Here is a 54,995-nt window from a genome sequence, read left to right on the forward strand (position 1 = left end):
GTTGGCGAAATTGTCAAAGATAGCCAATTTGGTGTGTTTACTGGCGCACTCAGCAGCGGTGGCAAGGTGCAAGCGATTCGTTTGCCTGGCTGTGGCAGCTATTCGCGCAAGCAAATTGACGATCTGCAAGAAGTTGCCAAAATTGGCGGAGCCAAAGGCATGGCATGGATGGCAATCGAAGCTGATGGCAGCGTGCGCTCGCCAATCGCTAAATTCTTTGAGCCAGCCCAACTTGAGCAACTGAAAACTGCGACCGCAGCAGAAGCAGGCGATCTAATCGTCTATGTTGCCGATAAACCAGCAGTTGTCGCGGCCTCGTTGGATAAAGTGCGACGCGAAATGGCCAAACGGCTTGATCTCGCCGACAAAGATCTGATGCATTTTGCATGGGTGATCGACTTCCCAATGTTTGAATACAACGCCGAGAGCGGCGAATGGGATGCTGCTCACCACCCCTTCTGTATGGTTAATCCTGCTGATGTGGAGAAAATGCAGCGCGGCGAGTTCGAAGGCGTGCGGGCCGCTTCCTACGATTTGGTCTGCAATGGCTACGAGTTGGCATCAGGCTCAATTCGGATTCATGATCGCAGCATTCAACAATACATTTTTGATCGCTTGCCCTACAGCCCAGAAGAAATTCAAAAACGCTTCGGGCATATGTTGGAAGCCTTCGAATATGGCGCGCCACCACACGGCGGCATGGCCCCAGGCATCGATCGCTTGGTGATGTTGTTGGCTGATACCGACAACATTCGCGACGTGATTGCCTTCCCCAAGACCCAACGCGCCGAAGACTTGATGATGAACGCACCTTCATCGGTCGATAGCAAGCAATTGCGTGAGCTTGGCTTGCGCTTAGCCGATGGCGTTGAGCCACGCGGCTAATTAATTGATTATTAAGCGCTTCATTGCTCATAGTTAATTGAACTGTGGGCAATGAAGCATTTAAGCCCCCAAAATCTGTGATACGATAACTTGAGTGATTATCGAATGTATGGATTGGCATGCAAACGGCGACGTTACGTTTAATCGAGCACCCAAGCGTTTCAAGCAACCAGCGGCGTTGGCTGAGTTTACTCTGCATCCTTATGCTTGGTTGGCTGAATCCGCTGAGTTGCTTATGGCATTGCGATCGCTCAAATCAATTGAGCGAAGCAAATCAACCGCTCGATGCGGGAATATTTATCTGTTTGATTGCCGAATCGCAGCCACCAGCCAGTGGCTTGCATACTCATGCTCCCAACTCAAACCCCAATCCAGCCAACCAAGGGCTATTTAAACTCCTTGGTTATGATGGCTTGATGATGATGTTAATCTGGCGTTGGCGTAAATACTGCGCTGCGCCACTGATTTGGCAAAGCCAAGCCTCACAGCCACCGCTTGCACCGCCGCCAAAATGAGCGCATATCAATTAAATTGCTACTGAATAATGCTATTTTTGAGGAGTATTTTGTGTTAAAACGACTTTTGATCTGTTTATTAGTATTGACAAGTTTGGTTGCGTGTGGCGGCAATGATGGGGCGCAGGTACCGGCTCCGGTCGAAAAAACCGTTGATGGCGTGACGCTCAAGCTCACGTCGGAAAGCCCGCTGAGCCAAAACACCGACCAAACGTGGGTGATTAATGTCAGCCAAAATGGTCAGCCCGTTGATAATGCCGATGTCTATTTGGATATTGATATGCCGTCGATGCCGATGGGCCAGAACAAGCCCTTGGCCAAAGGCGAAGGCAACGGCAATTATCGCGCCCAAGGCATCTACACCATGAGCGGGGCGTGGTCAGTGAGCGTGTTTGCCGAATTTGCTGGCAAAGAATATCAAGCCAATTTTGATTTTAACGTCCCTGAATAAACCCAAGTAAGTAGCCCTTCATTAAACCTGAAGGGCTAGTTCAATCACACTTTAGCCTTGATCAGACTTGACAAATTCGCTAACTTCGGGCATTATTGGCGCTAACACAACCGATGCGGGAGTAGCGCAATGGTAGCGCATCTGCCTTCCAAGCAGATGGTTGCGAGTTCGAGTCTCGTCTCCCGCTCCAAATACAACATCAAATTGTTGGGGAAACAGCGGCGCAAACGCCGCTGTTGGCTTTATACGAACCACTAATCCCTCACGAACCACCACTTTCACCAGTAATTCCTGTACAATTCTTCGTTGCTCGTGTAATCCAACCGCGTTCAACAACATGGGGACATTGCGCAAATACGTTGCTGCTTTCGTAATATCGATTTGCTGCGGTTGTTTTGGCTGCTCGTCGAAGCGTGCTTTGAGTTTGGCCACTTCCCGGTTATAGACTGCATCAGACAGATTGCCGTGCGACCATGCCAGGGTAAGTCGATCAATTCGCGCTTGAATGTTCGCGTGATCAATCGCTGGCGGTGGCGTAGGATGTCGCTGGCGAAGTCCCTCCATAACCCGTTGAATTTGGTCATCGTCGAGCATGAAACTGGCAAGCATATCCAAAACCATTTGATCGACTTTGGTCATGCGTGAAAGCGGAGCATTACAGGTGCGACGACTATTGCCACTACAGCGGTAATAATAGATGGGCGTTGCTTTGCCCATATTACTATTCACATGCTGCCACATCGTGGCTCCGCAGCGCTCACAACAGATAATCGACATGATTAAGCCTTTAATGGTTGCCTTGGGCTTCTGCATGATCCGGCGTTCACCGCTGCGCTCATTGCGAATCGCTTGGCATGCTTGCCACACATCCTCGGTTACCAGTGGCTCGTGATTCCCTTGATACTCCTTTCCACAATGCACATAGCCCAAATAGGCTCGGCTGCTCAGCACCGCCCGAATAAAATCACGGGTGCAATGGCGAGATTGCAGTTCATTGATGTGATCAGCGAGGGCACTGAGCGAATATTGACCGGTGGCATACAAGGTGAAAATTTGGCGAATATACTGGGCGTTGTCATCAGGGGCAATCGTGTTTTTATCAAGTGCGCGATAGCCCCATGGGACGGTTCCTACCCAGTGGCCGCGGGCCGCTTTTTCTTGCAAGCCCTTCTGGGTGTGCCAGCGTAGGTTGTCCCGATATTGTTGATTGATGATACCCATGAACTGAGCCATGAGCATCGATTGCGGATTGGCGCTATCAAAGCCATCTTTCAAGGCAATCAAGCGCACGCGGAGATTCATGAAGTCATGCAAGATGTTTTCTTGAATCCGCATCCCACGGGCCAAACGACTGAGGTCGTGGACCAGAATCACATCAAAGCACTTGAGTTTGGCATCGTGGCGGAGTTGATCCAGTGCGGGCCGTGATTCCTTCGCACCACTCACCCCTTCATCGGTATAGGTTTTGACATGCATCCACTGTTGCTCGTCGATGTAGACTAAACATTTCGCTTCTTGGGCCGAGAGCGAAAAATCCGATTGTTCCTCCGTACTAATACGCCGATAGATCGCTATTCGCATGCTGCTTTCCTCCTGTGTCCTCTATAGTACACAAGTTCGCAAGAATATCGATCAAGGTATTGATCAAGCCATGGTCGGTGCCAGGGTCGGCTGGCTCAATTTCAATAAAAAAAACTGCCTCGGTGGGCAGTGTGGGTTGAATTTGCACTTGGACACTCATCAGCTGGTCATCTCCTCTAGCTCCAGATCGAAATTATGATAGCGATCATCACATTGCAGGCGATTCACAATCCGCCAAGCGGTGGTGTAATCGTAGGTTTGGGCAAATTGCTTGGGGACTAGAAGATCATGGCGATCGAGATAGCGAATTTGGTTTGTTCGCCGTTGAGTTATCCGAATCCTATATTGCGGCGGTTGGTCTAGTTCCATCGAATTAGCTCCATGTTTTCAATGGGCAAGCCATCATAGACCGCGCTGAAGAAGCTGAGCATTTCGGCAACATTAGTGAAGCCATCGGCTTGGGCCAAGGCTAGTTCATCGGCGGCGGTCATTTTTGCTCCATCAAGCTCAATTCCATTGGCACTGATCCGCACCGACTGAACGCTCGCGCATGTTGCTTTCCGCAGCAGACGGCAGTGCTTTGTGCGCATTCCGGTATAGAGCTTGAGTTGATCACCAGGTTTGGTTGGGTGTTTGCGCTTCGGGCGAATCGTGCAGGATTTCGTGCCACTAGCAACCGCATCGGCAAACTGGGGCTTGAAGTTATACGCTGGCATGTATTGTCCTCATGTTGGTTGATGCTTGTCACTTAAGCGGCGAAAGCACTCGATCGCTGCTTGTTTTTCTGCATTGGTAATCGGTTTGGGTTCTGGTTGTGGTTGGTTGGGTTGGGGATCGGGGGTTGATGGTTGGTGATCAGGTGTAGGTTTATTCTCGGTAGCCACAAAGCACCTCATCAATGAATCGCTTGGCCAACGTCACCGCATGCTTTTTCGATTGCACATTCGCCATAATTTTGGTATGACGTTTGCCGTGTGTGATGATCTTGATGACTGTGCGCTCAGGCGAATGATAGATGGTACAAAACCCATAGGGCGTTTCCATCAAGTAGAACTCATCGGTATGCCAGAGACCGCCAGAGCCTGATACAGGATAGGCAGATTGGTCAATCAGAAACGGTTTGCTCATCGTGTGGTTGCTCCTCATGTGGGGTGGTTCCATCAAACGGATTCATCAAACAAGCTCCAAGGCTAATTGGGTTACTTCGCGTTTGGGCTGGGCCATGGGTTCGTTGGGCAGTGGTGCAGCCAACGCGGCCTGTTGGGCTGGAGTGAGCCACTTGGCCATGCGCCACGGCGCAAGCATGCGATTGGTGATGAGGTTTCGAGCAGCGGCAAGATTGCCATTGTGTAAATGCTCTTGAATCTCCAAGCGCGTGCCAACAAGATTGATCAGGGTGCTCATGCGGCAGCCAGCAAGGGAATGATAATTTTGCGGCAGCCGCAGCGCTGCGAGGTGAACTCGATATAGCCAGCATCGCGCAGCACCAACAGCGCTTGGGCAACGGTGCTATACCCGAGTTTGACTTCAGTAGCAAGATCGCGCACGGTCGCTTGTGGTCGAAGACTCACTGCAGCCCACACCAGCCGCGCGGCGGTAAAACTCACCGGTTTGCGGCGCATCAGGCGGCCCCCAGTCGATCCATCGGATCACGGCGACGATAATCAGCAGCGTTCAAAACCACCAACTGGCCCTGCACCGCATCGAGCAGGCGGCTACATAAGCGCATCCCAAAACGACGATTGGCTTCGGTGGTGTTCGGGTGTAAGTTGCTGGTAATCACGGTTGGACGTTGATATTCGTAGCGCTCGTTGAGCAACTGGAACAAGGTTTCTTTGCCCCAATCGGTGGCATTCTCGGCCCCAAGATCATCGAGCAGCAGAATTGGGGCTTTGCGGAAGAGTTCGAATTGCTCATCGAAGCTATTCTTGGGCTTGGCGCTAGTTTGGTCGAAGGTCGAACGGAGCAAGCGCAAAGCATCGGGTGCAGTTGACCAGACGACTTCGAAGCCACTGGCTTGCAGCTCGTTGCCAATCGCTTGGGCTAAGTGGGTTTTGCCACAGCCTGGATTGCCAACCAAGGTCAAAAATCCATCGGGGTTGGCCGCAAAAGCTTGGGCGGCCCCAACCGCAACCCCAACGCCAGCAACCGCGTTATCGAAGGTAGCGAAGGTCTTGCCGCGAAATGAGGCTAGGCCGCTTTTGGCATGTAATTCACCACGTCGGCGCTCATTTTGGCGTTGTTGCAGGCATTGGCAGGTTTGCAATTTGCCAAACATCTGGTGATGAATATCGACATCGTAAACAAAATAGCCTGCACCGTTGCAGTGTGGGCAGGTTGCGTTTGGTTCCCACGGTAGGCTGGGCGGTGATGGTTGTGGCTCTGGTGGCGTGAGCACACTGGCCAAGTTTGAATTAATGCGTTGCATAGATTCCTCGTAAGGCAGCTTCAAGCGGTGTCAGCCAGTAGCTGAAGCGTCGCCGGAAGCGCTCGTTATGTTTGGGGATTTCAATTTCGCCGCGTTCCTCAATCCAGATAGCTTGCCTCATCCACGAGGCCATCTCTGCGGGCAAGCCATGATCAGCAGGCAACCACGCGGGCCATTCAGCCACTTGTTCATCAGACTGGGTTGGCTCGGCAGCGGCGGGTTGAGCAGCAGGCTGGCGATGCAAGCCAGCGCGCAAATTCTCGACGATCTGCGCAGGGTGATAGCCTGCGGCATCGGCATGGGCTAAATAGGCCTTGACTTGGGCATAATCCTCATGGGCAAATTCACGAGCAGCGCCAATGGGCGGATTATGGTTTCGGAGCAGAAGATAGGTCTCGGTCGCAACTTGTGATCGGCGTGATGGTTTCTCGACGACAACAACATCATCATTTGCATCATGCGACGCAGGAGTTGATGTTGTTGGGAAGTCTTTGGGAAGTCTCTGTGTAGTTGTTGTATTTGTCTGCGATTCTGTTGGGGGAGGTGTGCCATTAGAATCACCCACCTCTGCCATTCTATTGGGAGAGGTATGCGATTCTGTTGAGGGAGGTATGGCATTAGAATCACAGAGGGGGGTGCTAATCTTGGCAATGGCATGGGCAATCGGGGCAACATAGAGCAAATTGGTTAAGCGCTGCCCATTCACGGTTTCCGAGCGAAATTCGCGCACAATTAACCCCTTTTCGACCAAGGCGTTAATGCCTGCTTTGACTTGGGCTTTGGTAAACCCATATTGATCAGCAAAGTTGTCGTAGCTGCGCTGGAGCATATCCGCGCGAAATTTCTTGCGACTGCCTGTGACATGGCCCGTGGTTTCGTTGCGGAGAATGGTTGGGCGATACCAATAGACAATGTCGGAAAGCAAGATCACCGCACAGGCATGGGGCTTTCCATTCTCGAATGTAATATGTTGAAACCACGCTGGCGGTACAATATTGCCCTCGATTGGCAGTTGGCCAATCGCATCAACCCATGCATTTCCGGTTGTCATAGCACACCTTTAAACAAATGAGCGCCCCGCAAGGCGCTCAGCAAAACGATCAGTTAGTTATCAAAGACTTCATCACGCTCGGCCTGTTCAGCAGCGGTTGGGCGCTTGTTTCGGCGGAAGAGATGGGCTTTGGGGCAGGTTTCCCAATGGGTTTGCTCGATTCGTTGGCCATGGCCATTGGTGTTGTAGGGCATCGTGCCAACCCATACAATTTCGGCTGCGCAGCCACGGCATTTGGCAATCCGTTCGCGCTTGGTTGGTTGTTCAGAAACTGGGCTAGGGTTGGGCTGAGGTGGTGCAGCTGGCAGCGATCGTGATTCCGATGTGCCAATAATTTCGCCATGCTCATCGATCGTGACCACTCGCGCATCAGGGATACTGCTCGTTTCCGTTTCATCAAGCATTCCCAGCCCAGCAAACGAAAGCGTTACTCTGCGCTTGGCCTTCGTTTCGGCCTTCATCATGGCATTTGCACGGTTATCGCCTTTCAAGCCCTCAATAGCCACGGCCCCAATTGCTTCATCGCGGCGGCCTTGATCATTTTCAGCCCGCGCGGTAACAACGTAGACCCCTTCAACCAGTTCGCGGCTCACAATCGTGACGCTAATGTTGTCGCGTTTACGCAGCTGCTCGGTGCAATCTTTACTGGCATACAACTGGAGCTTGCCGTTGAGTTGCAGATATTGAAATGGGCGGGTTAATGGATTTAGCCCCAACGATTCGCAAACCCGATGATAGTATTCAACCCGTTGCGGTGGGGTGAGTTTGGCAAGATCGCCCTGGACAACGACTTGCTCAATTAGTGATAAAGCAGTGCTCATACATCCTCGCCATTTGCTGCATTCAGTGCGCTGTGACTTTTAATCGGGCCACTAATTGATTGACCGAGCGGTGCCAACCATGCAAATCGGCGCTGATCGGAATTTTCATCTTCATTGCGCCACTCAAATTGTAAAAACGAAGCACCACCGCGGCTCTTGCAAAAGGTTATTTTGAGATTGAGATCAGGATCGAAGTTGCCATTGTAGCCAAGGTTTTGGAGAAGAATATCGAAGAGATCGAGATCAACGAACATCGAGCCAGCATCGGTACTGGTAAACACAATTTCGTTCCACTGCTCTACTAATTCGTTGGCTGCGCGACCAATAAGTATTTGTTGAACCGTTTCACCAACTACGATACAATCGGTGTTTGGCTCATGAAGAACTAACCCACTATCCGAATAGTTCGTGATAGTAGCGTTATCGGTAATAATGATGCTGTCGATCATTGGTAACTCCTACTAAACATGCTATACTGGCAAAAGCTTCAAACAAAAAGCACCAATTCATCTTGACCATGAATCGGTGCTGGTGAACGGTAAACGAAAGCCCATTGGCCTATGCCGTGGGCTTTTTGTTTGGACATTGTGTCCGTGCTGCCGTGCGAAGTGCTTCTTCGCGCTCGGCGACCTCAATCCAAGCCCTCACTTTGGGGTCGGCTTGGACTGCATGGAACGCCGCACGGCGCTCAACTTGATCGGCCTTGCGTTGTCGCTCTCGGTAGGCTTCAATAGCATCACCTAGATTTTCGAATTCACCATCACTGGTGTGAATCCAAGCTGTCATTGACATGCTCCTCAACATAGTACGATGGCAAACAGTCCAAGCCGATAACACCAATATCTGCGAATACTGCTCGCGCAACAGTGGTAAGTTGGCGCTGAATAATCAGCGCCTCTTCTTGGTCAAGCGTGCCAATGGCCAAGGCCACATCGGCCTCGCCATAGTTCATGACAATTTGAAAACTCATTCTTTTTTTGGCTCCTTCTCAGTTGCATCACGCAGCGCGATCAGGCGTTGGCGTTGCTTGGCCAACTCTTCACGCCCTTTTTGAACAAACTGCAAAATTACAGGTTCGCGGGAACGTTGGGCGATTTCAACGAACGCGTCGTCGGCGTTGCCCCGCAACGCCAATGCATCCGTGATCTCCGCCCAACGCTCATGCTGTTTAGTGCTGGCCATAGGTATCGATAAAGTCCTGTGTCAGCGGTTCGGGAACCGACCGACTAAGCTGCCCAGCGGTAAATGCGGCCTGATCTTTGGCGCTAAATACCTTGCGCAGCCAATAGCCAAGAATCACCACCAGCCCCGCTCCACCCGATAAGAGCAACAAGGCCACTCCAAAAAAGAGATAAATCGGGCTAACCAGCCAACAGAAAAGCGAGAACCATGCAATGATCGTGAGCATGCCGATCATGTAGGTGATGGGTGGGCGTAACCTCCATGGGTTATCCCACAAGACAAGGTGCTCAGTGGCCAAGCTAATGGCACAGCCAAGCGTGCAAATAAGCAGTTCAATCATCACAACCTCATCAATAAACTGAGATACAAAAACGACTCCCTGTAGTAATATTTTGATAGTGTGCTTTGGGCAGGCATGCGTGAATTCCTGCCTGAACAATTGCAAGGCTCGTCCATGATCGCAAAACAAAACCGTGCGATCATCGGACTGGCAGATCCCGCGCTGGGTGCGCGCAACATCTTGCAACGTCCTTCGAGACTCTTGTGGAATCTCGCAACTTGTTAAGGTGCCAGTGGTGAGCAGGTTATGGGCTGCTCAGGCCAAAGCTTTTACTCGGTATAAGCAACGGCAACGGTATAGGTATGGCGCTTTTCGGCAATGTCGGTTTCAGGATCAAAGGCATAGGCCGTAGAGAGACTCGTTGGAACGATGGTTGGATTACTTTCAAGCCATTCATTGACTTTCCGCTCGGCTAACGCTGCTGCAAGGTAGGCATCATCTTCGCGAGTGACCGAAAAAACTTTGACTTTGGCTGCCATCAAAAACTCCTGTCGATTGATGATTGATAATTAGTTGCTGGTGACGCTTCCAGCGCTGCAATATGGCTTGCAGCCGATAGCCGCTATCCTTAGGAATTGAAACTAAAACTTGGTCAGGCTGGTGTAGTGGTAATCGCGGAGCAGGGTGTCCGCATCACTTTGGGTTGCACGACTCCCAAGCGATTGGCCGTTGATGTAGGCCGAGTAATCGCGATCTTTGATGCAGTGAAAAACACCATTCGCAGCACGTTGTGTTGTACAGACAGGGCACGTGCATTGCGGCTTTTTGGCTTTGCGGTTCTTCTTGATTTTGGTTGTTGGCTTGAGAGGGCTAATCGGGGCAGCGGATATTGGAAAGGCCTGCGTTGGGACAGGATAGGATGGGGCGAAGGCTTGCATTGATGACCGACGAATGTGAATAGTATCAATCGTTTGCATGGTTGGCTCCTTACTAGTGATAGTTATGCTGCTTGGTTATGATCAGATTGTTGAATTAAATCAATAGTTGAATCAATTAAATCAACAGGTAAAAAAAAGGGAATGAGATGATCATTTACGGCCCACCTTAGGAGACAACTAACGCTCACACCTTTTATCTCAGCAATTCTTTCTAAGTAGGGAATGGTAGATTCTTCCAAAAGAACTTGTTTACGCACTAGTTTCATACAAATGCTCCTGTTGAATTAATTCAATTATAGATCTAATTCAATGAAGAGTCAACACTTTGTACACATATGTTGTGTACAATCTAAGGATTATGATATGATGCACTTAATTAGCCCTCTCAAGACTGCATTGGGGAACGGAATGGCAAACGGATTAGCGGCGTTTTTACGAGCTGAACTAAATGCAAGAGGCTGGCTGGATAGCCAGCTTGCAGATGCCGCAGGTATTGATCGATCAACTCTTAGTAATATTTTTAAGAACCCTCAATCGGTTCCAAAGCTAGAGACGCTTGATCGATTAAGCCAAGCATTGAATATCCCTCTGGCACGATTTATTACAGTTTGCGGCTTCGATATTGATCTTCGAGGAGAGTTACCAGAAGAACAGATTTCGATTCTGGTGAACTCATTACCGGAGCTGCGATCGGTTGTTTCAGATCTAGCACAACTCCAGGCTGAGGATTTACGCGTAATTCAGGCCTATATTCAAGGGTATCTTCACAAGAAGTAGTCCGCGCTTCAAGCATAGCATCTACAAATTTGATAATCTTTGAACGCAAATTTCCGTGTATAGTGGAATTTTCTCGTAGATGGTTCATTTATTATCCCCTAGAATAAATTACTGATTAGCCTAATTTACTATCAACAGAGGCTCAAAAATGACTACAGGTTTGATTTATCTTATCAAATCTGAGATGGATACACGAGAATGGAATCAGACAAAATTGTCTGAAATATCAGGAATTCCTGACTCAACTATATCCAAGATTCTCAAAAATCCAAATCAGATACCAAAATTAGAAAATCTTGCAGCATTGGCTCATGCCTTTGAGATACCTCTAGCCAGAATTATTGCTGCATGTGGTTTTGATGTTACTAGCACTGAAACACAAGATGGTCAACGACTACAAACTATTGTTTCAGCAATTCCGGACTTTCAACGTCTTGTAGAAGAGATGATGACCTTTTCTCCTCTCGATCAAGCTGATGTTCTGGCATATATTGAAATGCGTCGTCTGTATCGACAGAAAAATATAGTCTAAAGATTGCATCAACCTTAATACAATACCTCCTCTTATTTGATTACGAAATCATAAATACTCCTAATTATTTTTTGAACTGTTCTGCAAATCGAACATTTTATTCAAAAAATGCTCCACCTACGTGGAGTGCTTGCTTGGTTGATTGTTTCCTCAACCTCGTGTATTATGTGTCGGATTGTACACTAAATCGAACATCTGTCAATCCCTGAATTTCGTCCTATTACCATTCCCTTGAGAGGTGTTTCATGCTTGGGTTATCCAGTCTCCTGTCGCAAGAACTGGCTTCCCGCAACTGGTCGTTGCGGGAACTTGCCACACGCTCTGGCATTGCCGTTTCAACCCTCTCCAATCTCATCAATAAGCCCGATGTCATGCCCGATCTTCGTACCTTGAATGCCTTGGCTATTAGCCTCAACCTGCCCATCCGCCAGCTTGTTGAAGCCTGTGGCATTCCTGTGGACGCTCACCCCAGCGATGAGGATGCCACCATCCAAGCCCTCATCACTGCCGTCCCCGAGGTACGCATGTTTCTGAACTTATTGGGTCAACTCTCGCCCGATGATCGTGCTGCTATCCTGTCTCATTTGCGCTGGAAAGTCGAAACGTCGACGAACGCCTGATCGCCATCCTGACAAGCGGGTTGTCCCCGACCCGCTTTGTTTTGATCATCAACCACTGGTCGCTCCCCCACTGATTGACTCTCGTCGACAAGCTGCCGATCAATGTCAACACTTTCTATCCAGTCAAGCACAGCGGTCTTATTGTTGTGTGCTGCCGAATACTGCTCCAACAGTTCTACACCGACACGAACATGGTGAACCTGGGCATCCGCATCAGCAGGCGTGGCATGATGCATTGAACCAGCGGTTACGCGGCGGGCATTGACCACAAGATCAAGCCCTCCACAAACCCCTGAGCGGAGAAGATGGTCACACGACATGGTGTTGTCCCTCTAACTGGGGTGAATGAGCGAGCACCGACAGCGAAGAAGTGAGCAAATAATGCCGATGCAATAGTAAAAATTATGATTGAAACGTTTTATTTTTGCAAGTACAACAAACACCGGAATCACGCACAAATAGCTTTTCTTGCTCATATGTTAACGATATTCTTATAAATCCTCATTAAATACCATTAAAAGCACATAAATTTAGCCGTCATGATGAAATATATTTTTATTCCAGACAAGGAATAGTTAATGTAATTATCTCCTTATGCGTTGCAAATAATCCTCTTGAGTGATCCAAACGTGGAATAGTTTTACACCGATTAACCCAAAAGAATTATTCCACATGTGGCAGTATCAATTGTAAACAGGGCAGAGCGCTGATTGTTTACAATTGATAGCAATTGATAACAGCGTTCTGTGAGGATGTTTACGAGTGTTATCAATTGATAACAGGGTCGAGAAGCAAAGCGACAACAAACGTTGTTGGTTTATTGTTGCTCGCTGCGGCTACTGCCAGATCGACAACACATGATGCTGTTTTATTGTCGAAAGCGCGTAGCATCATTTATCAACAACAACAAACCAACAACATAGCGCGAATAGAGCGATAACATAGCGCGAACAATTGTTGTTGCTTTGCTCCAGCCTAGCCACCAGCTGCTAAATCTATACCTTATGCTACGAACATGCCGCGCGATCCTTTTCTAATGGGATGAAATACGTTTTTGACACCAATTTTTCGTCCAATATTGGATTCAAAACAGCCTTATGTAACCGGACCGCGCAAACCGTTCAATTTAGGGCCTTGCAAAGCCCTAAAAAATAGGGTATATTCGAATGACCGCAATCCTCGTGAGGGGATTAAAACAGCATATTGCTCACCCGTATAGGCCACATGATGCGGCTATTCGAATGACCGCAATCCTCGTGAGGGGATTAAAACATTTATTTGCCTATGTCTTTCTTGCCTTGGTTCACAATGTATTCGAATGACCGCAATCCTCGTGAGGGGATTAAAACACACATAAACCGTTAAACGATTGAGCGAGAAAAATAATAATTCGAATGACCGCAATCCTCGTGAGGGGATTAAAACAGCTTTTGTCGTACGGATACGACGCTTGCACGAGTTCCATTCGAATGACCGCAATCCTCGTGAGGGGATTAAAACTGTCACTCTCGCGGCTGTTGGTCTGCCTAATACGTACGAATTCGAATGACCGCAATCCTCGTGAGGGGATTAAAACTACCAAGCGAGTGGAATAATGTTGCCATGAAAGGTCATGATTCGAAAGACCGAAATCCTCGTGAGGGGATTAAAACCCAAGAGAAAGACCAGAAACATCCTTATCATGTGAAATTCGAATGACCTCAATCCTCGTGAGAGGATTAAAACGGTATATAACGCAGCCTTAAGGTTTCGACCTAGAGCGCCATTCGAATGACCTAAATCCTCGTGAGGGGATTACATCATTCCCAGTGCGCTGACATGAGCTTTGTTTTCTCGCCTAAATCAAATACTTGCAATCCTCGGAAGGGGATTAGAATACCTGGCGTAGATTTAAGGCTTTTCCGGTTGGTGTTGCCATTGTAATAACCGCAATCCTCGGCAGGGGATTACAACATTAGCCGTTTTAACATGATGTGCCAACAGGTGTTGAATTCGAAATCTCTAAATCCTCGCGAGGGGATTAAAACGTGTATTGGAAAAAACGTTCGATCATGGCGGTGGCTCCTTGTATTCGAAACACCTAAATCCTCGTGAGGGGATTACAACACACATAGCGATAGCCAGTTTCGATCCCGACAATCTCAATCAATTCGAAAGACCGCAATCCTCGTGTGAGGATTAAAAAACATCTTTATCGTGGGAATCATAAAGAGATAATAAATCGATTCGAAACACCGCAATCCTCGCAAGGGGATTAAAACAGATACATTTTAAGCGTATTCAGTGCCACTCCTAGGAGACTAAATTCGAAAGACCGCAATCCTCGTGAGGGGATTAAAACGCAGTTGCCATGGTAGTATCCCCTTTATAGATAATGATATATTCGAAAGACCGCAATCCTCGCGAGGGGATTAAAACTCAATCAGCGCACACCACACGGCGAACCACAACAAGATTCGAAAGACCGCAATCCTCGCGAGGGGATTAAAACCTACTAGTTACATTAGAGGCGCACGGCCTTAATATTTGTATTCGCAACATCGCAATCCTCGCGAGGGGATTAAAACCTACTACGCAACTATTCTTTTGGTAATGTGCGTTTTTGTATTCGAAAGACCGCAATCCTCGCGAGGGGATTAAACCAGCAGCTTGGCAGCGATCCCCGTTTGGCCCGATCCATTCGAAACACCGCAATCCTCGCGAGGGGATTAAAACGGTGGCCGATGATTACGGCTATGTTGGTTGTCGCCAGTTTTGATTCGAATGACCTCAATCCTCGTGAGGGGATTAAAACTGAATACGTCAACCGCTTTCAAACCCTCTTCTTTTGTCAATTCGAAAGACCTGAATCCTCGTGAGGGGATTAAAACACACTCAGGTTGCCGCCACGCTTGGCCTTGGCTACGATTCGAAAGACCGCAATCCTCGCGAGGGGATTAAAACCTCGCTAACGTGATAGTCTCACGTGAGACTCGACGCTTTATTCGAAAGACCGCAATCCTCGTGAGGGGATTACAACCAATCAGTCACTTGCACGCCACTATAATCGAAATTATCCATTCGAAAGACCACAATCCTCGCGAGGGTATTAAAACTGAGCAATCGTGATCGGTTCGTAGGTGGTTACTACGAAATTCGAAAGACCTCAATCCTTGTGAGGGGATTAAAACTTGAACGTTTTCACGCTTCGGCATGGTTGCTCGGGGGTCTTCGAATGGTCACAATCCTCGCGAGGGGATTAAAACGATCATATCCCCGTACATATCGCTATACGCGAAGGTAAATTCGAATGACCTAAATCCTCGCGAGGGGATTAAAACGGTAGTGGATCAGATGTAAATAGTCTGGGTGGACAGTTTTATTCGAAACACCGCAATCCTCGCGAGGGGATTAAAACAGTAAATCAGGCATTAGCCAGATGAGGCTAATATTAATTCGAAACACCGCAATCCTCGCGAGGGGATTAAAACCGTATTGAGCGTCTGTGAAGATACGGATGTCCTCGCGGATTCGAAACACCGCAATCCTCGCGAGGGGATTAAAACTCTTCGTCGTCGTTAGTTTCGTCGTGGGTCGAATGGTTGATTCGAAACACCTCAATCCTCGCTCGGGGATTAAAACATAACAGCATCCAGCGTGGGCGTTTCCTCAAAGGAGAGGATTCGAAACACCTCAATCCTCGCGAGGGGATTAAAACTCATCAATGGTGTAACCACGCAGGCTCAGGCCCCGTTCATTCGAAAGACCTGAATCCTCGCTCGGGGATTAAAACGGAAGTCTTGCTTGATCTATTTTGTTTGCTGTAATGTAAATTCGAAAGACCTCAATCCTCGCGAGGGGATTAAAACAAACTCAATCATCGTTGCCCCCATTGCCACCATAGTGGCGATTCGAAAGACCTAAATCCTCGCGAGGGGATTAAAACTGATAGTTGTGCTTGGTGTTGCTGTGGAAGTCATCAAATATTCGAAGCACCTAAATCCTCGTCAGGGGATTAAAACGTCAAATCCTCTTGCACAATCGGATAGCGACCGCCAAATTCGAAATACCTCAATCCTCGCTCGGGGATTAAAATGCCACCAGATGGCGAATGGTGTGCAGTACACCTTGCTGCTTATTCGAAAGACCGCAATCCTCGCGAGGGGATTAAAATAACATAACGAACGACTGAACCAACTCCACAACATCGCTAAATTCGAAACACCTCAATCCTCGTGCGGGGATTAAAACTTGCTTGATAATGAACCGAAATGCAGCTTCGTATGGGTTGGATTCGAATGACCTAAATCCTCGTGAGGGGATTAAAACTCATAGGCAATGTGATTTTGGCGCGTGAATGATTCGGCAATTCGAAACACCTCAATCCTCGCGAGGGGATTAAAACCCACCGATATAACGCAAAAGCCTATCCTACTAAATCCATTCGAAACACCTAAATCCTCACGAGGGGATTAAAACGACGGGCTAGCGGTACAATCACCTACCGTACCTAACTATTCGAAAGGCCTGAATCCTCGCGAGGGGATTAAAACGCTGGGCTAGTGCGATAGGCCACCGGGATGGCGTTATATATTCGAAAGACCTGAATCCTCGTTGGGGGATTAAAACATATTCGAGAAAGCAGCTTGGGCCACGAGCCAAGCGGCGATTCGAAAAACCTGAATCCTCGTTGGGGGATTAAAACGCGTAGCAATTTTTGCAGCCGTCGCTAACCTTCATACAACATTCGAAAGACCTCAATCCTCGTGCGGGGATTAAAATCCACGACCGTCAATGTGCACAAGGCCCGCCTTGGAGTAGATTCGAAAGACCTTAATCCTCGCTAGGGGATTAAAACGAAAAGAGCGAATTCCGTAGCTCGCCGTTCTTGGAGTAATAGCCAGACTACAATCCTCGTGAGGGGACTAGAAACACCACCCAGTAGGGTGGTGTTTCTGTTTAAGCATATAACTGAATTGCATAAAACGGAGTCTATATGATGGCTGATTGTGCTCTATTTAAGATCATTATAGCTTCTATTGTTTACTAACTAAACTTATGCTAGGATATTCGCATCTAACAGGCCTTTTGTTGATTGATGATGTCGTTGATCCTGCGACAACAAATAAAAATGCTACCAGAAACGCCTAGCAACACGATCCTATCTTAAAGAGTCAATGCTCCACATAATATTTGTGACATAACTCGGCGATAGGGTAGAATCAACAAAAGGCCAGATTATCTTTTACCTCTATAAGAATCAAATACTATAACTGGATGTCTATGAGTATAGAAGATTTAAGCACAGAAGAATTGGCTGACAGATTTAGAGGTCTAATATATAGGTATGATCTTGCTCAATTATTGGATATCGAAGAGAAAACACTAAACTTTTATCTTTATAAAGCATCTAATAATTATATAAGGTTTGAGATTCCAAAGAAATCTGGCGGATTTCGTGAAATATTTGCGCCTAATCCTCCGTTAAAAGTAATTCAACAAAAAGTCTCTACTATATTATCAAGTATTTATCCATCAGTATATAAAAATCATCCCCCTGCTCATGGATTTATAAAAAATCGTAGTATAGTTACGAATGCAAAACTCCATATTCGGAAAAGATATATACTTAATATAGATATAAAAGACTTCTTTCCGACAATTACATTTAGTCGAGTTAGAGGCTTATTAATGGCGTGGCCATACCAATGTACTGCTGATATTGCAACAGCTATTGCACAACTATGTTGTTTTCAAGGAAAGTTGCCTCAAGGTGCACCTACATCCCCCATCATTTCGAATATGATCTGTTCTAGGTTAGATAGTGACCTCCGTAATCTTGCTAAAAAAAATCGTTGTTATTATTCTCGCTATGCTGATGACATTACTTTTTCTACAAATGTAAAAAATTTCCCTTCTAGTATAGCAATGATATCCGAAGAAACACAAAAGTTGCAGATTAGTGAAGAATTATTAGAAATTATCACTAAGAATTATTTTACCATCAATCCTGACAAATCAAGATTACAAACAAATATACAACGTCAAGAAGTAACAGGTTTAGTTGTAAATGAGAAAGTCAATGTTACCCGCCGCTATATTAGACAAATTCGAGCAATGTTACATGCATGGAAAAAGTTTGGTTATGATTTGGCGCAAGAGGAGTACTATAACAAGTATATGAGTGAATATAATTCTTCAAAAGAAAATAAAGCTTTATTCAAAAATATTCTACGAGGAAAAATAGAGTTTTTAGGGATGGTCAGAGGGAAATCTGATCATTTATATCAAAATTTCTATCGTCAACTTGGATCTATTGATAATACTTTAATCTCAGAATCTCTTTTAAGAAGTTTTGATACAAAATATAGAGTTATTCTTTGTACTGAAGGAAAAACTGATATAATGCACCTAAAAAATGCATTATATAAATTAAGAAATGAAGGTTATTATCAAAATATTGAAATCCAGTTTGATGAAAATAATAGTGATAAAGGTAGTCCAGGGTTAGTAACTTTTTGTGAACAAAACTCAAGAATAAAACATGATATTCCTATAATTTGTATGTTTGATAGAGATGAACCTGATATACTAAAGAAAATAACTGGTCAAAATAGAGATATTAAGCATTGGGATAACAGCAATGTTTTCTCATTTGCTATTCCTGTACCTATAAATCGATTAGATGAAGATAATAATTCTATATCCATAGAGTTTTATTATTCTGATACAGAAATTAAGACCCTTTCTAATGAAGGAAGAAGGCTATATATTAACAATGAGTTTAATATAAAAACCAAAAGACATAATATTGATAGAGAGCTAAATACTACCTTTCAAAAGAAAGGATCACAAGGTGTGATTTATATTATTGACAGTCATGTATATAATTCTAACGAAGATAATGTTGCATTATCAAAAAATGATTTTGCTTCAAATATTTTAAATCAAAAAGAAGGTTTTGATAATTTTAGTATTCACAATTTTAAACTGATATTTGATATCATTCAAGATATAGCAAGAGAATCAAAAAATCAATAATCTCATATCCAGCTTCTCTTATCGTGATTCCATCGATATCGAAAAGGAAATCTTCTAATATCTTTGGCAAGAAAACGATTGCCTTTTATCCAAAGATGCCATTCGCGTGCATCTACCCTTAGCAAATTCGGACTTTGCTTAAGTTCTTGAATATGATTCTTGAGTGATTCATTCAGAATCTGAAGAGTAATTTTATCCATTGAGCCGTCGACTTTATCAATAGTCTTACCTTGCTTCGTCTTAATTAGCACAGTAATGATACGATTCTCGCGATATCGTTTTATAACATAATATACTTCACGATATTTCTTACCAGAAGCGTAGTAATAATCAACCATTTTTCCAGCATGAATTTCTTCACGATTTGCATGTTGCCACTCGGCTCGTCGCTGTTGTTCCTGCCATTGCTTCTTAGATATTTCCAGCCGTTGCTCAGATAGCTCTCGTAGTTTTGCTTCTTGATCAATTCGCAATTGTGCTTGCTCTAGACATGGATTGCAGATCCATGAGTTTTTGATCGTTGATGAATTGCAGATTGGTAGTGGTATTGATGGGTTCCATGGCGATTTTCCTTCATAGAGCGAGCGATCACCAGCAACTTCAATCCAAAGAATTTTCCGATCTGCTAAATAATCGGCTTTACCTTGACTAACCGGATGTGTCACTACGATTTCGATAGCAGCAATAACCACATTATTACGAAGTAATGCAATATCAGGACGGACAAAATGGGTATGATACTCAACTTTCACATCATCCCACCCTTCTAACCAGATAGTATCTCGTGTTGTTCCACACTGATGTTGACATACTTCAGTAAGGAGAATTGATTGCGATTGCTGTAACTGCTTCGCAATGTAAAACTTCGTATTGAGATGTAATGCTGTTTCAGGCTTAGTAGTATCACAATAGGAATCATGCTTGTGGGCATAGTGATAGACCCGTTGCTGACCTAGCTTCATAATCACTTGTTCATTACACACAGGACAAAAAGCTACAGGTCTATCTTCAGGCGAAAGATAAGCAAATTCGCGTACATGAGCAAGCGCATTATTGACAAGAACCCAAGCTGGTTCTGCTTGAAATCGATGCATCGCTAAATCCTACTATGTTGTGGCTAATCGACGAACTAACTTTCGATATAAAGGATCGGTATAGCGTTCGCTTCCATCCATACCCTGCCAAATTGTAGGAATCACACTTTGAACATCTGCATAGTATTGCATGGTGGCTTTTCGACGTAGTGTTGATGTATTTCCAAGGTCAGTAATAATTTGTTGATGGAGTGGGTGTTTACTGAGAATGAGTGCTTCATTACGTTGAATCAATTTTTCCATTATCTTGAGACTTGGAAGGTAATCCAATTTATCCAAATTACAAAACTCATGAGCAATGACTAAGTTCCATACCGCATCATGCTGAAGAACTTGGCGTGGCAATACATGATCAACTGCTGCTTGCTGGCCAAGCAGCGACTCACTACAGTAAAAACAGTGATCATCTTGGTATGCTTGAAGCATTGTCCCAACACGAGCCAAGGATCGTCGCTCATACCCACGCTGGAGATAGAAAGTACGAATATCATTGATTAATGTACTTTGGGTACGTTTTTGATCAAAAGCACTCTCTAGTAATCCCCAGCGCCCATCAATTTCTTCGATAAGTTGCTGCCGATCAGTTTTTTCGGGTACATGAAAGATCGCATCAGTTAATACAATACCATGAGGTGTTGATTGATAGAATGTCACCGGTAGAGGCTGACCTCCAACGGTATGAAATCTTGGCAACACATCATCAAATGCTTGGCGTACTACAGCATCGATCGCCTCTACTTCAGTAATACTATCCTTCGTATAACGCGTAACAATTTGCTCCATAACCGCTTGTCGCCATGGATGAGATAGTTGGGGTAGCGGATTTTTCAATCGTTCTTGATACCGATTTAGAAATGCTCGAGCAAGATCTTCCCTTGACAGCGTTGTTTTGCCTTGTTGTGATGTCTCGAGTAAGACCAATGCAAGCGCTAACTTATAAGTCGATGTATTCAGACCATACAGCACTACTGAGCGCCAGTGATCAACCTCATTAAAGTCAACAGTCTCCGTCATACTTTCTCCTAAAAATACTCAATACGATTACGAGTTAGAAGCACTAGATAGAGAGTGAATTTTAGTATAGTATGGTCTATTATATTCCTCACCCATAAATAAAGCTATATTTTGCTTGTTCCTATACAAAAAATGCACGAAAATTGCATCTAAATAAGATAACCATCAGTTTGTTAAGGAGTCTTTGCATGCGTCGGCTCATCTTCCTTGTATGCTCTCTGAGTCTCATCGTCCTGCTTCTTCCACAAGCAGCCAATGCACACAACCTTTGCTTTGCACAATCAGCGTTTTGCCTTGATGATCCATTCTCGGATTATTGGGAAGCTAATGGCGGTCTCGCCGTTTTTGGTTATCCCATTAGCGCAGCTGCAGGTGAAGCTAATCCCGATACTGGGATGGTCTATCAAACACAATGGCTAGAGCGCAATCGCTTTGAGTACCATCCGGAAAATGTTGGTACTCCTTATGAAGTGCTCTTAGGATTGCTTGGAAAAGAGCGACTGACACAACTCGGTCGCACTGCTAATGCCCGCGAAGCTGGACCAATCCCAGGGTGTTTGTGGTTTGAGGAGACCGGGCATAATGTCTGTGATCAAGCTCCAAACCGAGGATTCAAAAGCTACTGGCAATCGCATGGATTAACGATACCTGGGCTTGATGTATACGCACGATCATTACAACTTTTTGGCCTCCCGCTTACTAGTGTAGCCACTGAAACGAATGCGAATGGAGATACTGTCCAAACGCAGTGGTTTGAGCGTGCCCGATTTGAATGGCATCCCAATAATCCTGATGAGTTTAAGGTATTGCTAGGGTTACTTGGGAGCGAAGTGCGAAGCGTAGCCCAGCCAACCACAATTCCGATGCCGCAACCAACAGGGCTTCCACTACCGACAGCAACGGCTCTTCCAACTACAACACCGACACTTACCCCAACATCTGTCCCACGATGCGATCCTTCCTATCCTGATGTCTGTATTGCACCACCACCGCCAGATCTCGATTGTGGCGACATCCCATATCGTCGATTTAGAGTTTTGGCACCCGATCCACACCGTTTTGATCGCGATAAAGATGGTATTGGCTGCGAAAGCTAATAAAATAGGTCGGCAGCATCACCTCCTCACTTAGATAGTGCTGCCGACCTATACCTGAATAACACAAATGTTTGTCTTGCATGGTGTGTTGGGGATTTGATACACTATAGAAGCCGTAATTACCAATAAAGAACGAGGAGAGATTACCATGAATTGGTCTCTGTTTTGGACTGGATTAAGCGCAGTGGCTACGGCCATTGGAGCATCGGGAACAATTATCGGGCTTTTTTATATTAATAAGCAACTTAAAAATATTAAAGATAATCAAGAAGCGAATGCAATTCAAACCATAGCCGATTCTGAACGTGATCTTTGGAAAATAGTTATGGATGATAGCGAAATGATAGATCTTACCGCACACCATTTAGATCTCGGTCAGGCCAAAATTGGTACAGCGCCTGTTAAACCTCGTTCGATTCTTAATCTTATATTATTTATTCGGCAATATGAGGCTATCTACTATCAATATAAAAAGAATATGATTCCTGAAGAAATATGGAAGCAATGGAAAGATAGTATGGGACATACTTTTTCAGATCCTCGAATTGTAGCTATTCTATATCATACAAGAATCGGATTCAATAGTAAATTTAGAGATTTCGTGAAGACAGAAATTTTACCCAATATAAACTCATTAACAGATTAAATTCATAGTATCAATCAAGTTTCATCGAGAATTGAGTATTAAATAAAATAGAGTCAGTACAAATTGTCATTCGAATGGCTACAATCCTCGCGAGGGGATTAAAACCACATTGGCGTTTGGTAGCAATCCTTATCGGTAACTTGGTATTCGAAAGACCACAATCCTCGTGAGGGGATTAAAACTCACCAGTTTTTTATTGCTGGTAGCTCTGCCAAAATTTGACTCGAACGACCTCAATCTTCGTGAGAGGATTAAAGCTTCATCAGGCGCACGATTGTAGCTCCGATAAACATACCGACTGAAAATTCTGAATCCTCGCGAGGGGACTGCAAGCACCGCCCAGGTGGGTGGTGTTTTTGTTTAAGCACAAATGTTTGTTTTGAAATGTTCGTTAGGATTTTGATATTATATTTGTTATCTAATTAAGAATTTAAGAAGGAGATATCATGGCTTCACCGATCAATTCCTACCCTTTTGAACACAATGGTGAGCAGTATGAGGTCCGGGTATTTGGTGAAGGGGATGGATATAAATTATTTATCTATAAAGGTGATGTACCAGTAACCTATCGCTGGTCAGGGAGTCTAGATTATGATATTGCCGAAATGTTTAGACTAGACTGGAAAGTTTCCGGCATCGAAGCTATTGCTGAGCACTTAATAGAGCTTTTTAAAAACGATCATAAATAGTAGTGTGATAGTTCAATATGTGGGATATGTGGGATATGTGGGATAAATTGCCACATTTTATTGACAAGTAGTACATGCGTGCTATAATTTCCGCAATCGTATCGACGCAACCAAATGAGGTCATGATGACAGCACGATTTCATGGCAAAGTTATTTTTGTTTTGGAATCGCCAGGCAACTGGCCCGAGGTTGCGCGAATAGTCACCATTAAACGCAACAACAACGAATCAGCGCTTTCCTTTCTCAAACGCTGCCAGCGCAATGGTGAAACGTTCAAACAACAACGATTTGCTTCAACCAAGCAATCTCTGACGGCGACGATGGAAGTGGACTACGCAGACGACCAGCCAACACTGGCGAAAATCATCCTCGCGCCGACCACTAATTAATGAAGAGCGAAGCTCGCTCTTTGTGTGACTAGCCTGCTTTTGGGCTAGCCATGGCGACCTAGGCAACTAGGCGCACGACTGATGCGATACCCGCAAGGTCGATACTCCCCGAATGTATTTGGGGCGTGTTGATCCTGCGGGTTTTTGTTGTTTTCAAGGATTTTTTCTATGGCCGAGGCTGAGTCAATCATCAAATTGGTGAATAGTAACGGGTTGCTCAGCGTGATCATCGTGCTGCTCGTGTTCTTTGGGAAGGCTGCAATGCCATCCATTACAAAAATGCTTGATCACATTGCAGAGTATTTCAATCCAACCCGTGCTGATGCGAAGGCAAAGCAGCAGAAAGAGGATGACGATCGCGAAGCTCGCTTACGCAAAGAAGAGCTCGATCTGTTGACACATTCCTATGATGGCGAATTGCTCGATGCCTACAAGAAAAATGCCGAGGTCAATGTCCAGGTCATTATGACGATGCAGGCTATTCAGACTAAGCTCCTCGATAGTGATTTGCTGACCCAAGCACAACTGTTACGCATTAGCCAAGGCGTTGCTGACAACCAACTGGGCGTTACCGACATCAAGACCGATGTTGCCCGCATTTTCACCGTGCTGCAACAAGAGCAGCCGAGCCGGACCCAAACGAAGCCCAACCAACCATTACCCATGTAGGAGGAAGCACCCCATGCTCGCAACCGTCAATTCCATCGCGAACACCCTTGTTCCCATCTTACTCTCGATCATTTTTGGCATCATCGCCAGCTCAGGCCCAGCGCTGATCAAACTTGGCACAGCCTTCATTAATTCCAAACTGACCAAACATCAACAATCGGTTCTTTATGCCGCCGTGAAGGTCGGCGAACGGGCCGCTGCTGCGCAAGGCTTTACCCCTGAGAACGCATGGGAATCGGCCAAAGACGTTGCGGTCAACGCTGCCATCGAGTATGCCAAGCGGTTTGGCATCTCCCTCGACCCAAAAACGCTCACACCGTTGATTGAGGCCGAGGCGGCCAAGCAAGAGCGCCTTCGGCCAATGGTGATTGATAGTTCGTTCGTGCCGGTTGTGACCGACGGAGTGTAGCCAATGGGTATCCTTGATTTGCCAGTTGTTGATATTCGGCATCTGCTGTTGCGTCGCCCATCGCGCCATCTCATTACACGGTCATTGAACAGCATTGGTGGTAGTGCAGTGCATTACAACGGTGACGCAACCGATATTGCCGTGCTTGAAAGCGCGGAGATTCGGCATCTTCAGGCAATTGCGAAGTATCACGTTGGGAAAATTTGGGGTTATGCTCAAGGCGTAGCTATTTATGGCCATGGGGTCATGTACCACTACGCCGTTGGGGCGAGCGGGACGATCTACTGGCTGCGCAACCAGAGCGACATCCTTTGGCATTGTGGCAATGCGACGGGCAACAACACAACTGTTGCCGTCCATGCGCCTATTGGTGGCAAGCAACGCCCAGCGGATAAACAATGGGATTCCATGATCAAACTGTTCAATGCGTTGGCTGATGATCGCGGGTTTCATGCGAAGTCCAAAACATTGGGTCATAAGGAGTGGAATCCTAGCGAATGCCCAGGCATCCCGCTGATGGACAAGATCAAAACGTGGAGAAATGAAACGGATCGCCTTGGTCGCTATGAAGTTATTAGCCCAGATGGGGCCAACGTTCGACAAGCGCCCACGACCCAAGCAGGAATTGCCGTGGTCTATCCGGTTGGTTATCAGTTTGATGTGTACGGCATTACCCGTGGTCAATCAATCGCCGGAATTGATGAATGGCTGAACAGTGGTGACATGCGTGGTTTTGTTCACCCTACAACATCGCGAAAGATAGGCTAATGATCTGGTGTGCGCTGAGCTATCTCGGCTTCGTGTATGTCTTTTTGATCGCTATCAATATCGATTTATGGCGATTTTTCAGAGACCTTGATCTAGCACCCTAAAACTCAAACGTATTATTACCCGCCGCGCCAGCGGCGACACGACCGAGGCGGTGACCAATGACCACCAACAAAGCAGAAAAAGCATTGACGGCGAAACAACGGCGCTTTGTTGATGAATATTTGGTCGATTTCAACGCCACACAGGCAGCGATTCGTGCGGGCCATTCTCAACGTTCAGCGGCATCAATCGGATCGGAAAACCTGAGAAAACCTGAGATTCAAGCCGAGATTAACCGCCGACTCGACAGCATCATGCCAAGAGCCGAAATCTTGGGGCGGCTCGCACAGCAAGCTCGCAGCACCATGCAGGATTTCTTTTTTATCGGCATGGAAGAACGAACAATCGAAAAACGCCGGATTCAGATCAGCGTTGACGACAAGGGCCGCCAAGGGCAAGAGGTGATTTTGGAGGAAACCGAGGAAAAGGCTATGCGTCCAGCCGTCTACCTCAGCCTCGTCAAAGCCCAAAACCTGGGCAAGATGCACCTAATTAAGAAGTATTCAACGGGGCCAAAAGGTGAATCAATTGAGTTGTATAACGCGCAGGATGCACTGACCACGCTGGGCAAATACCACGCGATGTGGGTGGATCGCGCGGAAGTCACGGGCGAGGATGGTGGCCCAATTGAAATTTCTGAAATCGTTGTAAAGAAGAGCCATGAGCCTCCCCCAGCTCTGGACGACGACTAAGGGTCGGCTTGAGCTTGATCTGCACTATGGGCAGACGCAGGCTTGGGAGTCGGAACGCCGCTTCATCGCGGTTATTGCTGGGACGCAATCAGGCAAAACATCGTTCGGGCCGCAATGGCTGTATCGCGAGATCAAACGCCGTGGCCCTGGCGACTATATGGTGGTTACGCCCACCTATCCCTTGTTGGAGGTTAAAGCCCTGCCGGAATTCCGGCGCTTGTTCGAACAAACACTGAAGCTTGGTCGCTACTACGGATCGCCCGTTCGGCGGTTTGAATTCAGTAAGGCCGGAGCCAAGCGCATGTTTGGCCTCAATGCGGATACAACCACGGTGTTTTTTGGCTATGCGGCTGATCCGGAATCACTCGAATCAGCAACTGCCAAAGCCGTCTGGTGTGACGAAGCAGGCCAAAAGAAATTCAAGCTCGCCAGCTGGGAAGCGCTCCAGCGGCGGCTCTCGCTCAATCAAGGCCGAGCACTGATCACAACCACACCCTATGACCTTGGTTGGCTGAAGGTCTTGCACGACAAGTGGTTGAAAGGTGACAAAACGATTGAGGTGGTGAATTTCGCCTCAATTATGAATCCGGTATTTCCGCGCGAGGAATATAAACGGGCCAAGGCCGAGCTTCCGCTGTGGAAGTTCAGAATGTTTTATCAAGGCTTGTTTGAGCGGCCTGCTGGGCTGATTTATGGGTCATTCAAGCCGGAGATTCACAAGGTTCCGCGCTTCACGATCCCAGACGATTGGCAGCGCTACCTTGGCCTCGACTTCGGGGGGGTGAATACCGCCGGATTGTTCTACGCCGAGGAGCCAACCAGTAAAAAGCTGTACCTGTATCGTGAATACAAGGCAGGCGAAAAGACGGCAGCGGAGCATGCGCGCGACCTGCGCAAAGGCGAACCAATGATTCCGCTCTGTGTGGGCGGCTCGAAGTCGGAAGGCCAATGGCGGCGCGAGTTTCGGATGGCTGGCTTGCCTGTCAACGAACCCGATATCAAAGAAGTTGAAATTGGCATCAATCGAGTCTTTGGTGCTCATGCGCGCAATGAAATATTTGTCTTTGATGATTGCGAGGGCTATCTCGCTGAAAAAGGCAGCTATAGCCGAGCGCTGGACAAGGAAGGCGAGCCGACCGAGGAGATTGAGGACAAATCGACTTTCCACTTCATGGACGCTGAACGCTACATCATTGGGCGTATTCGGCGGGGGATTGTCTAAATGGGACGCAAAAGCGGTGAAAAACGGAATCGTAAACAAGGGCTATGGGTGGTTGAGGAAATCAGCCAGGTAACGCCAGCTTGGCTGATTATGAGCATGATTGAGCGGTTTATCACCAACGACTAGCACTTGGAAAATTCCCAAGTGGAGGAATCCATGAAGCACGCCACTGCCACAATCAAACTCTTTTGTATCGAATCCATTGCCATGGTTGTGGTGTGGGTGCAGCTGCTTTGGCGCTGGCTGCGTGAAAGCGCACCTATCGTGTTGTTGGTCATTCCCTTTGTGCTGGGTTGGTTGGTTGGGGTAGTGGTGTCGGTGTTCGTTTGGGTGATCGCGGCGGTAGTTGAAGGCTATCGGAAGGGCCGACTATGAAGTTTGTTGAGGCAATCAAGCAGCGTGTCGCTGCGATCCGAAAAGCAAGTAAATACCTCCCGCATCTGCACGGCATTGAGCATGTGTTTAGTAGTGCGCGAACGGGCGATTCGCTCTATGAAATCGACAATTACATGGAGTTTGCGGGCATCTACAACAGTTATGTGTGGGTGCGCAAAGCCGTCAACGTGCTTGTTGAGTCGCTGGCTCCGCTGCCCGTGCGTGTCGTCGATAGTAATGGCAAGCCACTGAAATCGCACCCGCTCAATGATCTGTTTGGCTATATCAACGATACAACCACGCCAAGCCAACACTGGCAACAATATTTTATTCACTTGATTCTTGGTGGTGAAAATCCGGTCGAATTGGTCACGAACAAGGCCAAAACGAAGGTCATTGAAATGTGGAATCGACGGCCTGATCGGTTGTGGATTCTGCCTGATTATGCACGGCTCAACTACCCGCGCATCGCTGAATTTGTGTTTTATGGCCAAGACGCTGACCCAATCCGCGTCCCTGCCAGTCATATGGTGTTTGATCGCTTTTATAACCCGCGCAATGTGTGGCGTGGCATTACGGTGCTTGGCGCATTACGCACAGGCGTGAAGCTCGATGTTGCGGGCCAACGCTGGAATGAAAGCATTGTGACCACTGGAGCCAAGCCAGAGTATGCCGTAACGACCAAGAAGTTCTTGACTGATGGTGAAAAAGAGCGCCTTGAGCAGCAGATCATGGATAAGCATGGTACGGGCCGCCCGCTGATGCTCGACGATGAAACCACCGTCGTGCCCTATAGCTGGGCACCGAAGGATATGGAATGGGTTGAGCAACGGCGCTTTGCCCGTGATGAAATTGGCGGCTTGTTTGGCATTCCAGACGAGATCATGGGCTATGGCAAAGATACGTATGACAACCTGAAAATGGCCGAGCGCTTGCTGTGGCGGGTCACACTCAAGCCCTACATTGGGCGACGCGATTCGGTCTACACCAAGCATTTCACCTACACCATGCCGCTGCTGAACAAGGGCGAACGGGTAGAAACCGATGTAAGCGACGTGAGCGCACTCCAGCAAGACGACGATGCGCTCCTCGAACGGGCAACCAAGTTTTTCAATATGGGCGTGCCCTTCAATACCGTTGATCAATCGCTCAGTCTTGGGATTGGCGCAATTCCAGGCGGTGATGTGGGCTATCTACCATCCAATCTGATTCCGGCTGATGAAATGAGCGCTCCGCTGCCAGCACCCCAAACAAAAGGGGTTGAGGTCTTAGCCAGAGCCCAGAAGCCGAGCGCTGCCCGTACAGGCCGCGCACTCCAGCGGATTCGCAAGCAGGTTGCGGCGGACATGGAAGCGGCGATTGAAGGCTATTTTGAGGAGTTGGCCAACAGTGTGGTGGCCCGTGCGCGAGCGAACAAATTCGCGCGATTTTGGCACAAGGCCATTACCAAAAAGGCGGTGCCTGACCTTGATGTGCTGATCACGGACGACGATGTGACCAAGCTTGGTGACATTGTTGGCAGCTTCTATCTACAAATCTGCCAAGCCAGCTGGGAGACGTGGAATAAGGCCTTAGGCCTAACGGTTGAATTTGATGCCGATAACGCGGCAGTCGTCGCAGCGCTCGACCAAGCAGGCGAGCAAGTGCGCATGATTGACGAAACGACCAAGACGGCCTTGCAAGCGCTGCTGAAATATGCGACCGAGCAGGGTTGGACGATCAGTCAATTAATCAAAGGCGACGAAAACCAGCCAGGCATCAAGGCCTTGATTCAGGAAACCTACAAAAACCGCGCGCGCACGATTGCTCGCACGGAGCTGGGGACGGCCCAAAACATCTGCACGTTGGCCCGCTATAAGGATGCTGGCATTAAGGAGGTGGAAGTTTTCGACAACGGCCAAGACGATCCTGATTCGGCCTGTCGCATCGCAAACGGCCAAAAATGGTCACTCAAGGACGCACAGAAAAAGCTCCTTGAACATCCCAACTGTACCCGCGCCTTTGCGCCGGTTGAATCGAAAGGATAGGTCATGGCTCGCATCATCAAGGCTGGCCCCGATGCGCCAGTCATTCGCAAAACCTTCACTTTTGATGTGATTCAGAAAGCGGACGAAGGTGAAACGCCAGGCGGCACGATTCGGGTCAACACCGCCCGACTCGACCGTGAAAACGACATTATTCCACCCAGTGGGGCCGTGCTCGACAACTATGTGCTTAACCCTGTTGTGATGTGGATGCACAACTATGCCGAGCCATGGTCAACCGTTGGCCGCTCACTCGTGATCGATCACTCCAAAGAGCATATCGATATCAAATTCGAGTTACGCCCAGCGGCCAATGAGTATGACCCGCAAACCATCATCCTGCTGCAATGGACGGGCGGTTGGGTGCGTTGTGCCAGCATCGGTATGCGGCCACTGACCTATAAAGCGAATTCCAGCGGTGGCTTCATTTTTCCATCGTGGGAATTTGTGGAGTGGTCACTCGTGCCCATTCCGATGAATCCCGATGCCCTACGCCAATTAGGCGTGCACCAGCCAGCTGAGGTTGTACGCCGTTTCTATGGAGGACTTGACCGCATGCTGGTAAAAGCACCTATCCACCCATCCATCTCTGCTGTTGATAGCGGCGGCGTGATTCAGAAAAGTATCAGCCTCGATCGCTTGGTTGAGGAAGTCAGCACCGCGATTTATCGCGTGTTGTGGGATCGCGATAGCGATGGCTATTACCACTATGACGGCGTGCGTCGCCACGTGGCGGCAGTCTACGAGGATCACGCAATTGCCTGTATTGGCCTTGCCTTCTACCGCGTTGATTTCACCATTGACGCTGGGTTGGTCAACGTTCAACCACGCAATGAGTGGGTTGAAGTGGATCGCGAGTGGCCTGAAATCAGCACCACCATGACGACCATTGAGCGCTCGATGCTTCAGGTCATTGGCAAGGCCGGAGCACGGCACAGTACCAAGGATATGAATCTCGTTCAGCAAATGCACGATACCGCGTGCGCACTGGGCGCAGCCTGTGGCAGCGATGAAACCAAGGCCGAGGCTGACGAAGCGGTAACGACCAAAACGCAACCAGCACCCGAGGAGGTGATCGACATCGACAAAACCAACATTCGCGAGGTGATCGCCGAGTTCAAGACCGTCATCAAACGCTAAGCAAGCAACACTTTTTCTATTGAGGTATATCCATGGCAAGTCAAGCCGAATTTGAAACACTGGTAGGCGAAATCGCCCAATTGTCCAATGCAATCCGCGAAGGCGGGTTGATCGATTCCGAAAAACTCAAGGCTGAGTTTGCAACCCAATTCAAGGCCTTGACCGATATGCAAGCCCAGCAAAAGCTGGACGAAGCCCCTGATCGGCGTGTGCCTGGCGCGTTGGTTGGCCCCAACGGCGAAGTGCTATCGAAGAGCAACCGCTACCACGGCATGCTCAAAAACTTCGAGCGCGACGGCAGTAGCCGCCATGGCGCAACCAAGATTAAAGCAATTGACCTGTGGATGTCCTATAACCTCTTGCGCGGTGCGCACGCGGCGATGCCTGAACGGGTGGCGAAACCATCTGATGATTTAGCCCTCGCTGTCAAAGCCATGACCGCCGAAGGGGTAGGGACGGGCGCTGAGCTGGTGCCAACTGATATGGCCAATCAATTGTGGGATGACATGTATTTGGCATCGCGCGTGATTGGTCTCATGCAGCAAGTCAATATGACCAGCAGCCCCTTTGATTTGCCCTTAGGGCTTGGCCGCCCAACGTGGCGCAAAGGTCGCGAGCGCACGCGCACTACCACCGAAGATTCAAGCACCAATAAGGTCACGCTGACCGCGACCGAAATTGTTGCTGATCAGGAATGGTCATACACCTTCAACGAAGATGCCGTAGTGGCGCTGATGCCAGCCATGCGCACCAACTTGGCGCTGTCTGGTGGCGAGGCCATGGATGCCTTTGCCTTGAATGCAGATAGCACCTTGGCGAGCAGCGGCAACATCAATAGCGATGATGCCACGCCAGATGTTGATAGCTACTACTTGACCGAAGGCCAAGATGGGATTCGCCACCAGCACCTTGTCGATAATGCTGGGCAAACCGTCGATGCTGGCGGCGATGCACTGGCTGATGCTGATATCACGGCAGCGCTTGGTCGCATGGGTAAATATGCCACTGACCCCAATAAGTTGGCCTTAATCACTGATGTCAGCACCTACTTAGGTGGGTTCTTGAAATTGGATACCGTGACCACGCTTGATAAATTCGGCCCCAGTGCCGTCGTGTTGACCGGGCAATTAGGCTCCTATCGCGGTGTGCCGATTGTGCTCAGCGAGTCCTACAACAAAGCTGAAGCTGATGGCAAGCAATCCGCAAACGCCGCCAGCAACACCTTGGGTGGCTTTAGTGTGATGAACCGCAGCATGTGGGCGGTTGGCTTTATGCGCGACCTCTTGATCGAAGTGGATCGCGATATTCGTAGCCGCACCTACATCATGGTCAGCAGCTTCCGCCAAGCCGTCGCAGCCCATGGCACCCGCTCGACCAACAAGCACACCGCTGGCGCTCGCAATATCGCGGTCTAAACAATCAATAGCCCTGCGCAGGTGGGGCTATGCCTAGTTTTGAGGTAGTTATGGCAAATGAATTAGATCGCAATGATGGCATAGATGTGACCTTGATCTTCAGCATCGCCAACCCCGCAGCCAGTGCCACGACCGCACTGACGTTCCCACAGGGAACAACGGGCTTCAAGGTTCCCCCAGGCTATCAGTTTCATCCCATCTGCTTAAGCGGCGGGAGTAACGCCGACTTGACAGCCGGAACCGCCACGTTTGCGGTAACAGCGGGCGGCGTGATTGGGAATGGCCCAACCGCTGTGCTGAGTGACACGGTGCAATACGCCGTCGGCGTGAAGCGCGTCGATGCCGCACCGATCAATGCAGGGGTGTTGGTTGGCGTGTCGGTTACAACCAACGGAGCCTATGCGCCCGTAACGGCTGACCTTGATGCCGTGTTGATTGGCAAATTGCTACCAGCCTAGTACTGGTACGAATGAAGGAGATTCAATTTTGAAACTCGAATGTACCAGCGCCTATAGCAACAAGCCACTGAAGGTCACGTATGCCGAAGGCGATGTGTTTGAGGTTGACGAGAAAGTTGGCCAACACCTGCTGAACGATTCACCCGATTCATTCGTGAACTTATCCGAGCTTGAAGCCATTGAAGAAAAAATGGCAGCGCTGCACCGTCAGCTCGCTCAAGCGCCAGCGGGTCAGCCAATCATTGATCCGGCAGGTCAACCCCCGCCCGATCCGCAGCAAGGCCAAGGCCAAGCGCCTGACAACCAGGCATCGGAACCAAAAGGCAAGAAAAAAGCAATGGAGTAAGACCAATGGCAAGTCTCTTAACACTGGCCGAGCTTCGCGCGGTGGTTACAACGGGCATGGACAATGCCGACCTTCAGGCCGTGATTGACCGTGAAGAAGCGATCATGATTGGCCGCATTGGCGCGCCGAACGATGGCATTGCCAGCATCACCAAGGTAGTGCGCGGCAGCGCAACCAACATCTATCTGCCGCATCGCATTGCGAGCGTGGCCAGTGTTGAGGATCGCGACACCGGAGCCTATGCCCCTGTTGCCAGCGATTTGTACGAGATTTGGGAGGATGGCGGACGCATTGAACGGCTGTACGTCCGCTGGGGTGCGCGGGTGCGGGTGGTCTATGTGCCTGCTGATGATCGTCCACAACGCAAAGCAGCCACGATTGAGCTTGTCCGAGGCGCGATTGAGCGCACGGCCATGGTGCGCGAATCGGTGGCCCAAGAATATAGCTACGAAGCTCCTGATTGGGAGCGTGAACGCAATCGCATCTATCGAACCTTAGTCTTTACAGGAGTCTAAACAATGGCAAACGTTCCCGTCACTGTCTACGATGCCCGTTGGAGTTCCAATGGGCAAAATATTACTGATAACGGCCTCGTTGTTGGGGTAACTGACACCTATTTTATTCCGAATAATGGCCGCGTCGTCTTACTCGTTACGTCAACCCCAGGCTGCACCGTGACGGTGCAAACACCAGGCACGATGAGCGGTTTGGCAATCGCTGATGCCACCGCGACCGTTGGCGCAAATAAACAACAAGCTATTGGCCCATTTCCAACCACGCTCTTCAATCAGGCTGATGGCACCATTCAAGTCACCTTCAGCGCAGCGGCAACGCTGCATAGCTTGCGAGTCTAACTTATGGCAATTGATGCACACCTCAATCATTGTTGTGATATTCAGCGAGCCGAATATCGCAGCGATGATTACAACACCGACATCCTCACGTGGAAGACCCATTTAACCGATGTGGTATGCCGCCTTGTGATCAAAGAAGAGCGTGTGCAGCGGACTGATGAAGCCGAACGCGCCGTGATCACGACCTATGCGCTGATGCTGCGTGCAGGCACGGATATTAAACACGGCGATCAAGTTGTGAATCTTGTGATTGATGGCGTTGCCACACCTGGCGTGTACCGGATTGACCAGATCAAACCACGCCGCGCCAAGAGCCAGCGCCATATCACCTGTACTGTGGAGTATTTCCATGACCGAAGTTGAACGACCTACCGAGGTTGAACGCCCTACCATTGATTGGTTACTTTCAACTGGTAATGCGATCAGTATTCGGGGCCGCGTGTTTATTGCGGCTGATCAGATCGAAGCATTAGTTGAAGAAGCACTGCCTCCTGAGCCAACGCCGGAACCAGCGCCGCAGCCTGATCCCGAACCAACGCCAGAGCCAGTGCCCGATCCTGAACCAGCGCCAAGTCCAGAACCTGACCCTGAGCCAACGCCGGAACCAAAACCAGAAGGAACTGCTGATGCGCAAGCGGGTAAAGCTCGATTGGCGCGGCGAGCAAACGCTACGCCAAGTGACCAACCGAGCCACAGCGGCACTGAATGAAATTGACCGCACCGCTGAGCGCCACGCCAAGGCTGAACTCTACCCGGGCCACGGCGTGCGCACGGGTGCGCTGCGACGATCGATTGCCGCCATTCCCGCCGTTACCCGTGGGCGGCGCATCATTGGCGGAATTGGCACAACCAAAGGCGATGTAAGTGCCTACGCGCGGGTGATCCATCGCAAATATGAATATTTGACCAAAGGCTTACACAAGACCATTCCGAGCGTGCTCGATATCATCCACCACCACATGAGGAAATAACGATGCCGATGATTGATCCCATTGCTGCCATTCTGAAACTGTTCAGCGATAACACTAACGTTCGCGCGGTGGTTGGAGATCGCGTCGCTGGCAAGCACAAGTTTGCTCAAGCGGGCAGCCCGAATGCATGGAAAACGGGGGAATACTGCATTGTCGCCAAAGACGATCCGGGTACAACACCGGATATCGACATTGGTGATCATGTGGGCCGCGTGGAGCTGCGCTGTTATGGCGCAACCCCCGCAGCGGCGCGGACGGTCTATAACAGCCTGATCCACTTAATGCGCGACATCACTGGCCGTACCACGGCCAATACCAGCAACGGCACGGCGCTGATCTATTCCCTTGTCATGGACGCATCGCCGTTTACGACCGTTGATCCTGATTTGTCGATTGATATGGTGGTGGGCTATGCCCGCTACCGTATCCATGAATATGCCCTTGAGGAGTATCAAGAATGGCTGGAACTGCAATGAGTCCGTATGCCCAACTGGTTGGCCCAGTTGATGTGTATGTCGCACCCTATGGCACGGCAGAGCCTGCTATCGATGCGGCGGTACCCGTAACGTGGTACAAGCTTGGCCCAACTACCGGCGATCAAACCATCGAGCACTCCGGTGATCTGGAGGTGTTTCGCGACAATGATCACCAAGCGCCTGTCAAGGTCACACGACCCGAAGAAGATTTGCTGGTTTCATTCACCGTGGTCGATATGACCTATGAAAAATATGCCCGTATTATCAATAACGTTGGCCGGATTGCTACCGGCACCAGTGGGTCGGCCAACGTCAAGCGGTTGGGCTTCAAGCGGGGCGCAACCCCAACCGAATATGCGCTCCTGTTGCGCGGGGCAGCCGATAGCCCTTACGGGCTGTACCCAGGTCAAAACTATATCCCCCGCTGCGTGCAATCGGGCAATCCGGCCCCTGCCCGTGGTAAGGCAACCCGCGCTGAGTTGGAATGCGAATTTATGACCTTAGAAGACGACGCTCAGGCGAGCGACGACGACAAAATGGGTTGGGGTACTGTTCAAATTAACTAATTGATTGTTGTATCGGGGCGGTGATGATCCGCCCCGATAGCTCATAAGGAGTTTCTCATGCCAAAAGAATTTACGCTGCTCAATCTTGCACCAGAACCATTGGTCTTTAGCGACTACGATGGCAACAAATACGATGTCTTACGGCCCAACCAATTTGGGTTGCGCAGTTTGGCAATCATCGATCGCTTGCAGACGCAAATCGCAGCCCATCAAGCGGAATTAGCCGCGCTTGCCGATGTGGAAGTCGAAGATGATGAGCATGAAACCGAGTACGAGCATGCCAATCAGCAATTCGAAAAACTTCTGAATTCATTCATCAAGGCCGTTGTGCCAAAGGTGACAACCAAGGTCTGCCAACACATGTCATTGGTTGAAAAGCTGCAATTTATGAACTGGTGGAGGGAAGAAACCGCCCCAAAAGTGAAAGCACCGGAGACGGCAGTGGGAACGACACTGGTCACGAAGCCGATCCGGAAAAAATCTTCGCGCGGATAGTGCGTTTTTACAACATCGACCCTGATCGCTTTTTCGAGTTACCCATTTGGCAAATTGACATTCTGTCACGCCAAATGCCTGCACTCGATGCAGGCGACCAACTGGTCGGCATCGATGTCGCGACTGCGCCACACCTGAAGCGCTCCGACTATCGCGAGAAGATTCGCCAGTTGCGCAACGTGGCCTTTACCGAGGCACGACCGATTGCGCAGCCGATGGAGAAAGAAGAAATCAATCCGGCGAAAGCCGAGGAATGGTTTGCATCCATGGGGATGCGCATCAAAACAAAGGAACCCGCATGAACGAGAAATTGTTCTGGACGATACTCTATCGATCGTTGTTGGCGATGGCCAATGCAATCAAGAAAATGTATCTTGATCCGAAGCGCACAGCGCGCACGCCTATGGCCGTGATCGAACACAGCCCAACCAAAGCCCGCGAATGGTTCAACCAACGCGGAACCCGAACGCAATAACCCAATCGGTTAAGTAGCTGCCATCGCCGCACCATGCGCCCATGGCAAACCCGCACATCGCCACTATCCCGTGCCCATGTGTTTATCCCCAACGGGGTAGTGTGCGATGGCAGAATTCTCTTTAGGCAGTGCCGCCCTTGGCACCGAAATTAATTTAGATGGGTTACACAGCGGGATTGAGGAAGCCCATGGCATCGCCGAGCGTGGCTTTACGTCCATCGGCGGAACCATTGCCAGCACGCTGAAATCCGGTGTGGTGCTCGCGGGCGCTGCCATTACCACGGCCATTGCAGGCGTTACTGCATCGGCCATGACCTCGTTTATTGGCTTTGAGCGCCAAATCCAAGAAGTGTTCACCTTGCTGCCCGATACCTCGCAGCAGGCGATGAGCGCGATGTCAAGCCAAGTCAAGGATTTTGCTACCGACTTTGGCGTGTTGCCCAAGGATGTTGTTCCAGCCCTCTATGAAGCGCTTTCCAGTGGTGTGCCCGAAGGCAATGTGTTTGATTTCTTGGCCGTGGCCCAAAAAGCAGCCATTGGCGGGGTGACGGATACCAAGACCACGGTGGACGGCCTGACCAGCGTCGTCAATGCCTACGGCGCGGACGTGTTGAGCGTGCAGGATGCCAGCGATCAGATGTTTACCGCTGTCGCCTATGGCAAAACATCCGTTGCTGACCTCTCGAATTCGCTCTATAACGTGATTCCCAATGCTCAAGCGCTGGGCATCTCCTTTAGCGATGTGACAGCGGCCATTGCGTCCATGACCGCGATGGGCGTACCCACAAGCGTCAGCACCACGCAGCTGCGTCAACTCTTGGTTGAATTATCCCAATCCGGTGGCGAGGCTGCCGAAACCTTCAAGCAAATCGCTGGGGTTGGATTCAAAGACTTTATTGCCCAAGGCCACAATCTTCAGGATGCCTTGATCCTGATGGAAGAAGCGGCGCGCCAAAACAAGGTCGGCATCAATGATCTGTTTGGGAGTGTAGAAGCGGGTGGCGCAGCGCTCGCTCTGACGGGGCGCAATACGCAATCATTCACCGCAGCGCTCGATCAAATGGCCAATAGCTCCGGTGCAACCGAGCGCGCCTTTCAGGTCATGGATCAGGGTATTGGTCGCTCGATTGACTATATCAAAGCGTCGCTATCGACCTTGCTGCTTGATGTTGCTGAGCGGCTAGCACCAACCTTTGCCCTCTTTGCCGATTGGGTGCAGGCGCATATGCCGCAAATCAGCAGCATCGTGCTGGGCGTGTTTGATGCGATTGGCACAGCGATTCAGTTTGTTAGCCCCTACTTCGCCGCCTTTGCGAACGGCGCACAAGCCGCCTTTGGCGTGTTTATCGACTTGGCTCAATCCGCAGTGAACTATGGCCGCAACATTGGCGAACAGTTGGCCAACGGGATTTTGAGTGCTGCCAGCTATGTGATGCAGGCGCTCAATTCAATTGCCAGCATGATCACCTACTGGCTGGAGCCACATTCGCCGCCAAAAATCCTGCCGGATATCGACACCTGGGGAACGGAAACAGCCCAAGTTTGGATGGATGGCTGGGGCGAGGTCGATTACCAGATTTTTGACCAAATCGGGTCAACGATTGAATCGCTGCTGAAGTCGATGGTCGATACGGACGTGCTGCCGGAAGACGGCATGATCCCGATGCTGCTTGGCTCGCAAACAGCTGTGGCCGCAGCCATTGACGAATTGCGTACCACGGGAACCGTCTCAGAGCGTGCGTTTGCCGCCGTGCGCAGCAGTGCCGGAGCCGCAGGCGATCAGGTTGATCGCATGTTTCGCTCGATGGTGGCGATAGAGCAGGCCAACCGCGACGCGGCTGCCGCCCAGAGCGAGCTGAACAGCATCACCGAGAAATACAACGTGATTCTGTCGCCGCTCGATGCGCAGCTTCAGGCGATTCGCGATCAGCAAGCTGATGTGCGTGATGCGCAGCGGGCCGCGCAGTTGCAAGAACTCATCAACAGCACCGGTGGTGACGAGGCCGAACGCCAAGCCGCAGCGCTGGAGCTGCAAGCGCTGAATCTCGAAAAGAAGATTCGCGACACCAAGAAATCCCAAGGCGCGGAGCAATCCGCTGCGCAAGCCAAACTTGATGCGGCCACGAAAGCCAAGAGCGTGCTGGAGGCAGATATTAGCCTGCAAAACCAGCAGATCAAGGCCCAACAACGGCACAACGATCTGATTCAACGCCAGATTGATCTGTTGAGTAAAGCAGCAAGTGCAGGAGGCGGGGGTGGCGGTGGCGCGGCCATGGACGATGCGGCCAAGAAAGCCGAAGCCGCAGTAAAAGCCCAACGGGAGTATCAGTTTGCAACCGCCGATACGGCTGGCAAAATCGCGCTGCTGCGTGAGGAGCAATCCAAATATACCGAGGCTGATGCCGAGTATTGGCGGCTCAAAACCCAAATTACGAGCACCGAGCAGCAATATCAACGCGAGGTCGAAGCCAGCGCTGAATCGCAACGCGACTATGAGTTGTCGCTGGCTGATACTGAAACCAAGCTTGCCAGCCTGAAGGCTGAGCAGAGCCAATACGCCGTCGGCTCTGAAGAGTACAACAAAATCCAAAAAGAGATTGTCAAGGTCGAAAAGGAGCGTGAAAAGGCTTTAGCCGAGGTTGAGAAAAAGAACGCCGATGCGGCCAAAGCCGAGCGCGATTACCAGTATGCCACGGCGGATACGGCGGGCAAAATTGGCATCCTGCAGAAGGAATTGGAAGGGGCCGAAAAAGGATCATCTGAGTATTGGCGCATTCGCACGCAGCTGAACAGCGTGGAGCAACAGTACCAACGCGAACAGAAAGCCAGTGCCAAAGCAACCGAGGGTGCAGGCGGCGCGGCCAAGTGTGCAGCGGGTGGCGTGGGCAATCTCAGCGGGCAATTGGCGGATCTCAAGGGTGCAGCGGGAGCTATTCCCAAGCCGATTGAGGATATTCAGAAAACCGTCACCGATACCGCGCAATCCTTTGTTAATTTCAAGGATCGGCAGCTTGAAGCGCTCGATGCCGCCGTCGGCTTCGTCAAAGAAAATCCGTTCTCAACCGCGCTGCAAGGCATACTCGTATCGCTTGGCAATGTGATGGGGCCATTGCGCGAGCTTGGCGCACAGTGGGGCGAGCAATTTCAGGCTGGCCTATTACCCCGAATCGTGGTGCTAATCAGCGATGTCAAAACGGCGCTCGCTGAAAAGGGCTTGCTTGGTGCGATTGCCGCAGGTGTATCCGGCGTGGGCGGCATCATTGGCGATGCACTCAAAGCGGGCTTTGCCAAGCTGGGCACCATCAATTGGTCGAAGGTCTTCGATACCCTGCCAGGCAAAATCCTTGCCGGATTAACGACCATTTTTGGCGCAATCAGCTTTGCCCCTGCCGCAACGGCCCTCTGGGGTGGCTTGGCGCTGGCCTTCGCTGGGCCAAACCCCGGCATTACCACGATGTTCGCCAAAATCGGCGGTGCATTCAAGCCGCTGCTTGGCGCGCTCGATGATCTGTTCCTCGTTTTTATCAAAACCTTCAAGGGATTTGCGCTCAACGTGGCGGGGATTATTGACCTGATCATTGGCGGCTTTACCACCTTCAGTACGTGGATTGTCGGCGTGCTAGCCCCCATTGGTGCGGCAATAACGAAGGTGCTTGGACCTATCGGCGCAGGGCTATCGAAACTTCTTGGGCCATTCTCCTCGCTCTTTGGCTGGGTCACACGGCTGGTTAGCCCACTGGGTGCGCTGCTTGGCCCCTTAGCAGGTGTGGGTAGCGCGCTAGGCGGATTGCTTGGGCCATTGCTCGCAGCGGTTGCGCCGTTTGTAGCAATTGGTGCAGCCATTGCGCTGCTGCTCAATCAATCACCGGAATTAAAAGCCGCGCTTGAAGGCTGGACGGCGCAGCTGGGTCAATGGGTGCTCGATGCGATTCCAGGCTTATTCGGCGCACTCAATACCTTTATTGGTGGGTTGCTGAATTGGCTCGCTGCCGAGTTGCCACAAGTCGTAACCACGCTTGTTGGTTGGAGCAAAGCAATCTTCGAGTGGGTCGTGGCGGCCATTCCGCCGTTGCTCGATGGCTTAGCCGAGTTTATTGGCAAGCTCTTCAACTTCATTGTAGAGAACGTGCCCAATTTGGTAGCACAGCTCGCAGGCTGGGGAGCCTCGATTATCGGCTGGGTGATTGATGCACTCCCCGGATTAGCAGGCAACCTTGGCGAATTCCTTGGCAAGCTCTTGGGATTCATTATTGAGGCTATTCCTGGCGTGGTTGCCAACCTCGCCGAGCTTGGCGCGAAATTTATCGGCTGGATTATCACCGATGTGTTACCTGGGCTACCTGGCACGTTACTCAAAATCGCTGAATCCATCTACAACTTCCTTGCGGGCGTGCTGGAGGGTATTGCCCCCAAACTGGCCGCGATTGGCTTGGCCTTTATTAACTGGATTAGCACCGACGTATTGCCGGTTATCGGCGGCAAGTTGGGCGAAGTCTGGGATGCCATTAGCGGCTGGATCAGCGATACCGCTGGCAAAGCCTTGACGAAGGCCAAGGAGATCGGCAGTGGCATTGCCAACGGGATTAGCGATGCGGTTTCAAGCGGCCTGAGCAATCTACGCTCGTTTGTTGCGCGCATCATCAATCCGATTATTTCGGGCATCAACACCGTCATTGACGGCTTAAATATGGTCAATCCAGGCACGGCCATTGGCCACATTGCCTATATGGCGAAAGGGGGGATTACGCGTGGTGGTCTGACGGTGATGGGTGAGGAAGGCCTTGAACGGGTCACGGGCAACGGCATTGACGTGCTGGCTGGGCCGGGCTTGTTTGATGTGCCTGCTGGACTGAAGGTCACGCCAGCCGCGCAAACGATGCGCGACCTGTTAACCCCCATGCAAAGCGCACTGCACCTCCCAAGCAGCCTCACCCGCATGCCTGCACGGATGCATGGCTTCCAACCATCCATGCCCGCAGCGGCCACGACAACCGAAAACTACACCATTAACCAATACTTCACCGCGACGGATAGCCAAGGCGTGCGCGAAGCGGCCCGCCAAGGCTTAAACGAGGGATCAAAACAGATTGCAGGGAAGGCCCGCATCAAGCAACAAACCTACCGGAGGAAATAACCCATGGCTCATGGATTTTGGATTATCAAACAAGCAGAAGTGCCACTTGTGCTCAATTTGAACGATCAGTCGGTCAATTGGAAATATCGCATGGAACAAAACCGCTGGCAGCCACCCATCCCCGAACGCAACCCAGGCAGTGGCGAGCCGTATCTCGATACCGTTGAATCCTTTGAGGTTGCTATTGGCGGCGTTGATGAAGATGAAGTGAGCGTCAATCTAAATGCCCTGCAAGCCATCCTCGACGATGCTGCTGATTTCAATGATGGGATGAGCAGCACACCCGTGATCTGGCGCGAGCAGATCAACAATGGCGTAGCCTACGATGCACTGATGGCATCGGTTGAGCCAGCGCGCTTTGGGATTACGCTGACGAGTAATTTCCTCGTCGATACCAATAACCGCTTTTACCGCAATGTGAAGGTGGAATTTCCGCGCCGCCCGATTCTCTGTAACAGCATCGTCGTGAATTCAAATAGTCCAAGCAGTGATGCTGATGCGATGCTGTCGAGTCTGAGCTTCACAACCGCAGCCGATATCGCCAGTCCCGCAAGTCTTGACTTGGCGTTCAGCAACCTGCCCACCGCCGCAGTGATGCCGACCATTCCAGCAGGAACCGTAGTCATTGGCCCAGATCAAAGCTTATTCCCATTCAACGCCGCGCCATTGGCCACAGGCGCAGGCTATAGTTCCGTTGCTGATGTGGCGAATAATGCGCCGCTGGGGAATGTGATGCGCTATACCCCACCAAGCACCAATGAGGTAGTCCATACCACCAAGCAATCCATCAACCAAACCATGCGCTGCTTGGTGTTCGCGAAGGTGCGCAACAATTCGTTGAGCGCAGGCTTTAGCATTCGGCCCATTGCCACTACTCTTGGCGGCCAACCAATTTATGGTCGCTATACCCATGTTGATGAAGCCAGCGGTACATCGCCACGCGTGATCAGCCTGGGCATTCTGAGTTCGCCCAGTGCGATGACAGAACTCCAGTTGGGCATCACAGCAACTGCCACCGGCCTTGGCACGCTCGATATTGCCGACATCTTTCTTGTCGCCCTCGATCAAGGACGCACGGCGATCATTCCCTATGGCGCAGTGACACGGCCCAACAACAATCAAGGCACACTGTCAATCAATGACAACTATCTCAGCGCTGATACACCAACGCTTAACTATGCCCAAGCGGCGGCGGCTGCGCTCGATGTGTTTAGCGAGGGCGATGCTCGCATTTTCCTCAAAGGCAAGGGGCATAACCTTAAAATCCTGACCACGAACGGCACGTCATGGAAGATCATGCCCAGCGGCAGCGGCGCAGCCCCACGGGTCACGGCCACCTTGAAGCGCCGCACGGCCTCATTGATTCCGCGCTAAGCGAGAGCAAAGGAGTATACGTACCATGATGAAAATCTATGAGTATGCCATTAGCCTGCTGAATCCGGCCACCAACGCCATGGTGGCCAATCTCAGCAAACGCGCATTCGATATTGATGTCTCAATTGATGCGCTTACGTTCCGCATCCGTGCCTTGGCCGATGAGCCAGCCGTGTACCTTGATAATCCGCCAGCCATGCACGCGATTGTGCGCCGCAGCGACGGCAAGCGCTTCGTGTTTCGCGTGAATACCCCCGCACTCGAAACCAATAATATTCTGCTGTTTGAATGCTTCAACCTGATTGCCTGCCTTGATGATGATGAGGCATGTGTGCAGTGGTCAACGATGGACGATGCCAACTGGCTCCCCGTCGGCAAGGAACGCGTCAGCAATCGGGCCGAGGAGCTGCATGAGTTTGGCAGCGAATGCCCATCAATCTACCCCAAGAAGGATGAGCGGTTTAGCATCGGCTTTATTGGCAGCAAGGCCCTGCAAGTGCCGAGCGGGGCAACCCGCAAGCAGCGGGTGATGCAGTGTGATTTCGAGTTTCGCGCGCCAACCAACTGGACGGGCGTTATTCAGCGCAGCGATGCCGCCTTTGGCTTTCTGGCGCGGATTCTCACGATCACCGGCAGCGGTGCAGGCGCAGGCACGATTGTCAACGGCGCATTATGCGAGGCGTTCAGCGATACCGATATTATCAGCATGGATCTGTGGTATGACGCAGCATTGGCCCTCTATACAGGCGAAACGGGCGACGTGTATTTTCGGATCAAAAACTGGCGCGTCGCTGCCAGTAGCGCGAATATGGTCAACACCGTTACCACGACAGCGGCGATCACCGCTGGCGCAAACCGCACCGTCACCCTGGCCGCGATGGCGAATGTGTACGTTGGCCAACGCCTCGTGTTTGAGTCTACGACCACCGCAACGGGCGCAGTCAACAGCGAGAGCGTCGTGGTGAAAAGCAAAACCGCGACCACCTTTATTGCTGACTTTACCAAGAATCACGCGATCGGCAGTACCGTCAAAGGCATTGTGATTACCGATAAGGAAATCATTGAAGATGCGTTGGCCAACCTACGCACGCTGAACCCAAACTGTGGCCTATCCGCCGCCAAAATGCTGATTGTGAATAGCGGCGAAGATCAAGAGGAACGCACGTGGATCAATGAAAGCTACCGCAAGCTGCTCGATGATCTGGCCGTTGATACCGACTATGTGTATGGCGTGGATCGGGAGGGGCGATTGTATTATCGGCCACGTGGCACGTATGCGCGAGCGTGGGCTTCGAGCCGGACTAACATCACCATGAAGCGGCCACTCGATAAGCTCTATAACAGCATTCGGGCAGCCTACCAATCGGCCAAAGGCGTACTGGTGCAGACGGCCTATAGCACGAATAGCGTATCCACGTTGCTCTATGGCATCACCCGCCGCAAAACCGTCAAGGTTGATACCACCAACGCGTCGCTGGCAGGCGCAGCGCGCACCTATGCGCTGAACGATAGCAAGAATCGCAACGCGCAGATCGATGTCGTGCCGCAGCGTCTCACCGATATGTCGGGCGGCGTGTATCCGCTCGATGAAATCGAACCAGGCGATACGATCACCATCACCGACTTGCCCGCCTCATTTAGCGAGACCAACCTGCGCAAGTTCATTGTGGCCGAGCAATCGATTGATGCCAGCGCGGGCACGGGCACGATTACCCCGCAAGAGCCAATTCCCACGGTTGAGCACTACTTGGCCAACCTGACCGATATTGGCCCTGCTCAAGACACCCGCCGCATTCGATAGCCTAGTTCCTAAAACAGAAATGCCGATCTATATCGGATCGGCGTTGCTGTACGCTTAATAGCTCGTGTAGAGATACAGATCGAGTATAGGCGAGGCGTTCGTATCACACCAGACGCGGAAGCCTAAAAGAACAGGAGCACTTGGGCATTTCCCAAGTGCTCCTGTTCTTTTAGGTACTTACGGGTAGGAATTGAATGAGCAACACCAAACCCAAGTAGAATGCGTGCCATAATCGTATACTTGGGATTCGCACTTCACACGACGCAAGGACAACCACAACCTACTCCTTGCGCGCAAGCAAATCGCTTAGATGTCCAAGGAAAACAAGGACAAACAGGAGTAGCCAGCGCAGTGGAAGATCGGGATGAAAGAAATACCCATACGCGCCGATCAGGATCACGATGGCAATACCTATTAAGCCAAGAAGCCGCAGGGAATCACGCATACGCACCTCGGAAGAAATCCTCACATCCCGATTCTAGCAGAGCCGTTTGGTCAACACCATCTCCGCACTGCACTCCCGGTGCATGAGCATTTCAGTACCGCAAAAGTCCCTAATCGTACTGCTAGTGCGCTAATCGTCCAATGACAACACTGTTAGTCAAAGAATAAGTATCCGAATCGATCAAGGACTGCATTGGAATTGGGCTAGAAATCCAATAGAACATAGGGCGCTGGGAATGGTTGCGGAAACAACATTCTTCGTCAATACCATCTTGACAATACTGTTAAAATAGCATTAATGTGAGGGTGGCCCACATACGGGCCTTACGCAGACGTAGCAGTTTTGTCCTCACACCCACAGCCTTGGTCGGATTCAGCAACCGCACGCCAAGGCTGTGGCATTTAATCTGCTTCAGCATCCGCGTGCGACCTCGTAACGCGCATGCCGCCGACAGTATGACAATACCAGTCGGCGGCTTTTGTATGCGCCGAGCGTGCTATGATGGTATCTGGCAGGATAGTGTGAAGAGCTGTCAGATGCAGAAAATGCGCACAATGCCCTGATCGATTGGCTACACCGTTCGATCAGGGCATTGTGGTTTCGGATTAATCGTGGCATTTAATCTGCTACGCTTGATGGTACAGAAGTGGGGTGATTCACGATCGCTCTGATTGTTGACACAGGCACAATCAGGGCGATCGTGTTTTTAGCGTCTCAATTTCAGGAGTTTGTACGATAGGGAATACATAAAAACGACGGTTATCGTTTGCCCCTTTGGAGCGCCAACGGAACACCTCCGGCTATGCGGCAGGCGTTGGAGCATCAGGCAGATCATTGCCTAACAACGTGAAGGGCGCATCCGAAGGGCGCGTCGTGTCCGTGAAAACATCGTCGACAGTCTCAAGTAAGGACGTGATCGAAAAGGGCTTTTCAAGGAACGCAGTATAACTCGTTTGTGCTAGACTATTGAGTTCTGGCACTGCGCTCATGAGAATCACGGGCATGTCCCGCGTGCGCTCCTGCCCTCGGAGCGCCGTCACAAAGGCAACACCATCCATTACGGGCATCATCAGGTCGCAGAGCACCAGATCCATCACTATCGTCGTGAGGGCTGCGAGGCCTTCCCGACCATTCGCGACGAGCACAACGCGATAGCCCTCGTCCGTGAGGATTTCACCGATGACCTGGCGGACGGTTGGTTCATCATCAACAACAAGAATCGTAGCCATAGATCCATCACAATCAGTTAAATATAGGTTTAGTCAGCCGATCATCAGCAACGATCATACTAACACGATCAGTCAATGCGCACCACGGTCACGTAGCTAAAACCACAAACGGCTCGCATGGTGGAGCCGCTTGTGGGAGAGAAGAGAGAGGAGAAGGTTTGCATTAAGTATAGCACTATTTCGGTTTACCGATACGGCCAAATCAAAACACGATAGGCCGCCCCTACCGCACAGAAACGCTGTGGATTTGCGCCTGCAATAAATCCGCGACGGCATCCATGGGAATCGAAGACACCGCCCCGCGCGTTCACATAGCCAAGCATCGTAAGGAGCTGAAACAGGTATCCTTGATCGCGAACACAACCAATGACATACCCATCGACGAGCACGGCTCCCGTGCTATCGACGAATCCAAGGACAGCATTCGTCATATCCAAAATTGTCCCATCGGCACACCCACGGGCACATGCATACCCAAATTGGTTATAAATGATTACCATGACAGACCATCAGCAACGATCATACCAGCACGATCAGTCAACGCGCACCACGGTGACATGGCTAAAACCACAAACGACCCGATGAGGGTCGCTTGTGGGAGAGAAGAGAGAGGAGAAGGTTTGTTCTAATTATAGCACTATTCCGTATCAATCGTGACGGTTGTCAAAACACTGATCAGAAACTGATTTCCAATTGGCGTAAAAGAATGACTATTATGCCACGCGAGAATCTTATACGATCCATATTTCTTCCCTAAATCCTCAATGATCCACGTTTCATTAACAGAAATCAGTGTTTCAACGGGGTTTCCCAGTATAGAAAACAAGTGCTGGATCATATTTTTAGGATGCAGACCCGCAAGGTTTTGCGTAAAACCATCTAGCGAAAAAATCATACTCTCCAATTTTGAAAGCTGAATAACCGTATTTTCCATAAACCCTCCTAAATTGCCATCCTTTCGACAACATACTAACAACAATCATTGTCGAAAGGTTAATGCTTGTTTATCGACACTATTTTTATAATCATAGCACCACAATAACGGTCATTCTCTTTGAAATTCCAACATACCATTAATAGCCATTACGGGCTTTCATTATTGCATCAACCAGCTACGATGCTGCCAGCGGTGAGCTGCGCGTATCACCCGAAGCGCGGGGCCGAGTCTGGCAGACTATGAGGCACGGCGACAGTTGGTGGGTTATTTTAAATGCCTAACAATAGTTGACAACCATGATACAATGCAAAAATTAATGTATGTTCTGTTGAAGTTATTCTTAGTTTGGTATAGGAGGAGCTATGGCGTTACCAGTACAATTGAAGTTTGTGTATGGATGTATATGTCATTTTGACGATGAAGTTATTACGGAAACGAAAGGGTTTTTCTTTAAAGAAAAATTGCAGCGTCCAAACTACAAATTTGCTGAAACTCTAAGCATCAATTACCAATTTGAACTTCAATCAATGAATTCTATTTCACCAACAGTATATAATTTAGGTTTTGGTATATTTAAGTTATCTATAGAAAAAGATTGCGATATAACATATCTGGAAAATAGTACTATACGCCATCCTTATGAGAAGTATTTATATAGAAGAAGTAGTGATAGTCAAGATATGCTTATGCAAAATGCAAATGATGTTTTGCTTAATCTTAGCACATCTGGCTGGGATATAAATGAAGTTGTAAAGTATTTTTATGATCTGAAAAATGGAAATAAAACTATAGGATTATACTGTACAGCTAGTAATACATTGACAAAAAGCCCATTAACGCTAAGTGCATCTGAAAATTGGACATTGAATCCAAAGTAGTTAGATATCGCCTTTACTCACTGGGTTATGGGAGTTTGACGAGCAACCCCCTACATATTACTAACAATAAAGTAGATTAACAAAAGAGCAGCCCTAGCGACAATCGGCTAGGGCTGCTCTTTCTAACTAGTCTAGATCATGAGATTCCGAACACCTGCATTCTGCGTATTGTTGAATGATGCCATCAATTTCGATCAGCGGAAGATGCAATTCTTTCATATAACGAAAATACACACCAACCAAATCAGGACGCTTATGAGCGATCATGTCATAGGAGACAACAGAAAAATGCCCATCATGCTCTACATGATGAACGCAGAATGTAATTGGTTGGCGACCAATCCATAGGTCTTCAAGGAATGTTTCAAACATCCCTTCTGTTAAACTGTCTTTGTTGATACCAAGCAAATTGCGGTCAATACGGTGGGGTTCGGGCGGACTGATGAGATAACTATTCATATAGTCTCTCTGTGGGTGTAGGGCAGTCGGTCTGCTCTGTGGTTTATGAATGCCATTATACCATACACATACTTTCGGTTGTCAAATTCCGCAAATAATGCTCCACTACATACGCCGCAATCACTACCGCACATTGTGGCACAATTGCATTGCCTAGGCAGCGAAGCCGTTTGGCTCGGTTGGAAATCTTAGTAGATACCCGTGGAATGTCATCTTCCCATATTCCATCACGCCATTGCTGCTGGATAGTCTCGATCGAGACATACGTTTGAACTCCAGCAGACCAACCACGCGGGAAACCCATCAATACATCAACCCAGTCTGGATTCAGCTGGCCCACGATTCCCGCGCGCAATAAATGCCCAGGAATAGAATCACGATCGGTTTGTGATGGTGGCAATGTGGCATTCTTGGCATCTTGGGCAGTTGGAGTCGGAAATTGATTGACGATAGTTGCAAGCCCATCACCACTGGTTGCGCTCACGCCACGGCGATTGTAGTTACCGTTCACGGTGGGCGTAGGAAACATTGGTTGGTCGCCCTTCGCAACGGCTCCTGCGAGATTAATTCCATGCTCTCGCTCAGTCACAGAGGTCGATTGATGGTTAGCTCCATCCGTGCTTGCGGTTGGGGTAGGCCACAATCCAGAGGCGTTCGCGCTTGTGGTATGCTCCAACGGCGGAAGCGGATAGACTTTGCCATTCCGCATCATACCCTGCTTGGGCCAAGTCTCGTAGAACAGTGGTAAAAAATCGTCCGCCAGCGGAGCTACGAAGCCCGGGGACGTTTTCCGCAAGCACATAGCGTGGTCGAATTTCGCGAATGAGTCGAGCGAACTCTCCCCAAAGATCCCGCTCATCAGCTCCGGCGAGCCGACTTCCGGCAAGGCTATGGGGCTGGCAGGGGAAACCACCCGCAAGAACCTCACACGGCGGAAGGTTGTGACGGCCAACGCGCCTGATATCGCGATAGCGTGGCACGTCAGGCCAGTGGGTTTCAAGGACACAGGTTGCATAGGGGTCAATCTCCACTTGGGCGACGCAGTACATACCCATCGCTTCGAGGGCACGGTCAAAGCCGCCGATGCCAGCAAAAAAACTAATAAAACGCAGCATCGATGCTCCTAAAAACAAAACCGTGCCTCTGAGTGAAGCGCGGTTGGTGCTTATTTAGTTATAGGACATTGTATTCAGACTCTTATGAAGAACTATGATAGGTTATGCCCCATCAGTAACCCATATCGTTGTAGATATTAAGCGTGTTCGTTATTCCTCGGTAGTTTGGAGCGATTTCCAACGCGTATAGTGCTCTTGATCGTATGGATACTGAAACGTCGGATTAGCCTCAATTCCCCAAAATAGATACCGAATGGTTTCCGCACGATCACGCGTTTTATACATAATTTGTGCATCAGGCCATGGCGCAGTTGCTGGCTCAGCGTATACATCAATCGTATACCACCCTTGCCACCCAGTAATACAAACTGGGGCGTGATCGGGGTATGCTTCGCGACGAAACGTTAAAGTCGTCATGCTTTTTCCAACAAGTAATGGCGTTGGATAGGGGATGGCCACGAGATCGGCAAGCAGATCAAGATACATGATATAGACGGCTCGATAGGGATCATCAGGTTCAGACGTGCTTACTAACAATGTTAATTCTTCAATAATCGTGCGGTTTTTGGTATTTCGATAGTGATGGAGTTCCATCGATGCTCTTCGCTCCTATTCAGACTATTCGCAATTAAAAGTATAGCAGCATGCTGTATTGGTGGATAGGATGGCTGGTAGCTTCAGTTACTCCATTCCTTATGCGATGATCTGCTCAAACCACGTCGCTCGTAAAAAGCGATGTGGTTGCTGGATTCGTTGTGCTTCTTTGGTATACTGGGTTGTCCAGATCGGCGCAAGTACCCCCGATGCACGAACATCGTCGATGGTGGCAATGAGGAGTTGACTGCCGGGCCAGCCCATTTCCCACGCATCAAGCACCGCCCGTTTGCGACGTTCGGTTGGTACGGTAAAGGCAATCAATGGCCAGCTATAGCGCCCTTCCCAATACCGCGATCGATATAATTCACGATACGATTGTGCCTTACCCGTAATGATGCTTAGTTCTTCGGTGCCCCGATCAATCTCAATTGCATAGAGTTGATCAATCTGCCCTGGCTGTTGGCCAACACCGAGCCATGGATACAACGATGAGCGCTCACAATCGGGCAGTGTCGCATCAGCCCAGCGGCGCACCACAACGATGCCATCGGCACGAGGCCGCGCAGTTGGACCTAAATCCATCTCAATATAACTGCTCATCCCGACAATGCCAGGCACATACGACAGCGATTGAATCAAACTGGTGATGACCTCGGCATATTCAATCTGGTGCTCAGCTTGATGTTGGGGATTGAACATCGTTGGAGCTAAGCGCTCGATTCCCTCCTCCAGTATTGGAAAGGCCTGTTTGACGATCTCCCAACCCAAGGGCGTGAGGCTATATAAACGGCCATGGCGCGTCCAACTCAGCGCCCCACGCGGATCATAGCCATGCGATTGAAAGTGCTCACAATAGGTCAGCAGCTTGGCATCGACGAGCTTGGCCAAGGTGCGATTAACCGTCTGAATCGTCACCGTAAACGGATGGCCCCATGCCGTGCCGAGGTGGCGCGAGAGTAAGCGTCCAATGCGAGCAATCAAGAGTAAGACCTGCATCTCGATCGGATTGAGCCCAATCGTCGTGGAATGAGCCATAGAATACCCTCCTCACTATAAAAATGGTGGCTGTGCAGCCTATTAAAGAATGTTGGCATGACCAAATGGCCAATTTAGACGATTCTAGTGCGATATTTTATTTCTGACGGTTTGTGAGTGGTAGCAATGCAGAAAGAACACGGAATGAACACGATTTGAATGCGTCTACCCCACCGATACCAAATGACAGCGCTCACATACGAAAACCGCGCCTCGGGTGATGAAGCGCGGTTTTGCCCCATTTAATTGTGGGAGACGGCTACTTGTTCACAGCGATACTGGTGGTAGAGCAAGAGCATAAACAGTCTCATATATTCTTGTTGATACTGCTGGTGGATACGCTGGGTTCGTTTCAAATATCGACGCTTCATCATGCGAATATTGATCGGCTGGCGTTTGATCGCTGGCTTGTGGCGCTTGGGAATAATGAGCGGTTTATGGCGACTATTGATCACCACTACTGACGCAATAAGTGCGATCAGCGTGGTGACAATGATGAGTCCTTGCATTTATGCACCGTTCCCTTTCAGCACATCGCGCACCCCACGCACAAACTGGCGAATCATTGGCTCGGCGCTCAATGCCACCAGCGCGGCCAGCAATCCGCTCATAATCGCAAACCACCAATGAGCACCAAATACCGCATGCAAGAATTCATGGATGTACCAGCCGGTTGCGGTCGCATCGAGTGAGCCAACGATGACCGCACAGGTCAACCGCATGCGATCGACGTGCACGAAAAAGTAAGCTATTTGTTCATACCAGCGTAACTCGCTTGGCACCTTTACTCCACGCCACAAATGTTGGCCCACAAACGAGATCACAACATGGCCAAGACAGCCAATAAAGAACCAGTCCAGTATTCCAGCTTGTACCCAAATGCCGTGGTATTTCAGCCAAAGGCCGCCGAGCACAACTGCGCTCGCTGTTGCCAAGCCATTGGCAATCCATAACACGATCCAAATCAAAAGCATGCTTGCCTCCGCAATCAAACGGCTGCGGCTCACAAACTGCCAGCGTGTTTTCACGGTCGCGTTCTGTGGCAAGCCACGCGCAACTCGCACGCGGCGACGATATTCCAGTGGCCCTAAAGGCGTTCGCGTTGTCATAGTTATGCTTTGCTCCGCTTCCATGCGAAATGAACAATACAGGCTGCGATAATCATCAGCTTGATCGGAGCTGGCACATACTGGTAGAGACCATAACCCAAAAGAGCGCCAGCGATAACAGCGAAGATTACATAATGCTTTGGCATACATTGCTCCTAAAAATGAACGAACCCCGTCAACCAAGAACGTGGTTCGCTGTCAACTTCAAGTTGGTCGGTGTCAACCAAGACTGGTTGACACTGTTTCGCGGTAGCGCTTGACGTGTCGCCCGATGTGTTGACGGCTTGGCTCACCACCGAGCAGGTCACTGATCTGTTGGTAGCTCAGGCCTTGAGCATTCATGGTTGACCATTCAGCGGCGCGCTTATCAAATGTGGTTGACGGCTCAAGCGTCTGTGATTGATCGGGGTCGTGCTCAATCAACAAGGGCGTGTCAACCGATTCGTGAGCTGGTTGACTGTCAACGTTGACAGTTTGGGGCGTGATTTGCAGGCCTATTTTGTCATCTTCGAGCTGGCCACGCTCCGCCGAAGCGACAGCGATACAGAGCGGAATGAAGAGCGCGAACGCAATCGCAATGCACCATCCAATCCATGTGGGAATGGTTGACGGCATGTGGGTGACAAGGTAAATCAAGTTCAGCCCAAACGAGATGACCAGTGCGACACCGAGTAGGAGCGCAACTAATTTGCCGCGCTTGAGTTGTCGCCGCTTAGCGTAATCGTAGTAGCCGGTAATGACCCATGTCGCACCGTCAACCAAGAGTGTCATCAGGCCTGCGACAATCTTGCCAATGACGGAGCCATCGCTGAACAAGGCCAGAGCACCGACCATATGCGCGAAGCTGACAACGATGGTGCCGAGCGACAACCAGAAAAAGCGTTGTTGTTGTCGATCAATTGCTTCAAGTTCTACCAGCTCGGCAGGCTTGCGTGACATTTGCACGGCGATCTTATCAATCTGATAACTCACGCTGCTCCCTTCTGCTTGACCACGGTCAAGCGTGTGGCATGTTGCCAGACGCTCACGATTGGCAATTCAATCAAACTCATGGGCTGGGCAGTTGGGTCATGGCATTCACCCGTTATCGGGTGAGTTGCTTTATGGGCTTTGTATTCGTTGAGCGTCGTTGCGATATGACTACAGGTGTTGCAATACCAACGACCCTGCTTCTTCACGTGCTCCATCGGTACTCCTAAACCAAACAACACCACCGCAATGGGCGGTGTTGTTCGCCGAATATGCTAGCGTTCACAGAAAATCGTATGATGAATTACGCCGTTGACAGGCTCGTCTCCCGCTCCATGTACACATTCTGGTTGAAACAGAATAAGTGTTTGAAAAACATCGTCAGCAATGGCGGTGTTTTTCAAATTAAACGCATGTATGAAATACGTTAGGAATGCTAGTATTTG

The 54,995-nt window shown here is 49.6% G+C and carries 69 protein-coding genes, 1 tRNA gene and 1 pseudogene (1 of these 71 cut by a window edge); 38 read left to right on the forward strand and 33 right to left on the reverse strand.

Annotated features, from left to right (window positions below; all coding sequences use genetic code 11):
* The 4 genes from aspS to ACFMKP_RS15935 form a co-directional block, all read left to right on the forward strand.
* On the forward strand, positions 1-885 hold the 3' portion of the coding sequence (gene aspS, locus ACFMKP_RS15920; protein ID WP_382293031.1) for an aspartate--tRNA ligase. 900 nt of this gene lie to the left of the window's left edge; 885 of the gene's 1,785 nt are visible here — the last part of the coding sequence; its start codon lies beyond the left edge, outside the window; its stop codon occupies positions 883-885.
* Positions 886-1,004: 119 nt separating this feature from the next.
* Entirely contained in the window at positions 1,005-1,400 is a 396-nt protein-coding gene (locus ACFMKP_RS15925) for a hypothetical protein (RefSeq protein WP_382293033.1), read from the forward strand.
* A 52-nt stretch (positions 1,401-1,452) separates the two neighbouring features.
* Positions 1,453-1,851 (forward strand): FixH family protein, encoded by a 399-nt coding sequence (locus ACFMKP_RS15930; RefSeq protein ID WP_382293035.1) that lies wholly within the window; start codon positions 1,453-1,455, stop codon positions 1,849-1,851.
* 115 nt (positions 1,852-1,966) lie between these two features.
* Positions 1,967-2,041 (forward strand) — tRNA-Gly (locus tag ACFMKP_RS15935).
* Between the two features lie 425 nt (positions 2,042-2,466).
* Here ACFMKP_RS15935 and ACFMKP_RS15940 read toward each other — a convergent pair.
* From ACFMKP_RS15940 to ACFMKP_RS16025, 18 genes and pseudogenes are all read right to left on the reverse strand, one after another.
* A pseudogene (locus ACFMKP_RS15940) lies at positions 2,467-3,432 on the reverse strand (recombinase family protein); the annotation flags it as partial.
* Entirely contained in the window at positions 3,404-3,592 is a 189-nt protein-coding gene (locus ACFMKP_RS15945) for a hypothetical protein (RefSeq protein ID WP_382293036.1), read from the reverse strand. The pseudogene ACFMKP_RS15940 and the gene ACFMKP_RS15945, both read right to left, overlap by 29 nt.
* Entirely contained in the window at positions 3,592-3,801 is a 210-nt protein-coding gene (locus ACFMKP_RS15950) for a hypothetical protein (protein ID WP_382293038.1), read from the reverse strand. Before ACFMKP_RS15950 ends, ACFMKP_RS15945 begins: the two co-directional genes overlap by 1 nt.
* A complete protein-coding gene (locus ACFMKP_RS15955) occupies positions 3,792-4,148 on the reverse strand; it encodes a hypothetical protein (RefSeq protein WP_382293040.1) in 357 nt (118 codons plus the stop codon). The genes ACFMKP_RS15950 and ACFMKP_RS15955 overlap by 10 nt, the downstream gene beginning before the upstream one ends.
* 151 nt (positions 4,149-4,299) lie before the next feature.
* On the reverse strand, positions 4,300-4,560 hold the full coding sequence (locus ACFMKP_RS15960) for a hypothetical protein (RefSeq protein WP_382293042.1): 261 nt from the start codon (positions 4,558-4,560) through the stop codon (positions 4,300-4,302).
* A gap of 45 nt (positions 4,561-4,605) precedes the next feature.
* The gene (locus ACFMKP_RS15965; protein ID WP_382293044.1) at positions 4,606-4,836 is read right to left on the reverse strand and encodes a hypothetical protein; all 231 of its coding nucleotides are present in this window, start codon (positions 4,834-4,836) and stop codon (positions 4,606-4,608) included.
* A complete protein-coding gene (locus ACFMKP_RS15970; protein WP_382293046.1) occupies positions 4,833-5,054 on the reverse strand; it encodes a hypothetical protein in 222 nt (73 codons plus the stop codon). The genes ACFMKP_RS15965 and ACFMKP_RS15970 overlap by 4 nt, the downstream gene beginning before the upstream one ends.
* The gene (locus ACFMKP_RS15975) at positions 5,054-5,860 is read right to left on the reverse strand and encodes an ATP-binding protein (protein ID WP_382293048.1); all 807 of its coding nucleotides are present in this window, start codon (positions 5,858-5,860) and stop codon (positions 5,054-5,056) included. The genes ACFMKP_RS15970 and ACFMKP_RS15975 overlap by 1 nt, the downstream gene beginning before the upstream one ends.
* Positions 5,847-6,911: a hypothetical protein gene (locus ACFMKP_RS15980; RefSeq protein WP_382293050.1), complete on the reverse strand. Its 1,065-nt coding sequence runs from the start codon at positions 6,909-6,911 to the stop codon at positions 5,847-5,849. The genes ACFMKP_RS15975 and ACFMKP_RS15980 overlap by 14 nt, the downstream gene beginning before the upstream one ends.
* Before the next feature lie 53 nt (positions 6,912-6,964).
* The gene (locus ACFMKP_RS15985) at positions 6,965-7,732 is read right to left on the reverse strand and encodes a hypothetical protein (protein WP_382293052.1); all 768 of its coding nucleotides are present in this window, start codon (positions 7,730-7,732) and stop codon (positions 6,965-6,967) included.
* Positions 7,729-8,181: a hypothetical protein gene (locus tag ACFMKP_RS15990; protein ID WP_382293053.1), complete on the reverse strand. Its 453-nt coding sequence runs from the start codon at positions 8,179-8,181 to the stop codon at positions 7,729-7,731. The genes ACFMKP_RS15985 and ACFMKP_RS15990 overlap by 4 nt, the downstream gene beginning before the upstream one ends.
* Positions 8,182-8,290: 109 nt before the next feature.
* Complete coding sequence (locus tag ACFMKP_RS15995; RefSeq protein WP_382293055.1) at positions 8,291-8,518, reverse strand: hypothetical protein; 228 nt, start codon at positions 8,516-8,518, stop codon at positions 8,291-8,293.
* Entirely contained in the window at positions 8,493-8,702 is a 210-nt protein-coding gene (locus tag ACFMKP_RS16000; RefSeq protein WP_382293057.1) for a hypothetical protein, read from the reverse strand. Before ACFMKP_RS16000 ends, ACFMKP_RS15995 begins: the two co-directional genes overlap by 26 nt.
* Positions 8,699-8,914, reverse strand: a complete 216-nt coding sequence (locus tag ACFMKP_RS16005) for a hypothetical protein (RefSeq protein WP_382293058.1) — start codon at positions 8,912-8,914, stop codon at positions 8,699-8,701. The genes ACFMKP_RS16000 and ACFMKP_RS16005 overlap by 4 nt, the downstream gene beginning before the upstream one ends.
* Entirely contained in the window at positions 8,901-9,254 is a 354-nt protein-coding gene (locus ACFMKP_RS16010) for a hypothetical protein (RefSeq protein ID WP_382293060.1), read from the reverse strand. The genes ACFMKP_RS16005 and ACFMKP_RS16010 overlap by 14 nt, the downstream gene beginning before the upstream one ends.
* A gap of 269 nt (positions 9,255-9,523) precedes the next feature.
* Positions 9,524-9,733: a hypothetical protein gene (locus ACFMKP_RS16015; RefSeq protein WP_152976663.1), complete on the reverse strand. Its 210-nt coding sequence runs from the start codon at positions 9,731-9,733 to the stop codon at positions 9,524-9,526.
* Between the two features lie 102 nt (positions 9,734-9,835).
* Positions 9,836-10,171: a hypothetical protein gene (locus ACFMKP_RS16020; protein WP_382293062.1), complete on the reverse strand. Its 336-nt coding sequence runs from the start codon at positions 10,169-10,171 to the stop codon at positions 9,836-9,838.
* Positions 10,172-10,194: 23 nt separating this feature from the next.
* Positions 10,195-10,398 (reverse strand): hypothetical protein, encoded by a 204-nt coding sequence (locus ACFMKP_RS16025; RefSeq protein ID WP_382293064.1) that lies wholly within the window; start codon positions 10,396-10,398, stop codon positions 10,195-10,197.
* A 97-nt stretch (positions 10,399-10,495) separates the two neighbouring features.
* Between ACFMKP_RS16025 and ACFMKP_RS16030 the strand changes: the two genes are divergently transcribed.
* The 4 genes from ACFMKP_RS16030 to ACFMKP_RS16045 all read left to right on the forward strand — a co-directional run bounded on the left by ACFMKP_RS16030 (position 10,496) and on the right by ACFMKP_RS16045 (position 19,081).
* On the forward strand, positions 10,496-10,909 hold the full coding sequence (locus tag ACFMKP_RS16030; protein ID WP_382293066.1) for a helix-turn-helix domain-containing protein: 414 nt from the start codon (positions 10,496-10,498) through the stop codon (positions 10,907-10,909).
* A gap of 148 nt (positions 10,910-11,057) precedes the next feature.
* Complete coding sequence (locus ACFMKP_RS16035; RefSeq protein WP_382293068.1) at positions 11,058-11,441, forward strand: helix-turn-helix domain-containing protein; 384 nt, start codon at positions 11,058-11,060, stop codon at positions 11,439-11,441.
* Positions 11,442-11,686: 245 nt separating this feature from the next.
* Positions 11,687-12,061, forward strand: a complete 375-nt coding sequence (locus ACFMKP_RS16040) for a helix-turn-helix domain-containing protein (RefSeq protein WP_160319515.1) — start codon at positions 11,687-11,689, stop codon at positions 12,059-12,061.
* A 5,262-nt stretch (positions 12,062-17,323) separates the two neighbouring features.
* Positions 17,324-19,081, forward strand: coding sequence for a reverse transcriptase domain-containing protein (locus ACFMKP_RS16045; RefSeq protein ID WP_382293070.1), 1,758 nt, complete (start codon positions 17,324-17,326; stop codon positions 19,079-19,081).
* Positions 19,082-19,083: 2 nt separating this feature from the next.
* On the opposite strand, the gene ACFMKP_RS16050 is transcribed toward ACFMKP_RS16045, so the two are convergent.
* Both ACFMKP_RS16050 and ACFMKP_RS16055 read right to left on the reverse strand, forming a co-directional pair.
* Positions 19,084-20,175, reverse strand: a complete 1,092-nt coding sequence (locus tag ACFMKP_RS16050) for a competence protein CoiA family protein (protein WP_382293072.1) — start codon at positions 20,173-20,175, stop codon at positions 19,084-19,086.
* A gap of 12 nt (positions 20,176-20,187) precedes the next feature.
* The gene (locus tag ACFMKP_RS16055; RefSeq protein ID WP_382293074.1) at positions 20,188-21,189 is read right to left on the reverse strand and encodes an HNH endonuclease; all 1,002 of its coding nucleotides are present in this window, start codon (positions 21,187-21,189) and stop codon (positions 20,188-20,190) included.
* Between the two features lie 188 nt (positions 21,190-21,377).
* On the opposite strand from ACFMKP_RS16055, the gene ACFMKP_RS16060 reads away from it, so the two are divergent.
* From ACFMKP_RS16060 to ACFMKP_RS16200, 29 genes are all read left to right on the forward strand, one after another.
* A complete protein-coding gene (locus ACFMKP_RS16060; RefSeq protein WP_382293076.1) occupies positions 21,378-22,286 on the forward strand; it encodes a hypothetical protein in 909 nt (302 codons plus the stop codon).
* A 148-nt stretch (positions 22,287-22,434) separates the two neighbouring features.
* Positions 22,435-22,932: a hypothetical protein gene (locus ACFMKP_RS16065; RefSeq protein ID WP_382293078.1), complete on the forward strand. Its 498-nt coding sequence runs from the start codon at positions 22,435-22,437 to the stop codon at positions 22,930-22,932.
* A gap of 446 nt (positions 22,933-23,378) precedes the next feature.
* On the forward strand, positions 23,379-23,621 hold the full coding sequence (locus tag ACFMKP_RS16070; RefSeq protein WP_382293080.1) for a hypothetical protein: 243 nt from the start codon (positions 23,379-23,381) through the stop codon (positions 23,619-23,621).
* A 122-nt stretch (positions 23,622-23,743) separates the two neighbouring features.
* Positions 23,744-24,010: a hypothetical protein gene (locus ACFMKP_RS16075; protein WP_382293082.1), complete on the forward strand. Its 267-nt coding sequence runs from the start codon at positions 23,744-23,746 to the stop codon at positions 24,008-24,010.
* Between the two features lie 168 nt (positions 24,011-24,178).
* On the forward strand, positions 24,179-24,679 hold the full coding sequence (locus ACFMKP_RS16080) for a hypothetical protein (protein ID WP_382293084.1): 501 nt from the start codon (positions 24,179-24,181) through the stop codon (positions 24,677-24,679).
* Between the two features lie 13 nt (positions 24,680-24,692).
* Entirely contained in the window at positions 24,693-25,088 is a 396-nt protein-coding gene (locus ACFMKP_RS16085) for a hypothetical protein (RefSeq protein ID WP_382293086.1), read from the forward strand.
* Positions 25,089-25,091: 3 nt separating this feature from the next.
* Complete coding sequence (locus ACFMKP_RS16090) at positions 25,092-25,856, forward strand: N-acetylmuramoyl-L-alanine amidase (protein WP_382293088.1); 765 nt, start codon at positions 25,092-25,094, stop codon at positions 25,854-25,856.
* Positions 25,857-26,017: 161 nt separating this feature from the next.
* Positions 26,018-26,650 carry a terminase small subunit gene (locus ACFMKP_RS16095; RefSeq protein ID WP_382293090.1) on the forward strand — a complete coding sequence of 211 codons (633 nt, stop codon included), beginning with the start codon at positions 26,018-26,020 and terminating at the stop codon, positions 26,648-26,650.
* Positions 26,619-27,872: a terminase large subunit domain-containing protein gene (locus ACFMKP_RS16100; protein WP_382293092.1), complete on the forward strand. Its 1,254-nt coding sequence runs from the start codon at positions 26,619-26,621 to the stop codon at positions 27,870-27,872. Before ACFMKP_RS16095 ends, ACFMKP_RS16100 begins: the two co-directional genes overlap by 32 nt.
* Complete coding sequence (locus ACFMKP_RS16105) at positions 27,873-27,998, forward strand: hypothetical protein (protein ID WP_382293094.1); 126 nt, start codon at positions 27,873-27,875, stop codon at positions 27,996-27,998.
* Between the two features lie 30 nt (positions 27,999-28,028).
* Positions 28,029-28,247, forward strand: coding sequence for a hypothetical protein (locus tag ACFMKP_RS16110; RefSeq protein ID WP_382293096.1), 219 nt, complete (start codon positions 28,029-28,031; stop codon positions 28,245-28,247).
* Positions 28,244-30,274, forward strand: coding sequence for a phage portal protein (locus tag ACFMKP_RS16115; RefSeq protein WP_382293098.1), 2,031 nt, complete (start codon positions 28,244-28,246; stop codon positions 30,272-30,274). The genes ACFMKP_RS16110 and ACFMKP_RS16115 overlap by 4 nt, the downstream gene beginning before the upstream one ends.
* Before the next feature lie 3 nt (positions 30,275-30,277).
* On the forward strand, positions 30,278-31,411 hold the full coding sequence (locus ACFMKP_RS16120; protein ID WP_382293100.1) for a hypothetical protein: 1,134 nt from the start codon (positions 30,278-30,280) through the stop codon (positions 31,409-31,411).
* Between the two features lie 32 nt (positions 31,412-31,443).
* Positions 31,444-32,826, forward strand: coding sequence for a phage major capsid protein (locus ACFMKP_RS16125; RefSeq protein WP_382293102.1), 1,383 nt, complete (start codon positions 31,444-31,446; stop codon positions 32,824-32,826).
* A 50-nt stretch (positions 32,827-32,876) separates the two neighbouring features.
* Positions 32,877-33,284, forward strand: a complete 408-nt coding sequence (locus ACFMKP_RS16130; RefSeq protein WP_382293104.1) for a hypothetical protein — start codon at positions 32,877-32,879, stop codon at positions 33,282-33,284.
* A gap of 28 nt (positions 33,285-33,312) precedes the next feature.
* The gene (locus ACFMKP_RS16135; protein WP_382293106.1) at positions 33,313-33,630 is read left to right on the forward strand and encodes a hypothetical protein; all 318 of its coding nucleotides are present in this window, start codon (positions 33,313-33,315) and stop codon (positions 33,628-33,630) included.
* Positions 33,631-33,635: 5 nt separating this feature from the next.
* Positions 33,636-34,145 carry a hypothetical protein gene (locus ACFMKP_RS16140; protein ID WP_382293108.1) on the forward strand — a complete coding sequence of 170 codons (510 nt, stop codon included), beginning with the start codon at positions 33,636-33,638 and terminating at the stop codon, positions 34,143-34,145.
* Between the two features lie 3 nt (positions 34,146-34,148).
* A complete protein-coding gene (locus ACFMKP_RS16145; RefSeq protein ID WP_382293110.1) occupies positions 34,149-34,484 on the forward strand; it encodes a hypothetical protein in 336 nt (111 codons plus the stop codon).
* Positions 34,485-34,487: 3 nt separating this feature from the next.
* A complete protein-coding gene (locus ACFMKP_RS16150) occupies positions 34,488-34,847 on the forward strand; it encodes a hypothetical protein (protein WP_382293111.1) in 360 nt (119 codons plus the stop codon).
* Positions 34,834-35,193, forward strand: a complete 360-nt coding sequence (locus ACFMKP_RS16155) for a hypothetical protein (RefSeq protein WP_382293113.1) — start codon at positions 34,834-34,836, stop codon at positions 35,191-35,193. The genes ACFMKP_RS16150 and ACFMKP_RS16155 overlap by 14 nt, the downstream gene beginning before the upstream one ends.
* Entirely contained in the window at positions 35,111-35,455 is a 345-nt protein-coding gene (locus tag ACFMKP_RS16160; RefSeq protein ID WP_382293115.1) for a hypothetical protein, read from the forward strand. The genes ACFMKP_RS16155 and ACFMKP_RS16160 overlap by 83 nt, the downstream gene beginning before the upstream one ends.
* 2 nt (positions 35,456-35,457) lie before the next feature.
* Positions 35,458-35,931: a hypothetical protein gene (locus tag ACFMKP_RS16165; protein ID WP_382293117.1), complete on the forward strand. Its 474-nt coding sequence runs from the start codon at positions 35,458-35,460 to the stop codon at positions 35,929-35,931.
* Positions 35,913-36,497, forward strand: coding sequence for a hypothetical protein (locus tag ACFMKP_RS16170; protein WP_382293119.1), 585 nt, complete (start codon positions 35,913-35,915; stop codon positions 36,495-36,497). Before ACFMKP_RS16165 ends, ACFMKP_RS16170 begins: the two co-directional genes overlap by 19 nt.
* A 57-nt stretch (positions 36,498-36,554) precedes the next feature.
* Positions 36,555-36,992 carry a hypothetical protein gene (locus tag ACFMKP_RS16175; protein WP_382293121.1) on the forward strand — a complete coding sequence of 146 codons (438 nt, stop codon included), beginning with the start codon at positions 36,555-36,557 and terminating at the stop codon, positions 36,990-36,992.
* Positions 36,992-37,294, forward strand: a complete 303-nt coding sequence (locus tag ACFMKP_RS16180) for a hypothetical protein (RefSeq protein WP_382293123.1) — start codon at positions 36,992-36,994, stop codon at positions 37,292-37,294. The genes ACFMKP_RS16175 and ACFMKP_RS16180 overlap by 1 nt, the downstream gene beginning before the upstream one ends.
* Positions 37,291-37,467 carry a hypothetical protein gene (locus ACFMKP_RS16185; protein WP_382293125.1) on the forward strand — a complete coding sequence of 59 codons (177 nt, stop codon included), beginning with the start codon at positions 37,291-37,293 and terminating at the stop codon, positions 37,465-37,467. The genes ACFMKP_RS16180 and ACFMKP_RS16185 overlap by 4 nt, the downstream gene beginning before the upstream one ends.
* 106 nt (positions 37,468-37,573) lie before the next feature.
* Positions 37,574-42,601 (forward strand): phage tail tape measure protein, encoded by a 5,028-nt coding sequence (locus ACFMKP_RS16190; protein ID WP_382293127.1) that lies wholly within the window; start codon positions 37,574-37,576, stop codon positions 42,599-42,601.
* A 3-nt stretch (positions 42,602-42,604) separates the two neighbouring features.
* The gene (locus ACFMKP_RS16195) at positions 42,605-43,975 is read left to right on the forward strand and encodes a hypothetical protein (protein ID WP_382293129.1); all 1,371 of its coding nucleotides are present in this window, start codon (positions 42,605-42,607) and stop codon (positions 43,973-43,975) included.
* A gap of 25 nt (positions 43,976-44,000) precedes the next feature.
* On the forward strand, positions 44,001-45,776 hold the full coding sequence (locus ACFMKP_RS16200) for a hypothetical protein (RefSeq protein ID WP_382293131.1): 1,776 nt from the start codon (positions 44,001-44,003) through the stop codon (positions 45,774-45,776).
* A gap of 280 nt (positions 45,777-46,056) precedes the next feature.
* On the opposite strand, the gene ACFMKP_RS16205 is transcribed toward ACFMKP_RS16200, so the two are convergent.
* The 3 genes from ACFMKP_RS16205 to ACFMKP_RS16215 form a co-directional block, all read right to left on the reverse strand.
* On the reverse strand, positions 46,057-46,227 hold the full coding sequence (locus tag ACFMKP_RS16205) for a hypothetical protein (RefSeq protein ID WP_382293133.1): 171 nt from the start codon (positions 46,225-46,227) through the stop codon (positions 46,057-46,059).
* A 794-nt stretch (positions 46,228-47,021) separates the two neighbouring features.
* Positions 47,022-47,450, reverse strand: coding sequence for a PleD family two-component system response regulator (locus ACFMKP_RS16210; RefSeq protein WP_382293135.1), 429 nt, complete (start codon positions 47,448-47,450; stop codon positions 47,022-47,024).
* A gap of 637 nt (positions 47,451-48,087) precedes the next feature.
* A complete protein-coding gene (locus ACFMKP_RS16215; RefSeq protein ID WP_382293137.1) occupies positions 48,088-48,384 on the reverse strand; it encodes a hypothetical protein in 297 nt (98 codons plus the stop codon).
* A gap of 365 nt (positions 48,385-48,749) precedes the next feature.
* Between ACFMKP_RS16215 and ACFMKP_RS16220 the strand changes: the two genes are divergently transcribed.
* Positions 48,750-49,265, forward strand: coding sequence for a hypothetical protein (locus tag ACFMKP_RS16220; protein ID WP_382293139.1), 516 nt, complete (start codon positions 48,750-48,752; stop codon positions 49,263-49,265).
* A gap of 126 nt (positions 49,266-49,391) precedes the next feature.
* Here the strand turns inward: ACFMKP_RS16220 and ACFMKP_RS16225 are convergent, their stop codons facing one another.
* From ACFMKP_RS16225 to ACFMKP_RS16270, 10 genes are all read right to left on the reverse strand, one after another.
* Positions 49,392-49,724 carry a hypothetical protein gene (locus tag ACFMKP_RS16225; protein WP_382293141.1) on the reverse strand — a complete coding sequence of 111 codons (333 nt, stop codon included), beginning with the start codon at positions 49,722-49,724 and terminating at the stop codon, positions 49,392-49,394.
* 55 nt (positions 49,725-49,779) lie between these two features.
* Positions 49,780-50,313, reverse strand: coding sequence for a hypothetical protein (locus tag ACFMKP_RS16230; RefSeq protein ID WP_382293143.1), 534 nt, complete (start codon positions 50,311-50,313; stop codon positions 49,780-49,782).
* A 16-nt stretch (positions 50,314-50,329) separates the two neighbouring features.
* Positions 50,330-50,839 carry a DNA cytosine methyltransferase gene (locus ACFMKP_RS16235; RefSeq protein WP_382293145.1) on the reverse strand — a complete coding sequence of 170 codons (510 nt, stop codon included), beginning with the start codon at positions 50,837-50,839 and terminating at the stop codon, positions 50,330-50,332.
* Positions 50,840-50,989: 150 nt separating this feature from the next.
* A complete protein-coding gene (locus ACFMKP_RS16240) occupies positions 50,990-51,433 on the reverse strand; it encodes a hypothetical protein (protein ID WP_382293146.1) in 444 nt (147 codons plus the stop codon).
* A 99-nt stretch (positions 51,434-51,532) separates the two neighbouring features.
* On the reverse strand, positions 51,533-52,471 hold the full coding sequence (locus tag ACFMKP_RS16245; protein WP_382293148.1) for a replication-relaxation family protein: 939 nt from the start codon (positions 52,469-52,471) through the stop codon (positions 51,533-51,535).
* A gap of 242 nt (positions 52,472-52,713) precedes the next feature.
* The gene (locus ACFMKP_RS16250; protein ID WP_382293150.1) at positions 52,714-52,980 is read right to left on the reverse strand and encodes a hypothetical protein; all 267 of its coding nucleotides are present in this window, start codon (positions 52,978-52,980) and stop codon (positions 52,714-52,716) included.
* The gene (locus ACFMKP_RS16255; protein ID WP_382293152.1) at positions 52,981-53,580 is read right to left on the reverse strand and encodes a hypothetical protein; all 600 of its coding nucleotides are present in this window, start codon (positions 53,578-53,580) and stop codon (positions 52,981-52,983) included.
* A 2-nt stretch (positions 53,581-53,582) separates the two neighbouring features.
* Complete coding sequence (locus tag ACFMKP_RS16260; protein WP_382293154.1) at positions 53,583-53,726, reverse strand: hypothetical protein; 144 nt, start codon at positions 53,724-53,726, stop codon at positions 53,583-53,585.
* Between the two features lie 73 nt (positions 53,727-53,799).
* Positions 53,800-54,552, reverse strand: a complete 753-nt coding sequence (locus ACFMKP_RS16265) for a hypothetical protein (RefSeq protein WP_382293156.1) — start codon at positions 54,550-54,552, stop codon at positions 53,800-53,802.
* Positions 54,549-54,767 carry a hypothetical protein gene (locus ACFMKP_RS16270; RefSeq protein ID WP_382293158.1) on the reverse strand — a complete coding sequence of 73 codons (219 nt, stop codon included), beginning with the start codon at positions 54,765-54,767 and terminating at the stop codon, positions 54,549-54,551. The genes ACFMKP_RS16265 and ACFMKP_RS16270 overlap by 4 nt, the downstream gene beginning before the upstream one ends.
* Between the last annotated feature and the right edge of the window lie 228 nt (positions 54,768-54,995).

Source organism: Herpetosiphon sp. NSE202 (assembly GCF_042688385.1).
Classification (GTDB): Bacteria; Chloroflexota; Chloroflexia; order Chloroflexales; family Herpetosiphonaceae; genus Herpetosiphon.

Bases quoted from the DNA above. Each gene is read 5' to 3' on its own strand.
- ACFMKP_RS16140 (WP_382293108.1), top strand. From the start codon at position 33,636: ATGGCAAGTCTCTTAACACTGGCCGAGCTTCGCGCGGTGGTTACAACG.
- ACFMKP_RS16215 (WP_382293137.1), bottom strand. From the start codon at position 48,384: ATGGAAAATACGGTTATTCAGCTTTCAAAATTGGAGAGTATGATTTTT.
- ACFMKP_RS15970 (WP_382293046.1), bottom strand. From the start codon at position 5,054: ATGCGCCGCAAACCGGTGAGTTTTACCGCCGCGCGGCTGGTGTGGGCT.
- ACFMKP_RS16165 (WP_382293117.1), top strand. From the start codon at position 35,458: ATGCCGATGATTGATCCCATTGCTGCCATTCTGAAACTGTTCAGCGAT.
- ACFMKP_RS15975 (WP_382293048.1), bottom strand. From the start codon at position 5,860: ATGCAACGCATTAATTCAAACTTGGCCAGTGTGCTCACGCCACCAGAG.
- ACFMKP_RS16200 (WP_382293131.1), top strand. From the start codon at position 44,001: ATGATGAAAATCTATGAGTATGCCATTAGCCTGCTGAATCCGGCCACC.
- ACFMKP_RS16160 (WP_382293115.1), top strand. From the start codon at position 35,111: ATGCGCAAGCGGGTAAAGCTCGATTGGCGCGGCGAGCAAACGCTACGC.
- ACFMKP_RS15965 (WP_382293044.1), bottom strand. From the start codon at position 4,836: ATGAGCACCCTGATCAATCTTGTTGGCACGCGCTTGGAGATTCAAGAG.
- ACFMKP_RS16020 (WP_382293062.1), bottom strand. From the start codon at position 10,171: ATGCAAACGATTGATACTATTCACATTCGTCGGTCATCAATGCAAGCC.
- ACFMKP_RS16120 (WP_382293100.1), top strand. From the start codon at position 30,278: ATGGCTCGCATCATCAAGGCTGGCCCCGATGCGCCAGTCATTCGCAAA.
- ACFMKP_RS15950 (WP_382293038.1), bottom strand. From the start codon at position 3,801: ATGGAACTAGACCAACCGCCGCAATATAGGATTCGGATAACTCAACGG.
- ACFMKP_RS16075 (WP_382293082.1), top strand. From the start codon at position 23,744: ATGATGACAGCACGATTTCATGGCAAAGTTATTTTTGTTTTGGAATCG.
- ACFMKP_RS16255 (WP_382293152.1), bottom strand. From the start codon at position 53,580: ATGACAACGCGAACGCCTTTAGGGCCACTGGAATATCGTCGCCGCGTG.
- ACFMKP_RS16210 (WP_382293135.1), bottom strand. From the start codon at position 47,450: ATGGCTACGATTCTTGTTGTTGATGATGAACCAACCGTCCGCCAGGTC.
- ACFMKP_RS16045 (WP_382293070.1), top strand. From the start codon at position 17,324: ATGAGTATAGAAGATTTAAGCACAGAAGAATTGGCTGACAGATTTAGA.
- ACFMKP_RS16115 (WP_382293098.1), top strand. From the start codon at position 28,244: ATGAAGTTTGTTGAGGCAATCAAGCAGCGTGTCGCTGCGATCCGAAAA.
- ACFMKP_RS15990 (WP_382293053.1), bottom strand. From the start codon at position 8,181: ATGATCGACAGCATCATTATTACCGATAACGCTACTATCACGAACTAT.
- ACFMKP_RS16260 (WP_382293154.1), bottom strand. From the start codon at position 53,726: ATGCCAAAGCATTATGTAATCTTCGCTGTTATCGCTGGCGCTCTTTTG.
- ACFMKP_RS16040 (WP_160319515.1), top strand. From the start codon at position 11,687: ATGCTTGGGTTATCCAGTCTCCTGTCGCAAGAACTGGCTTCCCGCAAC.
- ACFMKP_RS16070 (WP_382293080.1), top strand. From the start codon at position 23,379: ATGGCTTCACCGATCAATTCCTACCCTTTTGAACACAATGGTGAGCAG.
- ACFMKP_RS16000 (WP_382293057.1), bottom strand. From the start codon at position 8,702: ATGAGTTTTCAAATTGTCATGAACTATGGCGAGGCCGATGTGGCCTTG.
- ACFMKP_RS16190 (WP_382293127.1), top strand. From the start codon at position 37,574: ATGGCAGAATTCTCTTTAGGCAGTGCCGCCCTTGGCACCGAAATTAAT.
- ACFMKP_RS16010 (WP_382293060.1), bottom strand. From the start codon at position 9,254: ATGATTGAACTGCTTATTTGCACGCTTGGCTGTGCCATTAGCTTGGCC.
- ACFMKP_RS16090 (WP_382293088.1), top strand. From the start codon at position 25,092: ATGGGTATCCTTGATTTGCCAGTTGTTGATATTCGGCATCTGCTGTTG.
- ACFMKP_RS16015 (WP_152976663.1), bottom strand. From the start codon at position 9,733: ATGGCAGCCAAAGTCAAAGTTTTTTCGGTCACTCGCGAAGATGATGCC.
- ACFMKP_RS16125 (WP_382293102.1), top strand. From the start codon at position 31,444: ATGGCAAGTCAAGCCGAATTTGAAACACTGGTAGGCGAAATCGCCCAA.
- ACFMKP_RS15945 (WP_382293036.1), bottom strand. From the start codon at position 3,592: ATGAGTGTCCAAGTGCAAATTCAACCCACACTGCCCACCGAGGCAGTT.
- ACFMKP_RS16050 (WP_382293072.1), bottom strand. From the start codon at position 20,175: ATGCATCGATTTCAAGCAGAACCAGCTTGGGTTCTTGTCAATAATGCG.
- ACFMKP_RS16110 (WP_382293096.1), top strand. From the start codon at position 28,029: ATGAAGCACGCCACTGCCACAATCAAACTCTTTTGTATCGAATCCATT.
- ACFMKP_RS16025 (WP_382293064.1), bottom strand. From the start codon at position 10,398: ATGAAACTAGTGCGTAAACAAGTTCTTTTGGAAGAATCTACCATTCCC.
- ACFMKP_RS16055 (WP_382293074.1), bottom strand. From the start codon at position 21,189: ATGACGGAGACTGTTGACTTTAATGAGGTTGATCACTGGCGCTCAGTA.
- ACFMKP_RS16170 (WP_382293119.1), top strand. From the start codon at position 35,913: ATGGCTGGAACTGCAATGAGTCCGTATGCCCAACTGGTTGGCCCAGTT.
- ACFMKP_RS16150 (WP_382293111.1), top strand. From the start codon at position 34,488: ATGGCAATTGATGCACACCTCAATCATTGTTGTGATATTCAGCGAGCC.
- ACFMKP_RS16185 (WP_382293125.1), top strand. From the start codon at position 37,291: ATGAACGAGAAATTGTTCTGGACGATACTCTATCGATCGTTGTTGGCG.
- ACFMKP_RS16245 (WP_382293148.1), bottom strand. From the start codon at position 52,471: ATGGCTCATTCCACGACGATTGGGCTCAATCCGATCGAGATGCAGGTC.
- ACFMKP_RS16105 (WP_382293094.1), top strand. From the start codon at position 27,873: ATGGGACGCAAAAGCGGTGAAAAACGGAATCGTAAACAAGGGCTATGG.
- ACFMKP_RS16235 (WP_382293145.1), bottom strand. From the start codon at position 50,839: ATGCTGCGTTTTATTAGTTTTTTTGCTGGCATCGGCGGCTTTGACCGT.
- ACFMKP_RS16080 (WP_382293084.1), top strand. From the start codon at position 24,179: ATGGCCGAGGCTGAGTCAATCATCAAATTGGTGAATAGTAACGGGTTG.
- ACFMKP_RS16005 (WP_382293058.1), bottom strand. From the start codon at position 8,914: ATGGCCAGCACTAAACAGCATGAGCGTTGGGCGGAGATCACGGATGCA.
- ACFMKP_RS15960 (WP_382293042.1), bottom strand. From the start codon at position 4,560: ATGAGCAAACCGTTTCTGATTGACCAATCTGCCTATCCTGTATCAGGC.
- ACFMKP_RS15955 (WP_382293040.1), bottom strand. From the start codon at position 4,148: ATGCCAGCGTATAACTTCAAGCCCCAGTTTGCCGATGCGGTTGCTAGT.
- ACFMKP_RS16195 (WP_382293129.1), top strand. From the start codon at position 42,605: ATGGCTCATGGATTTTGGATTATCAAACAAGCAGAAGTGCCACTTGTG.
- ACFMKP_RS16250 (WP_382293150.1), bottom strand. From the start codon at position 52,980: ATGCAAGGACTCATCATTGTCACCACGCTGATCGCACTTATTGCGTCA.
- ACFMKP_RS16240 (WP_382293146.1), bottom strand. From the start codon at position 51,433: ATGGAACTCCATCACTATCGAAATACCAAAAACCGCACGATTATTGAA.
- ACFMKP_RS16130 (WP_382293104.1), top strand. From the start codon at position 32,877: ATGGCAAATGAATTAGATCGCAATGATGGCATAGATGTGACCTTGATC.
- ACFMKP_RS15985 (WP_382293052.1), bottom strand. From the start codon at position 7,732: ATGAGCACTGCTTTATCACTAATTGAGCAAGTCGTTGTCCAGGGCGAT.
- ACFMKP_RS15995 (WP_382293055.1), bottom strand. From the start codon at position 8,518: ATGACAGCTTGGATTCACACCAGTGATGGTGAATTCGAAAATCTAGGT.
- ACFMKP_RS16095 (WP_382293090.1), top strand. From the start codon at position 26,018: ATGACCACCAACAAAGCAGAAAAAGCATTGACGGCGAAACAACGGCGC.
- ACFMKP_RS16100 (WP_382293092.1), top strand. From the start codon at position 26,619: ATGAGCCTCCCCCAGCTCTGGACGACGACTAAGGGTCGGCTTGAGCTT.
- ACFMKP_RS16220 (WP_382293139.1), top strand. From the start codon at position 48,750: ATGGCGTTACCAGTACAATTGAAGTTTGTGTATGGATGTATATGTCAT.
- ACFMKP_RS15980 (WP_382293050.1), bottom strand. From the start codon at position 6,911: ATGACAACCGGAAATGCATGGGTTGATGCGATTGGCCAACTGCCAATC.
- ACFMKP_RS16145 (WP_382293110.1), top strand. From the start codon at position 34,149: ATGGCAAACGTTCCCGTCACTGTCTACGATGCCCGTTGGAGTTCCAAT.
- ACFMKP_RS16175 (WP_382293121.1), top strand. From the start codon at position 36,555: ATGCCAAAAGAATTTACGCTGCTCAATCTTGCACCAGAACCATTGGTC.
- ACFMKP_RS16270 (WP_382293158.1), bottom strand. From the start codon at position 54,767: ATGGAGCACGTGAAGAAGCAGGGTCGTTGGTATTGCAACACCTGTAGT.
- ACFMKP_RS16060 (WP_382293076.1), top strand. From the start codon at position 21,378: ATGCGTCGGCTCATCTTCCTTGTATGCTCTCTGAGTCTCATCGTCCTG.
- ACFMKP_RS16065 (WP_382293078.1), top strand. From the start codon at position 22,435: ATGAATTGGTCTCTGTTTTGGACTGGATTAAGCGCAGTGGCTACGGCC.
- ACFMKP_RS16085 (WP_382293086.1), top strand. From the start codon at position 24,693: ATGCTCGCAACCGTCAATTCCATCGCGAACACCCTTGTTCCCATCTTA.
- ACFMKP_RS16035 (WP_382293068.1), top strand. From the start codon at position 11,058: ATGACTACAGGTTTGATTTATCTTATCAAATCTGAGATGGATACACGA.
- ACFMKP_RS16030 (WP_382293066.1), top strand. From the start codon at position 10,496: ATGATGCACTTAATTAGCCCTCTCAAGACTGCATTGGGGAACGGAATG.
- ACFMKP_RS16155 (WP_382293113.1), top strand. From the start codon at position 34,834: ATGACCGAAGTTGAACGACCTACCGAGGTTGAACGCCCTACCATTGAT.
- ACFMKP_RS15925 (WP_382293033.1), top strand. From the start codon at position 1,005: ATGCAAACGGCGACGTTACGTTTAATCGAGCACCCAAGCGTTTCAAGC.
- ACFMKP_RS16225 (WP_382293141.1), bottom strand. From the start codon at position 49,724: ATGAATAGTTATCTCATCAGTCCGCCCGAACCCCACCGTATTGACCGC.